The 57,530-nt window shown below is 74.7% G+C and carries 47 protein-coding genes and 2 tRNA genes; 22 read left to right on the forward strand and 27 right to left on the reverse strand.

Annotation, left to right across the window (positions count from 1 at the left end; all coding sequences use genetic code 11):
- Positions 1 to 541: 541 nt before the first annotated feature.
- The 4 genes from RM780_RS11365 to glnII all read right to left on the reverse strand — a co-directional run bounded on the left by RM780_RS11365 (position 542) and on the right by glnII (position 6,140).
- Positions 542 to 2,476 carry a hypothetical protein gene (locus RM780_RS11365; protein WP_311630514.1) on the reverse strand — a complete coding sequence of 645 codons (1,935 nt, stop codon included), beginning with the start codon at positions 2,474 to 2,476 and terminating at the stop codon, positions 542 to 544.
- Positions 2,477 to 2,592: 116 nt separating this feature from the next.
- A complete protein-coding gene (locus RM780_RS11370; RefSeq protein WP_311630515.1) occupies positions 2,593 to 3,252 on the reverse strand; it encodes a response regulator transcription factor in 660 nt (219 codons plus the stop codon).
- 216 nt (positions 3,253 to 3,468) lie between these two features.
- On the reverse strand, positions 3,469 to 4,770 hold the full coding sequence (locus RM780_RS11375; RefSeq protein ID WP_311630516.1) for a sensor histidine kinase: 1,302 nt from the start codon (positions 4,768 to 4,770) through the stop codon (positions 3,469 to 3,471).
- Between the two features lie 347 nt (positions 4,771 to 5,117).
- The gene (glnII, locus tag RM780_RS11380; RefSeq protein ID WP_311630517.1) at positions 5,118 to 6,140 is read right to left on the reverse strand and encodes a glutamine synthetase; all 1,023 of its coding nucleotides are present in this window, start codon (positions 6,138 to 6,140) and stop codon (positions 5,118 to 5,120) included.
- Between the two features lie 164 nt (positions 6,141 to 6,304).
- On the opposite strand from glnII, the gene RM780_RS11385 reads away from it, so the two are divergent.
- Positions 6,305 to 7,213 (forward strand): Gfo/Idh/MocA family protein, encoded by a 909-nt coding sequence (locus RM780_RS11385; RefSeq protein WP_311630518.1) that lies wholly within the window; start codon positions 6,305 to 6,307, stop codon positions 7,211 to 7,213.
- 23 nt (positions 7,214 to 7,236) lie between these two features.
- Here RM780_RS11385 and RM780_RS11390 read toward each other — a convergent pair whose 3' ends face one another.
- The 7 genes from RM780_RS11390 to RM780_RS11420 form a co-directional block, all read right to left on the reverse strand.
- Positions 7,237 to 8,205: a bifunctional helix-turn-helix transcriptional regulator/GNAT family N-acetyltransferase gene (locus RM780_RS11390; protein WP_311630519.1), complete on the reverse strand. Its 969-nt coding sequence runs from the start codon at positions 8,203 to 8,205 to the stop codon at positions 7,237 to 7,239.
- 70 nt (positions 8,206 to 8,275) lie between these two features.
- Positions 8,276 to 8,674: a DUF2795 domain-containing protein gene (locus tag RM780_RS11395; RefSeq protein WP_311630520.1), complete on the reverse strand. Its 399-nt coding sequence runs from the start codon at positions 8,672 to 8,674 to the stop codon at positions 8,276 to 8,278.
- 297 nt (positions 8,675 to 8,971) lie between these two features.
- Positions 8,972 to 9,550, reverse strand: a complete 579-nt coding sequence (locus RM780_RS11400) for a TetR/AcrR family transcriptional regulator (protein ID WP_311630521.1) — start codon at positions 9,548 to 9,550, stop codon at positions 8,972 to 8,974.
- A gap of 213 nt (positions 9,551 to 9,763) precedes the next feature.
- The gene (locus RM780_RS11405; protein ID WP_311630522.1) at positions 9,764 to 10,309 is read right to left on the reverse strand and encodes a group II truncated hemoglobin; all 546 of its coding nucleotides are present in this window, start codon (positions 10,307 to 10,309) and stop codon (positions 9,764 to 9,766) included.
- Positions 10,306 to 10,962, reverse strand: a complete 657-nt coding sequence (locus tag RM780_RS11410) for a hypothetical protein (RefSeq protein WP_311630523.1) — start codon at positions 10,960 to 10,962, stop codon at positions 10,306 to 10,308. Before RM780_RS11410 ends, RM780_RS11405 begins: the two co-directional genes overlap by 4 nt.
- 109 nt (positions 10,963 to 11,071) lie before the next feature.
- Positions 11,072 to 12,190, reverse strand: coding sequence for a ribosome small subunit-dependent GTPase A (gene rsgA, locus RM780_RS11415; protein WP_311630524.1), 1,119 nt, complete (start codon positions 12,188 to 12,190; stop codon positions 11,072 to 11,074).
- A gap of 571 nt (positions 12,191 to 12,761) precedes the next feature.
- Positions 12,762 to 14,936 carry a glycosyltransferase family 4 protein gene (locus RM780_RS11420; protein WP_311630525.1) on the reverse strand — a complete coding sequence of 725 codons (2,175 nt, stop codon included), beginning with the start codon at positions 14,934 to 14,936 and terminating at the stop codon, positions 12,762 to 12,764.
- 283 nt (positions 14,937 to 15,219) lie between these two features.
- Here RM780_RS11420 and RM780_RS11425 point away from each other — a divergent pair, with 283 nt between their 5' ends.
- Positions 15,220 to 16,287, forward strand: a complete 1,068-nt coding sequence (locus tag RM780_RS11425) for an SMP-30/gluconolactonase/LRE family protein (RefSeq protein ID WP_311630526.1) — start codon at positions 15,220 to 15,222, stop codon at positions 16,285 to 16,287.
- Positions 16,288 to 16,443: 156 nt separating this feature from the next.
- Positions 16,444 to 18,246: a thiamine pyrophosphate-dependent enzyme gene (locus tag RM780_RS11430; protein WP_311630527.1), complete on the forward strand. Its 1,803-nt coding sequence runs from the start codon at positions 16,444 to 16,446 to the stop codon at positions 18,244 to 18,246.
- A gap of 2 nt (positions 18,247 to 18,248) precedes the next feature.
- Here the strand turns inward: RM780_RS11430 and RM780_RS11435 are convergent, their stop codons facing one another.
- Genes RM780_RS11435 through RM780_RS11445 form a run of 3 tightly spaced genes read right to left on the reverse strand, consistent with a single transcriptional unit; the run spans position 18,249 to position 21,626 of the window.
- Entirely contained in the window at positions 18,249 to 18,824 is a 576-nt protein-coding gene (locus RM780_RS11435; RefSeq protein ID WP_311630528.1) for a hypothetical protein, read from the reverse strand.
- 56 nt (positions 18,825 to 18,880) lie between these two features.
- Positions 18,881 to 21,223, reverse strand: coding sequence for a hypothetical protein (locus RM780_RS11440; protein ID WP_311630529.1), 2,343 nt, complete (start codon positions 21,221 to 21,223; stop codon positions 18,881 to 18,883).
- A gap of 4 nt (positions 21,224 to 21,227) precedes the next feature.
- Positions 21,228 to 21,626, reverse strand: coding sequence for a hypothetical protein (locus RM780_RS11445; protein ID WP_311630530.1), 399 nt, complete (start codon positions 21,624 to 21,626; stop codon positions 21,228 to 21,230).
- Positions 21,627 to 21,998: 372 nt separating this feature from the next.
- Between RM780_RS11445 and RM780_RS11450 the strand changes: the two genes are divergently transcribed.
- Positions 21,999 to 23,213, forward strand: coding sequence for a DUF6801 domain-containing protein (locus tag RM780_RS11450; protein ID WP_311630531.1), 1,215 nt, complete (start codon positions 21,999 to 22,001; stop codon positions 23,211 to 23,213).
- A gap of 111 nt (positions 23,214 to 23,324) precedes the next feature.
- On the opposite strand, the gene glnA is transcribed toward RM780_RS11450, so the two are convergent.
- The gene (glnA, locus tag RM780_RS11455) at positions 23,325 to 24,740 is read right to left on the reverse strand and encodes a type I glutamate--ammonia ligase (protein WP_311630532.1); all 1,416 of its coding nucleotides are present in this window, start codon (positions 24,738 to 24,740) and stop codon (positions 23,325 to 23,327) included.
- Between the two features lie 198 nt (positions 24,741 to 24,938).
- Between glnA and RM780_RS11460 the strand changes: the two genes are divergently transcribed.
- The gene (locus RM780_RS11460) at positions 24,939 to 25,406 is read left to right on the forward strand and encodes an RDD family protein (protein ID WP_311630533.1); all 468 of its coding nucleotides are present in this window, start codon (positions 24,939 to 24,941) and stop codon (positions 25,404 to 25,406) included.
- Positions 25,407 to 25,472: 66 nt separating this feature from the next.
- Here the strand turns inward: RM780_RS11460 and RM780_RS11465 are convergent, their stop codons facing one another.
- The 4 genes from RM780_RS11465 to lipB all read right to left on the reverse strand — a co-directional run bounded on the left by RM780_RS11465 (position 25,473) and on the right by lipB (position 28,641).
- A complete protein-coding gene (locus RM780_RS11465) occupies positions 25,473 to 26,180 on the reverse strand; it encodes a DUF4191 domain-containing protein (RefSeq protein WP_311630534.1) in 708 nt (235 codons plus the stop codon).
- Between the two features lie 135 nt (positions 26,181 to 26,315).
- The gene (locus RM780_RS11470; protein ID WP_311630535.1) at positions 26,316 to 26,528 is read right to left on the reverse strand and encodes a hypothetical protein; all 213 of its coding nucleotides are present in this window, start codon (positions 26,526 to 26,528) and stop codon (positions 26,316 to 26,318) included.
- Between the two features lie 202 nt (positions 26,529 to 26,730).
- Complete coding sequence (gene lipA, locus RM780_RS11475; RefSeq protein ID WP_311630536.1) at positions 26,731 to 27,672, reverse strand: lipoyl synthase; 942 nt, start codon at positions 27,670 to 27,672, stop codon at positions 26,731 to 26,733.
- A gap of 144 nt (positions 27,673 to 27,816) precedes the next feature.
- Complete coding sequence (lipB, locus tag RM780_RS11480; protein ID WP_311630537.1) at positions 27,817 to 28,641, reverse strand: lipoyl(octanoyl) transferase LipB; 825 nt, start codon at positions 28,639 to 28,641, stop codon at positions 27,817 to 27,819.
- 209 nt (positions 28,642 to 28,850) lie between these two features.
- On the opposite strand from lipB, the gene RM780_RS11485 reads away from it, so the two are divergent.
- On the forward strand, positions 28,851 to 30,620 hold the full coding sequence (locus tag RM780_RS11485; protein ID WP_311630538.1) for a regulator: 1,770 nt from the start codon (positions 28,851 to 28,853) through the stop codon (positions 30,618 to 30,620).
- Positions 30,621 to 30,905: 285 nt separating this feature from the next.
- Here RM780_RS11485 and RM780_RS11490 read toward each other — a convergent pair whose 3' ends face one another.
- From RM780_RS11490 to RM780_RS11500, 3 genes are all read right to left on the reverse strand, one after another.
- A complete protein-coding gene (locus tag RM780_RS11490; protein ID WP_311630539.1) occupies positions 30,906 to 32,153 on the reverse strand; it encodes an FAD-dependent oxidoreductase in 1,248 nt (415 codons plus the stop codon).
- Positions 32,154 to 32,370: 217 nt separating this feature from the next.
- On the reverse strand, positions 32,371 to 33,375 hold the full coding sequence (locus RM780_RS11495; protein ID WP_311630540.1) for a TIGR01777 family oxidoreductase: 1,005 nt from the start codon (positions 33,373 to 33,375) through the stop codon (positions 32,371 to 32,373).
- A gap of 17 nt (positions 33,376 to 33,392) precedes the next feature.
- The gene (locus RM780_RS11500) at positions 33,393 to 33,968 is read right to left on the reverse strand and encodes a DUF4240 domain-containing protein (RefSeq protein ID WP_311630607.1); all 576 of its coding nucleotides are present in this window, start codon (positions 33,966 to 33,968) and stop codon (positions 33,393 to 33,395) included.
- Between the two features lie 263 nt (positions 33,969 to 34,231).
- Here RM780_RS11500 and RM780_RS11505 point away from each other — a divergent pair, with 263 nt between their 5' ends.
- The gene (locus RM780_RS11505) at positions 34,232 to 35,140 is read left to right on the forward strand and encodes an SDR family oxidoreductase (protein ID WP_311630608.1); all 909 of its coding nucleotides are present in this window, start codon (positions 34,232 to 34,234) and stop codon (positions 35,138 to 35,140) included.
- Positions 35,141 to 35,177: 37 nt separating this feature from the next.
- On the opposite strand, the gene RM780_RS11510 is transcribed toward RM780_RS11505, so the two are convergent.
- The 3 genes from RM780_RS11510 to sucB all read right to left on the reverse strand — a co-directional run bounded on the left by RM780_RS11510 (position 35,178) and on the right by sucB (position 38,777).
- Positions 35,178 to 36,248 carry a helix-turn-helix transcriptional regulator gene (locus RM780_RS11510; protein ID WP_311630541.1) on the reverse strand — a complete coding sequence of 357 codons (1,071 nt, stop codon included), beginning with the start codon at positions 36,246 to 36,248 and terminating at the stop codon, positions 35,178 to 35,180.
- Positions 36,249 to 36,486: 238 nt separating this feature from the next.
- Positions 36,487 to 37,122, reverse strand: a complete 636-nt coding sequence (locus RM780_RS11515; protein ID WP_311630542.1) for a GntR family transcriptional regulator — start codon at positions 37,120 to 37,122, stop codon at positions 36,487 to 36,489.
- 104 nt (positions 37,123 to 37,226) lie between these two features.
- Positions 37,227 to 38,777 (reverse strand): 2-oxoglutarate dehydrogenase, E2 component, dihydrolipoamide succinyltransferase, encoded by a 1,551-nt coding sequence (gene sucB / locus RM780_RS11520; RefSeq protein WP_311630543.1) that lies wholly within the window; start codon positions 38,775 to 38,777, stop codon positions 37,227 to 37,229.
- 226 nt (positions 38,778 to 39,003) lie between these two features.
- Between sucB and RM780_RS11525 the strand changes: the two genes are divergently transcribed.
- Positions 39,004 to 39,705: a M23 family metallopeptidase gene (locus tag RM780_RS11525; RefSeq protein ID WP_311630544.1), complete on the forward strand. Its 702-nt coding sequence runs from the start codon at positions 39,004 to 39,006 to the stop codon at positions 39,703 to 39,705.
- A gap of 44 nt (positions 39,706 to 39,749) precedes the next feature.
- On the opposite strand, the gene RM780_RS11530 is transcribed toward RM780_RS11525, so the two are convergent.
- On the reverse strand, positions 39,750 to 40,865 hold the full coding sequence (locus RM780_RS11530) for an acyltransferase family protein (RefSeq protein ID WP_311630545.1): 1,116 nt from the start codon (positions 40,863 to 40,865) through the stop codon (positions 39,750 to 39,752).
- A 490-nt stretch (positions 40,866 to 41,355) separates the two neighbouring features.
- Between RM780_RS11530 and RM780_RS11535 the strand changes: the two genes are divergently transcribed.
- Complete coding sequence (locus RM780_RS11535; protein WP_311630546.1) at positions 41,356 to 41,586, forward strand: hypothetical protein; 231 nt, start codon at positions 41,356 to 41,358, stop codon at positions 41,584 to 41,586.
- 117 nt (positions 41,587 to 41,703) lie between these two features.
- Here the strand turns inward: RM780_RS11535 and RM780_RS11540 are convergent.
- Positions 41,704 to 41,777: transfer RNA gene (locus RM780_RS11540), tRNA-Gly, on the reverse strand.
- Positions 41,778 to 41,869: 92 nt separating this feature from the next.
- Here RM780_RS11540 and RM780_RS11545 point away from each other — a divergent pair.
- The 13 genes from RM780_RS11545 (at position 41,870) to mrdA (ending at position 57,453) form a co-directional block, all read left to right on the forward strand.
- Positions 41,870 to 41,946 (forward strand) — tRNA-Pro (locus RM780_RS11545).
- Between the two features lie 97 nt (positions 41,947 to 42,043).
- On the forward strand, positions 42,044 to 43,468 hold the full coding sequence (gene tig, locus RM780_RS11550; RefSeq protein ID WP_311630547.1) for a trigger factor: 1,425 nt from the start codon (positions 42,044 to 42,046) through the stop codon (positions 43,466 to 43,468).
- 241 nt (positions 43,469 to 43,709) lie between these two features.
- Positions 43,710 to 44,312, forward strand: coding sequence for an ATP-dependent Clp protease proteolytic subunit (locus RM780_RS11555; RefSeq protein WP_311630609.1), 603 nt, complete (start codon positions 43,710 to 43,712; stop codon positions 44,310 to 44,312).
- Positions 44,313 to 44,383: 71 nt separating this feature from the next.
- Entirely contained in the window at positions 44,384 to 45,043 is a 660-nt protein-coding gene (locus RM780_RS11560) for an ATP-dependent Clp protease proteolytic subunit (RefSeq protein ID WP_311630548.1), read from the forward strand.
- Positions 45,044 to 45,254: 211 nt separating this feature from the next.
- Positions 45,255 to 46,553 carry an ATP-dependent Clp protease ATP-binding subunit ClpX gene (gene clpX / locus RM780_RS11565; RefSeq protein WP_311630549.1) on the forward strand — a complete coding sequence of 433 codons (1,299 nt, stop codon included), beginning with the start codon at positions 45,255 to 45,257 and terminating at the stop codon, positions 46,551 to 46,553.
- 119 nt (positions 46,554 to 46,672) lie between these two features.
- Positions 46,673 to 49,303, forward strand: coding sequence for a valine--tRNA ligase (locus RM780_RS11570; protein WP_311630550.1), 2,631 nt, complete (start codon positions 46,673 to 46,675; stop codon positions 49,301 to 49,303).
- A gap of 76 nt (positions 49,304 to 49,379) precedes the next feature.
- Positions 49,380 to 50,903 (forward strand): bifunctional tetrahydrofolate synthase/dihydrofolate synthase, encoded by a 1,524-nt coding sequence (gene folC, locus RM780_RS11575; RefSeq protein WP_311630551.1) that lies wholly within the window; start codon positions 49,380 to 49,382, stop codon positions 50,901 to 50,903.
- On the forward strand, positions 50,903 to 51,256 hold the full coding sequence (locus RM780_RS11580; RefSeq protein WP_311630552.1) for a DUF4233 domain-containing protein: 354 nt from the start codon (positions 50,903 to 50,905) through the stop codon (positions 51,254 to 51,256). Before folC ends, RM780_RS11580 begins: the two co-directional genes overlap by 1 nt.
- A 67-nt stretch (positions 51,257 to 51,323) precedes the next feature.
- The gene (gene ndk / locus RM780_RS11585) at positions 51,324 to 51,737 is read left to right on the forward strand and encodes a nucleoside-diphosphate kinase (RefSeq protein WP_311630553.1); all 414 of its coding nucleotides are present in this window, start codon (positions 51,324 to 51,326) and stop codon (positions 51,735 to 51,737) included.
- A gap of 336 nt (positions 51,738 to 52,073) precedes the next feature.
- Complete coding sequence (locus RM780_RS11590) at positions 52,074 to 53,093, forward strand: rod shape-determining protein (protein WP_311630610.1); 1,020 nt, start codon at positions 52,074 to 52,076, stop codon at positions 53,091 to 53,093.
- Positions 53,094 to 53,190: 97 nt separating this feature from the next.
- Positions 53,191 to 54,309: a rod shape-determining protein MreC gene (mreC, locus tag RM780_RS11595; RefSeq protein WP_311630554.1), complete on the forward strand. Its 1,119-nt coding sequence runs from the start codon at positions 53,191 to 53,193 to the stop codon at positions 54,307 to 54,309.
- A gap of 2 nt (positions 54,310 to 54,311) precedes the next feature.
- Positions 54,312 to 55,007 carry a rod shape-determining protein MreD gene (gene mreD / locus RM780_RS11600; protein WP_311630555.1) on the forward strand — a complete coding sequence of 232 codons (696 nt, stop codon included), beginning with the start codon at positions 54,312 to 54,314 and terminating at the stop codon, positions 55,005 to 55,007.
- Positions 55,008 to 55,080: 73 nt separating this feature from the next.
- The gene (mrdA, locus tag RM780_RS11605; protein WP_311630556.1) at positions 55,081 to 57,453 is read left to right on the forward strand and encodes a penicillin-binding protein 2; all 2,373 of its coding nucleotides are present in this window, start codon (positions 55,081 to 55,083) and stop codon (positions 57,451 to 57,453) included.
- Positions 57,454 to 57,530 lie beyond the last annotated feature (77 nt).

A 57,530-nucleotide genomic window follows, 5' to 3' on the forward strand; every position in this document is an offset into this window, starting at 1 on the left:
GTCCGGGGGCAACGGCCGGGGCCTCGGCGGGCGCGCCGCCGCACGACGCGCCTCCGAGGTGCGCCGAGGCCCCGCCAACGCCCGCTGCGGTCCGGGCCCGGGGCGCCGGCCGCCCCGTCCCGGCCGTGCTGAGCCGTGCCGCGCGCGGGCTCCCGGCCCGGCCGGGCCCCGCCCCGGCGGCGCCGGGAGGGCCGTGGCGCGCCGCCGGAGGCCGAGGCGGGGTGGCCGCCCCGCGCCCCCGGGGAGCCGCCCTCCCGGGCGGGGCCTGAAGGCCCAGGCGCGGTAAGGCGGCCCGGCGGGCGACGTCGCACCGCTCGCTCCGGACGGCGCGCGCGACGCCGCACCGTCGCCGGTGCACGCGGTGCCCCGCTCCAGCCGCGCCGGGAGGCGCGCGCCACCGCGCGAGGCTTCCCGAAGCGGGGACACGGCCCGGCCGGAAGACCGTGGACCGGCGGGCGTTCCGGTGTGCGGCGGGCCGCCCGTGGCGGTGCGGGCGCCGTGCCCGCGCGCCGCCCAGCCCGGGCGGCGGGCCACACCGCGTTCAGCCCAGCATGGGCAGGTCGCCGCCGTCCGCGCGGTGGGCCGTGAGGTGGGGCTGGTCGCCTTCCTTCGCGGGGAGGGTGAGGGTGCGGCCGGTCGTTTCGCCGGTGACGTCGCCGTGGGCCGTGATGCCCGTGGCCGGCTCGCTGGCCGCCGCGACGAGGTACCAGGAGCGCGCGGGGGAGCGCCACACCACGCCGCTGAGCACCGCCGGGTCGCGCGGCCCGCAGGCCGTCGCGTCCTCCGCGACGGCCGTCACCACGGCCGGCTCGCCCGGCCGGGCCGGCGGCGGCAGGAACTGCGCGAACGTCCTGCTTCCCACGCCCCGCCAGGTCTCCGCCCGCGAGCACACCCACTGCGCCCGCCCGGCCCCGTCGGGAAGGTTCTGCTCGGCGAACTCCCAGGCGTTGACCGACCGCACGCCCCCGCCCGCCATGGCGGGCAGGTGGCAGGCCAGCCGCGCCCACGCCTCGGAGGCGGCGGCCGGCTCCGCGTCGCCCGGCGCGCCGCTGGTCAGCAGCGCCGGCGCCAGCTCCCCCAGGTCGGCGAGCAGCAGAGGCCGTTCAGCCCCCTGGGCGGTCAGCTCCAGCACGGGGAAGCCCGTGCACTCCGCCTCCTCCACGCCCACCGGGGTCCGCACGGGCCCGGTCACGCCGTCCTCGCCCACCGGCAGCTCCGCGGACTCGGCGCCCGTGTCCGTCAGCTCGCGCACCCCCGCCTCGCTCACCCAAGGGGCGGTCAGGAAGCGGGTGTTGCCGTCCTCGCGGCCGACGACCACGGCCGAGGCCCCGGTCAGGTCCGCGCCGTCCACCCGCGCGAAGTCCAGCGCCGCCGCGCCCTCGCCGCCCACCGGCTCGGCGTACCGCACCAGCCGCAGGCCGTCGTGCAGCAGCACCACCGACGCGCCCCCGGCCTCGCCCGCGAACAGGAGCTGCGCCGGCCCGGGCGCGGGCCCGGTCTGCGTCCCGGGGGTGGCCGAGACCGACACCTCGGGGCCCGGCCGGGCCCACACGGCCAGCGCCCGCCGCAGCAGGGCGGTGTCCCCGACGGCCGAGCCCCGCGCGGGCCAGACGGAGAAGTCGGTGCGGGCCGAGCCGCGCCACACGTCCTGGGGGATGCGGCGCAGGCCCTGCGGGTCCAGGGCGGCCTCGGCCGCGGCGTTCTCCGCGTACGGGGGCGCGGCCGGGCCGTCGGGGCCCCAGCCGCCGGGCAGCGCCGCCAGCGCCCCGCCGGCCACGGCCAGGGCCGCCGCGCCGAACAGGGCGGTGCGCGCGTACTGGCGGCGGCGCAGCAGGTCCGTCGGGCGGGCCTGGAGCGAGCAGGGGTCGGCCAGTTCGGGGCTCAGGGGCAGCTCAGCGGCGGAACGCCAGGCCGCGCCCGCCTGCCGCTCGCTCGCCCCGGCCGCCGCCAGCAGGCCGCGGACCGCCGCCTCCTCAAGACCGTCCAGGCGGCGCAGCGCGTAGGCCGCGCGGGCGGCGGGGGGCAGGGCCGACAGCTCCTGCTCCAGGGCGAGTTCGGCCGACTCCCCGGCCCGGGGGAACAGCCGCAGTCCCACGACCTGGGGCAGCAGCCGCGGCGCGGTCCGCGGCAGCCAGCGCAACCGGCCGGGCCGTCCCGCGTCCAGCGCGGCGCGCAGCACCCGCAGCCGCAGGTAGGCGTAGCCGGGGTCCTCCTCGCCGTCGCGCTGGGCGGGCAGCACCGGCGGCCCCTCGGGGGCCTTGCCGCGGGGGAGGGCCCGCTGGGCGAGGGCGTGCGCGGCCAGGACCCGCCGGTGGCGGCCCAGGGCGTGGGGGAGGACGAGGTAGCCCAGCCGCACCAGCCGCGGGTAGTGCTCGATCAGCGCGGCCTCGGCCTGGCCGAGCCCGACCCCGTCCGGCGCCGCGCCGGGGGCTTCCGTGGACGGGGGAGAGGCGCCGCCCCCGCCGGGGCCGCTCACCTCGCTGACGTCGCTGATTCCGCCGGCACCGCCGCCGATTCCGCTGACACCGCTGACATCGCTGGGAGACACACCGGGCTGAACGAGCCCCGCCCCGCCCCGGTTACGCCCGGCGGTTACGCCCGGCCCTCGCGCTCCAGAAAGGCCAGCACCGCCAGGACCCGCCGGTTGTCGTCGTCGGAGGGCGGCAGGCCCAGCTTGGTGAAGATGTTGGAGGTGTGCTTGGCCACCGCCCGCTCGGTCACCACCAGGCGCTCGGCGATCGCCGCGTTCGAACGCCCCTGCGCCATCAGCTCGATGACGTCCCGCTCGCGGGGAGAGAGCCGTTCCAGCGGCGCGTCACGCCCGCCGCGGCCGGCCAGCAGCTGCTGGATCACCTGCGGGTCCATCGCGGTGCCGCCGCCCGCCACCCGCCGCACCGCGTCCACGAACTGGTCGGCGTCGAAGACCCGGTCCTTGAGGAGGTACCCGACCCCGCCGGTGCCGTCGGCGAGCAACTCCCGCGCGTACAGCCGCTCCACGTGCTGCGAGAGCACCAGCACCGGCAGCCCCGGCTGCTCGCGGCGGGCCTGGAGCGCGCACTGCAGGCCCTCGTCGGTGAACGACGGCGGCAGGCGGACGTCGACCACCGCCACGTCCGGCTTCACCGAGGCCAGGGCCTCGGTCAGATCGGGGCCGTTGTCCACCGCCGCGGCGATCTCGAAGCCGTGCGCCTCCAGCAGACGGGCCAGCCCGTCCCGGAGCAGAAAGAGGTCTTCGGCGAGGACAACGCGCACTGGCTCTCCGTCTTCGGTCCACGGTCGTTGCGGAACAACGCCGCTCAGCTTAGGGCCTGCCTGACCATTCCCGCCGGGCGCGCGCGACGTCTGGCACCGCACCTCGCTGCGTCGTCGCATCGCGCGAGTACGGGCAAGTACGAGCTGCGATACTCCGCCTTGCGATGACCGCGCCGGACGCCGCGCACTGATCCGACGCGAAGGGTCGGACAGGCCCTAGCCCCGACGCGCGCCCGGGGCGGCCTCCGCGCAGGGGATCTCGATGGTGACCAGGGTCGGGCCGCCGGGCGGGCTGCTGACGGCCAGTACGCCGTCGAACGCCCCGATCCTGCGCTCCAGGCCGCGCAGGCCGCTGCCGCCCTCCGGCGTGGCGCCGCCGCGGCCGTTGTCGGTCAGGGCGATCCGCAGGGTCCGGTCGGCACGGCTGTAGTAGATGTCCAGCCAGGCGCGTTCGGCCTGCGCGTGCTTGGCCGCGTTGGTCAGCACCTCGCTGATCGCGAAGTAGGCGGCCGTCTCGGCGGGTTCCTCGAGGCGGCCGGGGAGGTCGACGTCCACCTCGACGGGCAGCTCGGTGCGCAGGGCCAGGGCGCGGGCCGCGTCGCCCAGGCCGCGCTCGGCCAGGACGGGCGGGTGGATGCCGCGCACCAGGTCGCGCAGCTCGGCCAGGGCCTCGGCGGAGTTCTGCCGGGCCTGGGCGAGCAGCCGCTTGGCCTGCCCCGGGTCCTTCTCGATCAGTGCCTCGATGGTGCCCAGGCTCATGCCCATGGCGACCAGGCGGGCCTGCGCGCCGTCGTGCAGGTCGCGCTCGATGCGGCGCAGCTCGGCCGCGGAGTTGTCCAGCGCGTCGTGCCGGGTCTCGGTCAGCCGGGCCACGCGCTGGGCCAGCAGCCGCTTCTCGGGGGCGCCGATCAGGGCGCGGGCGATGAGGAAGTGGCTGCGGATCAGCAGGGGGTTGACGGCGAGGCCGAGGAGGGCCAGGCCGATGCCGGTCAGCGCGGCCAGGGCGGCCGTGGTGCCGTCGCTGATGGGCACGAAGGCGTACCAGAAGGTGCCGCTCGCGCCGACGATCGGCCGCCACACCCCGGCCAGCAGCACGAGGCCGTAGACGGCGTAGCCCAGCAGCGTCCAGGGCAGCAGGGCCGTGACGAACCCGCCGACCGAGTCCGCCAGCAGCCACAGGGCGTCCCGCCAGGTGGCCGCGTCGCCGAGCTGGTGCATGCAGCGCCGGACGGGCCCGGCGCCGGGGGGCGGGGGCAGGTAGCCGGCGGGCACGGCCAGGCCCGCCCACTGCCGGGCGAGCCGGCGGCGGCGGCCGGCGTGCGCGCGGATGGCCTCGACGACGGCCGGGGTGGTCCACAGCCCGGCGGCCACCGGGATCAGGCAGAGGGAGACGACGAACAGGACGAAGAGCGTCAGCGAGATCACGATGGTCAGCGGCGTCAGGGCGAGGCCGCGGCCGGCGGCCACCAGGCCCTCCCGCGCCCGCTCGCGGTTGATCCCGTGCATCGTGGTGCTCATACGCCGTCCTCGTCCGTGTCCGGGGTGTCGCAGCCAGTGTGCTGCCCCGGCCCTCCCCGGTCACGGGGGCGGGCCTCCGAACACGGGGGTGTACCTGACGCCACCCCGCCCGGTCGCTCGCGCCCGCACGGCAGTGCGCCCATCGGGCCCCGCAGCGCGCGCAGCCCCCCGCTGGGTGGGCCGGAACCAGCCGGGTACGCGGGGCAGCGCGTATCCGGGGCGCAAACGAAGGGCGCCCGCCGTGAGGCGGGCGCCCTGTGCGTCTCTCCCGTGACCGCGCCCGAGCTGCGTGGCGCGCGCGGCCCCGGGCCTGAGACGGCTCGCGGCACGGCGGCCGGCCGGGGGCCTCAGACGAGGCCGGCGGCCTCCAGCTCCGTGCAGACGGTGTCGGTCAGCAGGCGGGTCACCACGTACGGGTCGCAGTTGGCGTTGGGGCGGCGGTCCTCGATGTAGCCCTTCTTGTCCCGCTCGACCTGCCACGGGATGCGGACCGAGGCGCCGCGGTTGGAGACGCCGTAGCTGTACTGGTCCCACGGGGCGGTCTCGTGGGCGCCGGTGAGGCGGTCCTCGACGCCGACGCCGTAGTTGCGCACGTGCTCCAGCGGCTTGCCCTCCTTGCCCAGGGAGTCGCAGGCGGTGAGGATCGCGTCGTAGCCCTCGCGCATGGCCTTGGTGGAGAAGTTGGTGTGCGCGCCCGCGCCGTTCCAGTCGCCCTTGGCCGGCTTGGGGTCGAGGGTGGCGGAGACGCCGAAGTCCTCGGCGGTGCGGTAGAGCAGCCACCGGGCGATCCACAGCTGGTCGGACACCTCCAGCGGCGAGAGCGGGCCGACCTGGAACTCCCACTGGCCGGGCATGACCTCGGCGTTGATGCCGGAGATGCCGAGGCCGGCGGCCAGGCAGTTGTCCAGGTGCGCCTCGACGATGTCGCGGCCGTAGATCTCGTCCGCGCCCACGCCGCAGTAGTAGCCGCCCTGCGGGGCGGGGAAGCCGTTCTCCGGGAAGCCGAGGGGGCGGGAGCCCTTGAAGAAGGTGTACTCCTGCTCGATGCCGAAGATCGGGGCCTGGCCCGCGAAGCGCTCGGCCACCGGGCGCAGCAGCGCGCGGGTGTTGGAGGCGTGCGGGGTGTCGTCGGCGACGTTGTAGACCTCGTTGAGGACCAGGAGGTTGTCGCCGCCCCGGATGGGGTCGGGGAAGGACGCGACCGGCTTGAGCACGCAGTCCGAGGCGTGCCCCTCGGCCTGGTTGGTGCTGGAGCCGTCGAAGCCCCAGACGGGGAGCTCGGAGCTGTCAGCGAGGATCTTGGTCTTGGAGCGCAGCTTCGGGGTCGGCTCGGTGCCGTCGATCCAGATGTACTCGGCCTTGATGGTCACGGTCGTGTTCCTCCGGTGAGGTCATCGCGGGTGCGTGGTGCGCGCTGGCGCCACCCTCGCGACCTGCGATTTCCCGGCAGTTGCCCGCCTGTTAAGGCGCCGTGAACAGGGTTTACGCCCGCCCGGTGCGGCGCGGTGAGCCGTCCGCCGTAGGGTAGGCGCCTATGAGGATCGGTCTGCTCGGCACGGGTCCGTGGGCGCGGCTGACCCACGGCCCGGCCCTGAGGGAGCACCCGGAGACGGAGCTGGTGGGCGTCTGGGGCCGCCGCCCCGAGGCGGCCGGGGAGCTGGCCGGACGGCTGGACACCCGGGCGTACGAGGACCCCGAGGCGCTGTTCGCCGACTGCGAGGCGGTGGCCTTCGCGCTGCCCCCGGACGTCCAGGCGCCCCTGGCCGCGCGGGCGGCGGCGGCCGGCTGCCACCTGCTGCTCGACAAGCCGGTGGCCACCTCGGTCCCGGCAGCCCGGGAGCTGGCGGCGGCGGTGACCTCCGCCGGGGTGGCCTCCGTGGTCTTCTTCACGCTGCGCTTCGCCCCCGAGACGGCCGCCTGGGTGGCCGCGCAGAGCGGCACCGAGGGCTGGGTGACGGGCCGCGCCGACTGGTACTCGCCGGTCTTCGGCGGCTCCGACAGCGCGTACGCCGCCTCGCCCTGGCGCCGGGAGCGGGGCGCGCTGTGGGACGTGGGCCCGCACGCGCTCTCCCTGCTGCTGCCCCCGCTGGGCGAGGTCGCCGCGGTGACGGCCGCCCGGGGGCCCGGCGACATGGTGCACGTGGCGCTGCGGCACGCCTCCGGCGCCTCCAGCACGATGACCCTGACCCACTCGGTGCCCCCGCAGGCGTCCTCGGTGACCGCCGAGCTGCGCGGCAGCGCGGGGATCACCACCCTGCCCGAGCGCGGCGAGGGCGGCCCGGTGCGTCCGCTGATGCGCGCGCTGGACGCCCTCCTCGCGGCGGCCAGGAAGGGCGAACGCCACCCCTGCGACATCCACTTCGGCGTCCGCGTCACCGAGATCCTGGCCACGGCCGAGCGCGCGCTGGCCTCCGGCGCGACCACCCCCGCCGCCTCCGCCTGAACCGCGGCGGCCCGCCGGGGCGTTCACCCCTCGCGCAGCGGCAGCTCCCAGGTCTGGCCGGTCTCCTCGGGGCCGAAGAGGGTGTGGCGGCGCTCGGCGGTCAGGGTGAAGCCCGCCGCGCGGTAGAGGCGGCGGGCGGAGGCCAGCACCTCGTTGGTCCACAGGGACAGCCGCGCGTACCCGGCCGCGCGGGCGAAGCGGACGCACTCCTCCACCAGCGCCCCGCCCAGGCCCAGGCCGCGCGCCGAGGGCTCGACCAGCAGCAGCCGCAGCAGGGCCGTGTCCGGCCGGGCCTCGTCCGCGACGCAGAAGACGCAGCCGGCGGGCGCCCCGTCGTGCTCCGCGATCCACGCCGCCTCCCGCGCCGGGTCGTGGCCGCGCGCGAACTCCGCGACGACCCCGGCCACCAGCGCCTCGAAGGGCGCGCCCCACCCGTACTCCCGGGCGTACAAGGCCCCGTGACGCATCACCACCCAGCCGAGGTCCCCGGGGCCGGGCGGGCGCAGCCGGAAGCCGGAGGGCCGCTCGGCCAGGCCGAGCAGCCGCAGGGCCCGGCCCAGCGCGGCCGTCAGCTCCGCGCGCTCCTCCTCGCCGAGCCCGTTCAGCACCGCGGCGACCGAGGACTCCGAGCGCGCGTCCAGCAGGGCCGCGGCGCGGCGGCCCGTGCCGGTCAGCCCGACCCGCTGCCGCCTGGCGTCGCCCGGGTCGCGCTCGCGCAGCACCAGCCCGGCCTCCTCGGCGCGGGCCAGCAGCCTGCTGAGCTGCCCGGGGTCCATCTCCAGCCGCCGCCGCAGCTCCGCCACCGGGGTGCGCCCCCGGCCCGCCAGCTCGTAGAGCACGCGGGCCTCGGCCAGCGAGTGCGGCGTGCCCAGGCGGTGCTCGTAGTCCAGGGCGCCGATCCCGCGGGTCCAGGCGCGGTTGAACGCCCGCACCCGCGCCACGGTCCCGTCCCCGCCCTCTGCCGCCCGCGCCGCCGTATGCACCGTATTCATTGACTCAGTCAAACGTATACGGCCGGGGCGGGTCAACGCCCCGGCCGCACGCCGCTTTCCGCGCGGGCCCTCAGGCCCGGGGCCGGCGGCCGAGAGCGGCGGCCACCTCCTGGACGTTCGCGAACGCCCGCTCCCGGGGCAGCTCGCGGACCGCGTCCGCCAGGTGGTCGGGCGCGTTGGTCTCGGCCAGGGTGCTCAGCAGCTCCTCCCGGTCCGCCGGGAACCCGGAGCGCCGCAGGTGCCGGGCCAGGTCGAAGCGGAACGCCTCGCGCTCCGACTCCTCCGTGGTCGGCGCCAGGCGCGGCGGCACCGGCCCGTCGGCCAGCGGCGGGTCGTCCTCGGCCGTCGGCTCCTGCTCGCGCCACTCCTCGGCCCTGTTCGGGTGCTCACCGCGCAGCATCCCCTGGAGCTCATGCTTCATCTCGTCGTCGCGGTGGACGTTGAGCCGGTTGCTGCCCCGCTGGCGCATGGCTTCCTCCTTGGTCGCGCTTGCCCGGACCGCTTCCGGCCGCCTGGCCTTCCGCGCCGGGCCCTGCTCGGGGAAGCCCCCGGGTACCCGCCGCCGCCGCGGCGACACGGCCGGGCCTGCCGGGACGCGCGTGTTTGGTGACGGAAGTGCCGGGCACTCGGGGCCCCGGCCGAGCGAGCGGCCTCTCGTGGGGGACACGAGGGCTCCGGGCCGGGAACTTCAGAGGTCCCGGCCCGGAGCTGTCCCCGCTTCCACCCCGGCGGGCTTCCTCCGGCGCGCTCGGCCTGCCCCGGGCGCTCAGCGCGCGGTCAGCGAGGCGATCACCGAGTCCACGTAGCGGCGCCGCTCCTCGTCGCCCTGCGGCAGCACCTCCGGCACCGCGCGCGTCAGCTGCGCCCGGCCCAGGTAGCCGCAGTACGCCTGCACCCCGCGCCGCCGCGCGTCCGCCTCCGGCAGCCCCAGCGCCCGGAATAACTCGGTCAGGCAGTCCATCCGCCGCGCCGTGACACGGCGCAGCGCCGCCGCCACCTGCGGGTGGTCGGCCTGCGCGAGCAGCGCCAGCTCGGTGGGGTCCTCGGCCGCCTCGTCCACCGTCCTCTGGAAGAGCGCGCGCAGCCGGGCCACGGGGTCCTCGGAGGGGCCGTTGGCGGTGATCTCCGCGACGCGCCGCTCCACCCAGCGGGCCAGCGCCGCCTCGATCAGCGCCTCCCGGTTGGGGAAGTGCCAGTAGAAGCTGCCCTTGGTCGCGCCCAGCCGCGACGCCAGCGGTTCGATCGCGATGGCGGCCAGTCCGCCGCCCTCGCGCATGGCGTCGAGTGCCGCCTCGGCCCAGTCCGCGGCCGTCAACCGGCTCCGGGAGCCCCGCTGTTGTGGCATAGGACGAACGCTAACGTACGATTTATCCATACGGCCACGTACGGCGAAGTCGGGTGGACACCCTGGGTAACGGCCGCGGTCCCCGCCCCGCGCCCCCGCGGCCCCCGCCCCGGGCGTTCCCCGCGCTGGCCAGTGCCGACGCGCGCCTGGCGCGCGCCGCCCGCCCCGGCCCCCGTCCACTGAGCGTGGCCGACCGGGGCGGTAACGGTCCGGTCACGCGTCCGTGTCCTTGTCCGTGTCCTTGTCCGCGGCGTCGTCCGGGCCCGGCAGCCACGGCGGGGTGATGCCCCACTCCCAGCGCGGCATCGGGGCGGGGCCGGGCGGGGGCGGGGCCGGGCCGCTGTAGACCAGCGCCATGCGGGTGCCCCACTCGACGTAGTACGCGAAGACCGCGCGGAACTCCGGGTCGCCGGGCAGACCGGCCTCGTCCGCCGCGTCCATCAGCAGCGCGGCCCAGCGCCGCCGCTGCGCCTCGGTGATGCCCCGCCCCACGTGGTGCGCGGCCATCGCCTCGTGCCCGCCGCGCTCCGCCGAGTACCGCGCGGGCCCGCCGAAGACCTCGCCCAGCCACAGCGCCACGTGCCGAGGGTGACCGGCGTCCATGCCCGCGAACACCGGCCGCAGCACCGGGTCTTCGAGCACCGCGGCGTAGAACACCTCGGTCAGCCGCAGGAACGCCTCCTCGCCGCCGGCCCAGGCGTACAGGCTCGGCGGGCCGTCGGCCTGCCCGGCGGCCTCCTTCGGGGCGGTCCCGGTCATCGCGGCTCCTTGCCCTGTCGGGGGCTTCTGCCGGTCGTGGTGGCGCGCGGCGTGCGGCTTTTCGCCGGGCGGGGCGCCGGAGCCTCCGCGTCCGCCTGCCCGGCCGCTTCCGGTGCCGCGTCGGGGTCCGCCCCGAGGTCCGGGCCGCGGGCCCGGACGCGTTCGACGTGGGCCAGGGACTCGCGCAGCTCGTTCAGCCAGTCGTCCGTGTGCCGGGAGACCAGCCGCACGCACCAGGCCAGCGCCTCGCTGCGGCTGCGCGCCACCCCGGAGGCGATCAGCGTGTCCAGCACCTCGCGCTCCGGCTGCCGCAGCCGCGTCATCACCGGCGCGGCCACGTGCGTGAACAGCGTCCGCTCGCCGCCGCACTCCACGCCCCAGGAGACCTTCCGCCCGAAGCGGCGCTCCGCCTCCCGCGCGACGGACATCCGCTCGCGCCGGGTGCGCCTGCGGAACTCCGCCACGCGCCCCTCGCGCGCGGCCTCGCGCTCCGCCGCGGAGGCGCCGGGCGCCACGCCGGGCCCGGGGATGCGGCCGACGACCGTGATCTCCTCCCGGTCCGCCGTCACCGCGACCAGCTCCTCGAAGAGCCCGGCGGGCAGGCGGCCGGTGAACCAGCCGCGCAGCTCCGCCCGTTCGTCCCGAGTAATCATGTAAGCGAGATTACGCGCCTCGCGTCGGGGCGTCCAGGGTGCCGCACGCGCCCCCGCACGCGCCCGGGGGCGGGCCGTGTCCGGCCCGCCCCCGGGGTGGTGCGCCGCCTCAGCGCTGCTGATCGCGGAAGCGGTAGGTCGCCCGCTGGTGGCGGGTGATCGCCTTCCACCGCTGCTCGCGCTCCGCCCGCAGCCGGGCGTCCGTGCGGGCCGCGGCCCACGCGTTCTCCCGCAGCAGCTTGCGGTAGCTGGCCAGCCGCCGCTCCGGCAGCACGCCCGACTCGACCGCCGCACGGACCGCGCAGCCCGGCTCGGCCTCGTGGGCGCAGTCCCCGAAACGGCAGTCCGCGGCCAGTTCCTCGATCTCCGCGAAGACGTGCTCCAGGCCCTCGGCGGCGTCGTGGAGCCCGACGCCGCGCAGCCCCGGGGTGTCGATCAGCACGCCGCCGGAGGGCAGCGGGATCAGCTCGCGGGTGACGGTGGTGTGCCGGCCCTTGCCGTCCACGGCCCGGACCTCGCCGGTGGCCAGGAGGGCGTCGCCCAGCAGGGCGTTGCCCAGCGTGGACTTGCCCGCGCCGGAGGCGCCCAGCAGCACCACCGTGCCGCCGGCCAGGGCGGTGAGCACGTCCACGCCCTCCCCGGTGACGGCGCTGGTGAGGACCACGTCCACGCCGGGGGCCGCGGCCGTTGCCTCGGTCACGGCCTCGGAGGGGTCCTCGGCGCGGTCGGCCTGGGTGAGCACGACCACGGGCGTGGCCCCGGACTCCCAGGCCAGCGCGAGGAGGCGTTCCAGCCGCCCGGCGTCCAGCGGGACGGCGAGGGAGACGGCCAGCAGGACGGTGTCCACGTTGGCGGCGAGCACCTGGGCGCGGGAGTCCCGGGCCGCCGAGGAGCGCAGGATCGCGGTGCGGCGCGGCATCAGGGCCGCCAGGCGCGGCTCCCGCCGCTCGTCGCCGGGGTCGAGCGCGGCCCAGTCGCCGGTGCAGGGCGGCTCGGGCAGCCAGCGGCCGGTGGCCGCGTGCGCCGGGCCGTCCGCCGTGACGACGGCACAGTGGCCGCGGTCCACGCGGACGACGCGGGCCGGGATCAGCCCGTGCGCCCGGTGGACGGCGAACTCGGCCTCCAGGCCCTCGTCCCAGCCGTAGGCGCGCGGGCCGTCGGGGGAGGGAAGGGCGGAAGAAGGGCAAGAAACGGAAGAAGGGGAAGAGGACCTGCTTGGGGAAGACACGTGGAAGCAACCCTTGGGGAAGGGGCCCCTCGGACGGGAGGACTCGCGTCAGACCGGGGCCAGGGAGGTGAGGATGGTCGTGGTCCGGGCGCTGCGCAGCGCAGCGGTCTGTCCGACAGCCATCAAACTCACCTCCCCGGGAAGCGCACGCGTTCCGCCGCACGGGGACGAGCCGCGCGGCCGGAGGCCACGCTAGCAGGCGGGCCCGCGCCCCGCCCCGCAATTACGTCCGGGGACCGGTGCGCGGCGAAGTGCCGCTCCGCGCACAGGAGTTGCCGCGCGCTCCGCGGACCGGGCCGGGCCCGCCGGGACGCGCGGCAGCGCTTCTGGCGCCCGGTGGAGGCGGGCCTCCACCGGGCCCGCTCGGCGCGCGGCCCGGGCGTCGGCACGGCGAAGCCGGCGATCCCGGCAGGGACGTGGCCGCGCGGAGCGGGTCGCCGCGCGGCCGACCGCCGACCGGGCCGGGCCCGCCAAGGGCGTTGGCGGGCGGGCTTCCCTGCGCGGCGGGGCCGACGGCCGGGGCCGCGCGGTGAAGTGGCGGGCCCGACGAGGGCGTCGCGTGTCCGCGTCCTCAGGCGGTCGCCGGGGCGGCGGCGAGAACCAGCTCGTTGTCCATCGTGTAGTGCAGGCGCAGCTCCGTGGAGGCGTGGACGGCGGCGGGGTAGGCGTCCGTTCGCCTGCGGTCCACGGTGTCGCCGCCGATGCGGCCGACGGGGACGAGGGTGCCGTCCTCGGCGCGCAGGCGCAGGCCCCAGCCCGCCTCCCCGCCGGAGGCGGAGGCGGCCACCTCGGGCCAGGGGACGGTGACCTGGAGGCGGCCGTCGCCCAGCGCGCGCACGGGCAGGTCGATGTCCGGACCGCCGCCCTCGCGCGGAACGGCCACGGCGGAGGCCACGCGCGGCTCCTCGTCCACGGCCAGCAGCGAGGCGACGACCACCCCGGCCTCGCCCGTCGTGTCGATCTCCTCGACCTCGGCGTGCGCGGGCCGCTGCCAGGTGCGGACCGTGAGGTTCCCGTCCCGGGTGGTGTAGGGGATCCAGGCCGTCACCCCGTCCTCGCGGACGGCCGGGCGCAGGGTGACCAGCCGCGCGCCCTCCACCAGCTCGGCGCGCACCCGCGCGCGGCGGCGGCCCGGGGTGAGGAAATAGCAGTCCCAGCGGCCCTCGGCCAGGGGGAGGGCGTCCGGCGCGAGGGTGGCCGTTCCGTCGGCGCCGACCGGGAGGCGGACCTCGCGCCCGCCGGGGTCGTGGCGAAGGCGTAGCAGCAGCTCGCCGGGAACGGCCGGGGTCAGGGCGACCGTGAACCCGCCCTCCGCGGTGGCCGCGCAGTGCGCCGCCGCGTCCAGGGGGCCGGACTTCACCGCTCCGGAGTCCCGGGCCGGGGCCGGGGCCGAGAGTCGGCCGGGCAGGGCGCGCAGGCGCAGGCGCACGGGGGCGGGCAGCAGACCGCGCACCCTCCTGCGCACGCTCGCGGGCACCCGCGCGCGCAGGCCGGCGGGCCGCGCGCCCCCTCGGCCGCCGCTCGCGCCCGCTCGGGCCGGTGCCGGCGTGGGCGCCGGCTTCCGCTCGGCGCGGAGGGGCGCCGGGTCCGGCGCCGAGGGCCGGTCCAGAATGCCGGGCCGCAGGGACTCGAACAGCTCCTCGTACCGGCGGGCGATCACGTCCGGCTCGTACGCGGCGGCCTTGGCCAGCGCGCGTTCGGCCATCCGCGCGCGCAGCGCGTCGTCCGCCATCAGCCGCCGCAGCGCCTCCGCGATCGCGTCGCTGCCGCCCTCCATCGGCACCAGCAGGCCGTCCTCGCCCTCGGCGATGATCTCGCGCGGCCCGTGCGGGCAGTCGGTGGCCACCACGGGCACGCCGCAGGCCATGGCCTCCACGATGGTCAGCCCGAAGCTCTCCCAGTAGGACGAGACGGCTGCGATCGCGGCCTTCGCCCACTCGGTGTCGATGGGGGAGACCGCGCCCATCAGCCGCGCCCGCTCCGAGAGCCCCAGCCGCTCGATCCGCTCGGCCAGCTCGTCGCGCAGCACGCCGCGGCCGTAGATCCGCAGCCGCCAGTCGGGGAACTCGGGGGCCAGCTTGGCGAACGCGTCCAGCAGGCGGTCGTACCGCTTCTGGTTGACCAGCCGGCCCGCCGCGACGATGGTCCTGGAGTCGCCGGTGGAGGGGCTGACCCGGGGCCGGGGCGAGGAGTTGGGGATGGACTCGATGCGGGTGGCCACCTCGGGCAGGGCCTCGCGGTACTCCTGGGCGTCGGTCGCGGAGACCGGGCAGAACGCGTCGAGCCCGCCCACCGCGCCGAACTGCAGCGCCCGCGCGGCCTTGCCGCGGATCCGCAGCGTGGAGTGCTCCTGCCCGACCCGCAGGTGACGGTCGTTCCCGAAGCGGGCGAGGTACGCGCTGAGCACTGGCCGGGTGGATATCACCACGTCGGCGTCCGTGCGCGCCAGATAGGCGGCGATCCGGGCGTCGGTGAGGCGGGAGGCGTTGCGAAGGGGAACGTCCGGGAGCGCCTCGCTCGGCCGTTCCGCGCCGGGGTGGGCGAGGTCGGGGGAACCCTCGCGCTGGTCGGTGAGGACGTCGATGCGCACCCGGGGGTCGAAGGCCAGGCTGGGAGCGTCCCGGTGGCGGTAGGTGCTCGCGATGGTGACGGAGTGCCGGGCCGCGAGGGCGGCCGAGAGATTCGAGACCGACCGGATCGTGCCACCGATGCCGTAGGCATTGTTCAACAGAAAGACGATCTTCATGCGCCACCCCGGGTGAATTCATGTCCGGCGACCTCCCCAGTCACCGAACGGACACCAACTCTGCACTCAAGTGACCACCCGTCTGGCCGAAAGGTTGCATGGGTGACGCGAAGACGTCCCTCTGGCCGAGAACTGACGGGGTGGCGACCCGGGCCCGGGTCTGGCCTGAACTCGCTCATAAGACCTTTGACCCTCCGCAGACTTCTGACTACCGTGGTGGCTTAGTACGACGACCTTCGTAGCAACGACGTTCATCGTTCCTTCGCGACCGGAAGAGGCATGCATGCCCCGCGTACTTCGACGCCGCTTCGTCACGGCCCTGGCCCTGGCCACCGCCCTGCCCCTGGTGACCGCCGCGCAGCTCGGCGGCGCCTCCGCCGACGCCCCAGCGTCACCGGCCTCCGCGGGAGCCGGAGCGCCCGGCGGCATCCTGCTCCCGGGCGCCCCCGAGGACGTCCGGATCGACGTGGCGCACGAGCTGCCCGGGGAACGCGTGTACCCCGAAGGCGTCACCGTCGACCCTCGCACCGGGCACCTTTTCGCCGGTTCCTTCGAGGATGGCACCATCTACCGGATGACGCCCGGCCGACGGGTGGCCGAGACCTTCCTGCCCGCGGGCACGGACGGCCGGGACACCGCCAACGGCCTGACCGTGGACGCCGAGGGCCGCCTGTGGGTCACCGACTCCACCACCGGCGTCACCGTCTACGACGCCGACGACGGCCGCCGCATCGCCTCCTTCGAGGTCCCGGGCGACGCCCCCCGCTTCGTCAACGACCTGACCGTCGCCCCCGACGGCACGGCCTACCTCACCGACACCGTCCGGGCCGTCGTCTACGCCGTCACCCCCGAGCAGCTCGCCGCCGCGGCCGGGGCCGAGTGTGCGGGCCCGCTGACCGTGCGCCACGACCTCAGCGGCGTCATACAGCCGCAGCCCGAGGGCACCTACACCCTCAACGGCATCGTCGCCGATCCGGTCGGCGCCTACCTGCTGGTCGTGGACATGGCCGCGGGCGACCTCTACCGCGTCGACACCGCCACCCAGCGGATCACCCGCGTCGCCCTCTCCGGCGGCGACATGGTCCAGGGCGACGGCATGGTCCTGCGCGACGGCCGGCTGTGGCTCGTTCAGAACGGCCTCGATACCCTCAGCCGCTGGAGCGTCTCCGCGGACGGCACCCGCGCCACGCTCAGCGTCTCGCACACCGACGAGAGCCTGCAGTTCCCCACCACCCTGACCCGCCGCGACGGGCGGCTGTACGTCGTCCGCTCCCAGTTCGACCGCGGGGGCCCCTCCGGACCGGGGACGCCCGAGCCGCCGTTCACCATTGCCGAGGTGACCGGCCTCTAGCGTTCCCCGGGCCGGCCGGGCCGGGCCCCGCCCATGACCAGGCCCGGCCGGCCCACTCGCGTGGCGACGGGCGTTCGCCCACACCACCGCCCCAGCCCTGCCCGCGTTGGCCTAGCCCGCGTTGCGCCGCCCCCGCCGCGGGCGTGTCCTGAACCCATGGCACTCCTGGCACGCGCCGCCCACGCGGCCCACCCGACCCGCATCGCCGCCGAAGCCCTGGTGGAACGCCTCGCCGACTGGGGCGTCGACACCGTCTTCGGCCTCCCGGGCGACGGCATCAACGGCCTGATGGAGGGCCTGCGCCGGCACCGCGACCGCGTCCGCTTCCTCCTCGTACGGCACGAGGAGGCCGCCGCGTTCATGGCCGCCGGCTACGCCAAGGCCACCGGCCGCCTCGGCGTGTGCCTGGCCACCTCGGGCCCCGGCGCGATCCACCTGCTGAACGGCCTCTACGACGCCAAGCTCGACCACGCGCCCGTCCTGGCCATCACCGGCACCCAGGAGAGCGCCGTCCTGGGCACCGGCTACCAGCAGGAGGTGCCCGTCGAGCACCTCTACGCCGACGTCGCCGAGTACAACCTCGTCGTCGGCAACCCCGCCCAGCTCCCCGGCGTCGTGGACATCGCCATCCGCACCGCCCTCGCCCGCCGCGGCGTGGCCCACCTCACCCTGCCCAACGACATCCAGGTGGCCGAGGCCGGCAAGGACCCCTGGCGCAGCGTCGTCCCCGCCCGGCCGCCCGCCACCGCCCCCCTCTACCTCCCGCCGCCCGGCGTGCCGCGCCCCGAGGACCTGCGGGCCGCCGCCGAGGTGCTCAACGCCGGCCGCAAGGTCGCCCTCCTCGTCGGCGCCGGGGCCCGCCGCGCCCGCGACGAGGTGCTGGCCGTCGCCGACACCCTGGCCGCGCCCGTCATCAAGACCCTGCGTGGCAAGGCCGTCATCCCCGACGACTCGCCCTACGCGGTGGGCGGCATCGGCCTGCTGGGCACCCGACCGGGCGAGGAACTGATCGACGACTGCGACACGCTGTTCATGATCGGCACCAACTTCCCCTATACGCGGCACCTGCCGCCCCCCGGCAAGGTCCGCACCGTCCAGCTCGAGGCCGACCCCGTCCGCGCCGGCATCCGGATGCCCACCGAGGTCCCCGTCATCGGCGACGCCCGCGAGGGCCTGCGCGAACTCCTGCCCCTGCTGGACCGCAAGCAGGACCGCTCCCACCTCGCCCGCCACCAGCGCAAGATGGAGCGCTGGAACCGCAGGACCGAGGCCCTGGGCAGCGCCCGCCGCACCCCGATCGCGCCCCAGCACGTCATCGCCGCCATCGACCGGTACGCCTCCGACGACGCGATCCTCACCTGCGACACCGGAACGGTCACCACCTGGGCCGCCCGCCATTGGACCATCCGCCGCGAGCGCGAGTTCTACGTCTCCGGCAACCTCGCCACCATGGCCCCCGGCCTGCCCTACGCCATCGCGCTCCAGCACGCGTACCCCGGCCGCCAGGTCATCGCGTACGTCGGCGACGGCGGCTTCGGCATGCTGATGGCCGAGTTCCTCACCGCGGTCCACGCCCGGCTCCCGATCACCGTCGTGGTCAGCAACAACAACACCCTGGGCGAGATCAAGTGGGAGCAGATGGTCCTCGGCTACCCCGAGCACGGCGTCACCTACCGCGACCCCGTCCCCGACTTCGCCGCCTGGGCCCGCGCGTGCGGCGCCCTGGGCACCAAGGTCACCAAGGGCAAGGACGTCGCCCGCGCCGTCAAGCAGGCCCTCTCCTACAAGGGCCCCGCCCTCGTCGACGTGAACGTGGACCCCAACGAGCCCCCCATGCCCGGCAAGGTCGAGTACGACCAGGCCAAGAAGTTCGCCGAAGCCTTCGCCAAGGGCCAGCCCCACCGCACGACGATCGCCACCACCCTGGCCAAGGACCGCATCGAGCAGCTCACGGGCTGACCTCAGCCCCCCTCACACGTCCCGGGAGCGAGCCGCGCGAGGTACGCGTCCGCGTAGGGCCCGATCAACTCCCGCAGCTCCTCCCGGCGATCGGGGCCGCCCTGGGCCCAGTCCAGGCGGATCGAGACGGTGACGCCGGTGAGGTCGAGCTCCGGGGAGGAGACGCAGGCAACGTGCGTCACGGCGAAGTCCGCCCAGACGGCGGTCTCCCGGGGGCCCTCGGTGAACGACTCCGCGTCGGCCAGGTCGTAGGCGTGGTCGTACCCGAATTCATGCAGGTACGGGGCGACGCCCGGAGCGATGCCGCCGTCCGAGGAGGCGCTGGCGTCCACGGAGACGGCGGTCGTCCCGTCGACGGCGACGACGCACTCGCCCACGGGGCTGAGCGTTTCGTCCGAGTGGACGAGGAACTCCCGGACCACTTCGGCGGCCTCGCCCGGCGGGTAGACCGGGTCGTACAGACCGGCCGGGAGTTCCACGGTGCACAGCGGATTGGGGACGCTGTACTCCCGTGTCCCCTCCTCCCCGGCCCCCGAGGAACAGGCCGAGCACACGGCCAGGGCGGACAGTGCCAGCATGGCCCGACGCCACTTCACGTTGCTGCCGCCTTCCCTCGACCCCGCTCCCACGCGGGTCACCCTTCGCCGTGCACGTTGGCGATGCCGTCGTTGAAACTCGCGTCGGCCTGGAGCGCCGCCCCGTCGGTGACGACGGTGCGGTGTTCCTCGGGGACGCCGCCCCGGTCGAAAGCGTCGTTCACCGCGCCCGTGACGAACTGTTCGCGGAAGTAGTCCCGGCTCGCGCTGTACTCGCGGGACCGCTGCATCGCCGCCGTCGCCGAGTCGTCCCGCTCGAGCGTGGCGAAGATCTGGTCCGTGAGCACGCCGCGCAGCACGCCCGCGGCCTCGCCCGCCACGGGGAAACGCTCTGCGAGGGGGGCGTCGATGGCGATGGACAGCGCGCGGTCGGTCCACACGTGGACCTGGTCCACGGTCGCGTTGTAGTCCTCCTGCGCGGCGATGTGCCGCTCGTACACCGCCGTCGCCCGCGCGTCCGTCATCAGGCCCGCGATCTGGGCTCCGGGAACGACCGCGTCCGCCACCGCCGTGCGGCGCTCCTGGCGGCTCTCCCAGTCGCCGTGGACGGCCTGGTCGATCGCTACGTACGTCGTGGCCTCGTTGGCCGCCGTGACGGCGGCGTAGCCCTCCGGGTCCGTGCCGATGTCCGAGAGCATCGGGCCGACCATGTCGAAGTCCACCGCCGCGCCCTCGGGGACGTCCGGCCCCACGCCCGTCAACTCCCGTTGAACGTCGCGCATGTAGTCCGCCGCGATGTTCCCCAGCGCCGGGCGCAGGTCCGCGAAGGGCTCGCCGTCGGCGATGCGGGGCGGGTGGATCTCGGAGACGTCGTCGGAGGCGGTGTAGTCCTCGGCGAACGCGTTCCAGACCGCCTCCGCCACCGCGCGCTGGGCCTCCGTGTGCGTGCGGGCCACGCCCTGCGGCGGGGGATCGCCCGGGGGCAGGCCCGTCGCGGCTGCCTCCAGCGCGGCCTGGAGGCCGGGGCCCGGCGGCGTGGGCTCGCCCAGGCGGAAGATGCCGGGCGCGTCGGCGACATGCCGCGCGGCGGGGCCCTGGCCGATGAAGTAGTCCAAGTGCGCCTCGCCCTCCGGGCGGCCGGGGTCGAAGAAGGCCGTGACCGCCTGGGGGTTGCTGTGCGCGCCGATGCCGAGCAGCCGGTCCACGAGGTCGTTCTCCGGCTCCCGGGGATCGGCCCAGCCGGGCAGGGGCCGCCCGTCCTCCCGCGTCGTCACGAACCGGTCGTCGTTCCAGATGCCGGGCTGCTCCCGCTCCAGCGCGATCAGGTGGTCCGCGGTCTGGTGGAAGAACTGGTCGTCGATCGGCAGGCGCGAGGCGTCCAGCAGGTCGAACGCCGCGTCGTAGCCGACGCGGCCGTCGGCGGTGCGTTCCCAGTCCGGGCCGCGGAACAGCTCGCGGGCGCCGGCCTCGTGGAAGGCGTCGTACCGCTCCCGGTAGGCCCGGCCCTCCGGGGTGGCCAGCCACGCCTCGAACGCCTCCGAGCCGGGCGGCGCCGAGGACATGTCGCCTGCCGGGGCGAGGGAGGCCGACAGGGCCGTGCCCAGGCCCTCGCGGAGCGCGGCCGAGGTCTGTCCGTCGCCGTCCGCGGCCCGGTCGACCCGGTCCGGGAGACGGAGATAGGCGTCCATGCCCAGGGTGTCGACCAGGTGGGCGGCGAAGAGGGGGTTCTCCGCGTGCAGGGCCAGGAGGCGGTTCATCGCCTCCAGGTCCCGCTCGGTCAGGTCCTCCCGCCGGGCGAGGCGCGCGAACGCCTCCGCGTCGCCGGTGAGCAGCTCGGCGTAAGCCTCGCCCGCGTCCGCGAACGGCGAGGCGGCGAACGCGTTCCGGCCGTCCGGCCCGCTCCGCTCGGCCAGCTCCGTCAGCGCGCCCGAGGCCAGCCGGTCGCACTCCGCGGCCAGCCGCAGGTGCTGCCGGATGCGGTCGCGCACCTCCTCCATGGCTGCCACGACGCCCTCGGAGAGCGGGGCGCCGAGGGTCTGCGCGCCCGTCAGCGTCAGGGCCCGGTCCTCCTGCGGGTGCACCTCGCCTGCCGGGTCGATGTACACCCCCCGGGCGGCGGCCGTCTCTGCCACCTCGCGCAGCGCGGCCTGCTGCCGTGTCAGGTCGGCGTGCAGGCGATCCAGCACGCTGTGCACCGCGTGCGCCTGCTCGTGCCCGGCCGCGAACCCGCGGCCGGTGGCGACGACGAACGGCCGGGTGACGTCCGCGTTCCGGCCGCGCCAGTCGGCGCCGAGGGCGCGGCCCGCCATGTCGTGGCGGGCGGTGGCGTACATCTCGGCCAGGGCGTCCCGCACGCGCTGCCACCGCTCGGCGGCGGCGCGGAGCGGGCCGAGGTCCGCGTCGAGCAGCGCGGCGTAGGTGAGGCCGACTCCCGTGGGCACCGGCTCACGCCTCCCCTGGGCCGGCCGGCCCCTCCGGGGGCACGAGACCGAACAGGGTCAGCAGCCCGGGGTCGGGCCCCGCGCCGTCGAGCGCGGCGGCCGTGCGGGCGATCCGCCCCTGAAGGTCCCCCTCCAGCGCGGCGTGCGTGGCGGCGGTCATCCCGAGGTGTCCGGCGATCCGCTCGCAGTCGCGGCCCAGCGCGGCCACCCGGCCCCGCCACCGGTCGCTCAGCAGCAACAGAGCCTGGCCGCTGGATAACTGGCCTGCCGTCAGGGCACGGCCCGCCTCGTCGGTGTCCTCCAGGGCGGCCGTCGCGCGGGCCGGTAATTCCTGGGAGAGGCCGAGCGCGGCCCGCTCCACGGGTCCCAGCTCCTCCGCGCTGACCGACAGGTCAGAACCCACCGCAATGCCCCCCGCCTCGCGCACCGAACGTCCGCCGCGTGTGCCGCACCGCGCATGGTAGCAGCGCACGGTGACGCCAGGGTCGCCGTGCGGAAGGGGCCGCGGGGCCGGGGACTTGCTCGAACGGTTCACCTCGGCCGTCACCAAGAGGCTCCTCGGGGGCGGGCTTGCTCATCCGCGCACAACGTGGGGCGTGGGGCCTCTCCGTGGCCGCAGATCGGGGGCGCGGATCTTGACCGGGTCGTGGGGGGCTGCCTAGCTTGCGAGCTGACTGACGGGGGAGCAGTTTTCCTGCGCCGATTCTTCACGTTCCGGAGTGCAAGGTTCCGGCCAGGGCACGGCTTCGGCCCCGGCCGGCAGAAGGGACCGAGTGTGATCGCAAAGAGAAACAGAGCCGGCGCGTGGCGGCGGCCGGGGGCGGTGGGGCTCCCGGCCGTGGCCGTCCTCGCCACCGGCGCCACCGGCCTGGTCGCCCTCACCGGCGGCCCGGCCGCGGCCGAGCCGGTGACGGTGGACGTGTCGTACGTCTGCGAGCTGCCCGAGGTGGGCGAGCGGACGGTGTCGGTGGCCGTGACCGCCGACCTGCCGCAGGTCGTGGCGGTGGGCGAGGTGACCGGGCCGATGGCGCTGTCCGCCGAGTGGGAGCTGGACGCGGCGACCGCCGCCGACCTGACCGCCGCGGGCATCGGCGGCTTCGGTGAGGGCAGCGCGGAGACCGAACTGACCGTCACCGCGCCGGGGGTGAACCTGCCCCTGCGGGCGCCCACCACGGTGACCGGCGACGGCCACGGCTTCACCGCCCAGGCGGAGGTGCCGCCGCTCTCCTTCAGCGAGGCGGGCGAGAACTCGCTGGCCCTGGGCGCCTTCGACGCCGAGATCCAGCTCCTGGACAACGGCGGCTACCCCTACGGGTACGGCCCGGCCGCGATCTCCTGCGTCCTGGCCCCGGGCGAGGACGGCCTCCTGCCGGGGTGGGCCACCGTCCACACCGGCGAGCCGCCGGCCGGCGAGGAGACCTCGGGCGGGATCGAGACGCCCGCCCTGCCCCCGGCGACCGGGCCCGACGCCTACGGCTACGACCTGGAGGGCACCGTCCACATCCGCGAGGACGGCGAGGGCGTGCCGGTCTCCGGGTACCTCGACGGAACGCTGGACCCGGCCACCGGCGTCTTCGAGGGCCAGACCCGGGTGCGGCCGACGACCGTACCGCTGACGCTCCTCGGCTTCATCCAGATCTCGGCCGAGGTCCGCTTCGAGACCGGCCCGACCACCGGCACCTACCTGAACGGCGACTTCGTCACCGAGACGCCGGTGGAGATCCTGGTCCCGTCCATCTCCATCTTCGGCCTGCCGGTCGGGGGCGGCGAGAACTGCCGGATCTCCGAGCCGTCCACGCTGCCGCTGTCCAACACGGACGGCACCTTCACGCCGGCCGGCGGCGGCACCGTCACCGGCGTCTACGACGTGGCCCCGCTGGAGAACTGCGGCCTGCTGACCCCCCTGATCAGCGCCATCGCCACCGGCGACGACTTCGGCGCCGAACTCACCCTCACCCCGGGCGACGGCATCCCCGACGACCTGCGCTGACGGCGCCTCCCGGACAACGGCCGGGGCGGCGGGACGCCTTCGCGTCCCGCCGCCCCGGTCCCGGTCTCTCACCTCCGGCCGGGGGTTCACCCTCCGGCCGGAGGCCGTCCGTCACACGTCGAAGTACAGCTCGAACTCGTGCGGGTGCGGGCGGAGCTGCATCGGGGCGATCTCCTTCTCGCGCTTGAAGTCGATCCAGGTCTCGATGAGGTCCGTGGTGAAGACGCCGCCGGCCAGCAGGTACTCGTTGTCCTCCTCCAGGGCCTCCAGGACCGCCGGGAGGGAGGTGGGGACCTGCGGCAGCTCGGCGTGCTCCTCGGGGGCCAGCTCGTAGAGGTCCTTGTCGATCGGCTCCGGGGGCTCGATCTTGTTCTTGACGCCGTCCAGGCCGGCCAGCAGCAGGGCGGCGAAGGCCAGGTAGGGGTTGGAGGACGGGTCGGGGGCGCGGAACTCGACGCGCTTGGCCTTCGGGTTGGACCCGGTGATCGGGATGCGCATCGCGGCGGAGCGGTTGCGCTGCGAGTAGACCAGGTTGACCGGGGCCTCGAAGCCGGGGACCAGGCGGTGGTAGGAGTTCACCGTCGGGTTGGTGAACGCCAGCAGCGAGGGCGCGTGCTTGAGGATGCCGCCGATGTAGAAGCGGGCGGTGTCCGAGAGGCCGGCGTAGCCCTGCTCGTCGTAGAAGAGGGGGTTGCCGCCGGACCACAGGGACTGGTGGACGTGCATGCCGGAGCCGTTGTCGCCGAAGATCGGCTTGGGCATGAAGGTCGCGGTCTTGCCGTTGCGCCAGGCGACGTTCTTCACGATGTACTTGAAGAGCATCAGGTCGTCGGCGGCGGCCAGCAGCGTGTTGAACCGGTAGTTGATCTCGGCCTGGCCGGCGGTGCCCACCTCGTGGTGCTGGCGCTCGACCTTCAGGCCGGCCTTCATCAGCTCCAGGGTGATCTCCGCGCGCAGGTCCGCGAAGTGGTCCACGGGCGGGGCGGGGAAGTAGCCGCCCTTGTAGCGGACCTTGTAGCCGCGGTTGCCGCCTTCCTCGATGGCGCCGGTGTTCCAGGCGCCCGCCTCGGAGTCGATGTAGTAGTAGCCCGCGTTGGACTTGGTCTCGAACCGCACGTCGTCGAAGACGTAGAACTCCGCCTCGGGGCCGAAGTACGCGGTGTCCGCGATCCCGGAGGAGGCGAGGTACGCCTCGGCCTTCTTCGCCACGTTCCGCGGGTCGCGGCTGTACGCCTCGCCCGTGATCGGGTCGTGGATGAAGAAGTTGATGTTGATGGTCTTGTCCTTGCGGAACGGGTCCACCCGGGAGGTGGACAGGTCCGGGACGAGGGCCATGTCGGACTCGTGGATGGCCTGGAACCCACGGATCGAGGACCCGTCGAACATCAGGCTCTCGGCCGGATCGAACGCCTCGGCCGGCACCGTGACGTGCTGCATGATGCCCGGCAGGTCGCAGAAGCGGACGTCGATGAACTTGACGTCGTTGTCCGCGATGTACTGGCTGATCTCGTCGGCGTTTCGGAACATCCGGTGTCCTCCTAGACCGGCCCATGCGGAGCCGGAAAAACGTGCAGCTCGGGAGCGGCCCAGTGCGTGGGCCTGCCGGGGCCGACCCTAAAGACCGGCCATTTCTCGGGCGTGACCCATTTGTTTCGCCGATGTTAACCGGACTTCTCAGACGATACCGCCGACGGGACGGCGGACCCGCCGCGCTACGGTGGAGGCGTGGACAAGCGGCAGGCAATCGGTTCGTGGCTCTCCGGACCCCGCGCGGCGGCCGAGGAGATGGGTGTCGACTTCGGGTACCGGGGTCAGCGCCTCGGCCTGCCCGAGGAGGGGCCCGGCTCCATTGCGCCGCTCGGGCGACGGCTCGGGGCGATCTTCGTCGACTGGGGCATGTGCGCGCTGATCGCATACGGTCTGCTCGCGAACGGCGAGCCGGCCGCGGCGAGCAACTGGACGCTGCTCGTCTTCGTCGTCATGGGCGTGCTGACCGTCGGGACCCTGGGCATGACGCCCGGCAAGCGCCTCTTCGGGCTGCGTGTCCTGGACCTGTCCGGCGGGCGGCTGAGCTTCCCGCGGGCCGCGCTGCGGACGTTCCTCCTGGCCCTGGCCATCCCGCCGCTGGTCTTCGACCGCGACGGGCGGGGCCTGCACGACCGCTTCTCCGGCGCGGTCCAGGTCCGCGCCTGAGGCGCCCGCCCCCCTTCGAGGCCCCCGGCTCCGAGACCCCCCGGGCGGACCGGGGGGCGGGTGGGCTCAACGGCGGCGCTGGACGTTCCCCTTCGGCATCCGCATGCCCTTGGGCATGGGCCCCTTGGGCAGCGGCATGTTCGACATCAGGTCGCCCATCGCGCGCAGGCGGTCGTTGACCTCCGTGACGCGGGGGCCGGCCAGCACGCGGGGGTACTTCAGGATCGTGGAGCGGAGCTTCTTCAGCTCCACCTGGCCCTCGCCGTGCCCGATGATCACGTCGTGCACCGGCACGTCGGAGACCACGCGGTTCATCCGGCGCTTCTCGGCGGCGATCAGGGTCTTGAGGCGGTTGGGGTTCCCCTCGCCGACCAGAACCACGCCGCACTTGCCGACCGCCCGGTGGACCACGTCCTGATTCCGGTTGATCGCGATGGCGGGGGTGAAGGCGATGCCGCGGCGCATGTTCTCCAGGACCGCGGCGGCGGCGCCGGGCTGGCCCTCCATCTGGCTGAACGCCGCCCGCTCCGCCCGCCGTCCGAAGACGATGGCCGTGGTGAGCAGGGAGACCAGCAGGGCGAGGATGCCCAGGTAGACCGGGTGCCCGATCAGGAAGCCGATGCCCAGGACCACGGCGAAGCTGCCGAGCCCCACACCGGAGATGATCCAGCCGATCCAGCGGTCGCCCCGCCGGGTCATCCGGTAGGTCAGGGCGATCTGCTTGAGCCGCCCGGGGTTCTCGGAATCCTGAGCTTCCGTGTCCTTCCTCGCCATGGCCGCAAGTCTACGGGCCCGCGGCGGCGCCCGGCCCCACGGGGCGGGAAGCCCGGGGAAAGACCCGGGAACGCCCCGAGGCGCGCTCGGGGGCGCCCCGGGGGAACTCCTGGCGGGGAAGTGGCCGGGAGGGGATCAGGAGGGGCGGGAGCGCGGGGCCGGGCCCACGGGCTGCGCGGCCCGCAGGGCGCGCTCGGCGTCCAGCCGGGCGGCGGCCCGCACGCGGTCCTCCTGGACCGCGGCCCAGGCGTTGTGCAGGGCCGTGCGGCGCCCGCCGCGCAGCAGGCGCTCCTCCAGGGCGCGCAGGGCGTTGCCCACGGTCGGGCGGGGCGGTCCGACGAGCTGCATGGGGGCTCCTTCCCTGGGCCGTTCCCCCGGGCGGTGTGACGGTCGGGCTCCATGGTGCGCCCGCCGTGTTACCGCACCGTGACCCCGGGGTCAAAGCCGGTGAAACGGCCGGAGGCGGGCCTCCCCGGGGCGTTTCCCCCGGGGAGGGACACGGGCGATAGGGGCGCGGCGGAACGAGGGGGCGGGCGGCGCGGGCCGCGGCTCAGGCCGCCCGCGGGTCCGAACGGCGCTCCAGCGCCTGCCGGTACAGGCGCCCGGCCCGGTACGAGGAGCGCACCAGCGGCCCGGACATGACCCCGGCGAAGCCGATCTCCTCGGCCTCCTGCTGGAGCTCGACGAACTCGGCCGGCTTGACCCAGCGCTCCACCGGGTGGTGGCGGGGCGTCGGCCGCAGGTACTGGGTGATGGTGAGCAGCTCGCAGCCGGCGGCGTGCAGGTCGCGCAGGGCCTCGCCGACCTCCTCGCGGGTCTCGCCCAGGCCCAGGATGAGGTTGGACTTGGTGACCAGGCCGGCCTCGCGGGCCAGGGTCAGCACGCGCAGGGAGCGCTCGTAGCGGAAGGCGGGGCGGATGCGCCTGAAGATCCGGGGCACCGTCTCGACGTTGTGGGCCAGCACCTCGGGCCGGGCGGCGAAGACCTCCTCCAGCTGCTCGGGCACGGCGTTGAAGTCGGGGATCAGCAGCTCCACGCCCGTGCCGGGGAGGGCGGCGTGGATCTGGCGGACCGTCTCCGCGTAGAGCCAGGCGCCGCCGTCGGGCAGGTCGTCCCGGGCGACGCCGGTGACGGTGGCGTACTTCAGCTCCATCTGCGCCACCGACTCCGCGACCCGGCGCGGCTCGTCGCGGTCGAGCTCGGCGGGGCGGCCGGTGTCGATCTGGCAGAAGTCGCAGCGCCGTGTGCACTGTTCGCCGCCGATGAGGAACGTCGCCTCGCGGTCCTCCCAGCACTCGAAGATGTTGGGGCAGCCCGCCTCCTGGCAGACCGTGTGGAGGCCCTCCCGCTTCACGAGGCCGTGCAGCGCCTGGTACTCCGGGCCCATTTTCGCCCGCGTCTTGATCCACTCGGGCTTGCGCTCGATGGGGGTCTGGCTGTTCCTGGCCTCCAGGCGCAGCAGCTTGCGGCCGTCGGGTGCGACAGCGGACACGTCCGCCTCCTAGCGCTTGCTACGACATGCGATCTACGGCATGCGACTGTTCTGCGGGTCATGCGGGTGTTGCGGGTCGTGCGGTCTTGCGATTCCTCGGCTGGATCCAGCCTACGCCTTCGGTATGCGGAGTCCGGAGGCGGTTCAGACGGCCCGGGGCAGGGGCACCGAGGTCTCCAGGACCTCCCGCAGCCGCTTCTCCACGACCGGGACGACCTCGGTCACCGGCACGTCCCGGCCCAGCTCCTGGGAGAGCGAGGTGACGCCCGCGTCGCGGATGCCGCAGGGGACGATCCGGTCGAAGAAGCGGTTGTCCGGGTCGCAGTTGAGGGCGAAGCCGTGCATCGTGACGCCCTTGGCGACCCGGATGCCGATCGCGGCCACCTTCCGGTCCTCGTTGCGCTGGCCCGCGTTGGAGGGCGCGTACTCGGGGCCCGAGAGGCGCGGGTCGAACTCCTCGTCGTGCAGCCGGGGGTCGAAGTCCAGGGAGAGGCCGCCGAGCCCGGCCGGGGCCGTTCCCCCGCCGGCCGCCGCGTCCGCGGTCGCCGCGCCCCCGGGAACCGCGTCCCCGAGCACCCACACGCCGCTGCGGCCCTCGACCCGGGAGGTGGCCAGGCCGAAGTCGGCGCAGGCGCGAATCAGGGCCTCCTCGAGCCGCCGTACGTGGGCCACCACGTCCACCGGCCGGGGCAGCTTCAGAATGGGGTACCCCACGAGCTGGCCGGGGCCGTGCCAGGTGATCTTCCCGCCCCGGTCCACGTCGACCACGGGGGTCCCGTCCAGGGGGCGCTCGCTGTCCTCCGTGCGCCGGCCCGCGGTGTAGACGGGGGGGTGCTCCAGCAGCAGGCAGGTGTCCGGAATCTCCTCCGCGAAGCGCGCCGCGTGGATGCGCCGCTGCTCCTGCCAGGCCGCGTGGTAGTCGACGGCTTCCGCCCCGAAGCCGAGATGGACAAAGCGCAGGTCGCCCACGACGTGGCACCTTCCTTCTCGTACACAGGCTCGTACACACGCTCCACGTGCCGAGTCCACTCTATGCCCGCCGCCGCGCCATTCCCCCCAGGGCCCCGGGCTCACACATATGGATGAATCCTCGCTCGGGAAGCCGATGAAACCGGGCAGGACCGTTACATTCACGCCGTTCCAGCCGCACAGCCGTAAGGCAGGAGACCGCATAGCCGATGTCCACGGAACGACCCGGAGGCCCGGCCTCCTCCTCGCCCGCCGCCCCGCCTTCCCCACCGCCGTCCCTGACGGCACCCGCACCGCCCGCCCCCTCGTCCGCGTCAACCTCCGCGACGGCCGCCCCGCAGCCGCCGGCCCCCGGCTCCGGCCCGGGCCCGGCCGCGGGCGGGCCGCCGGGGACGGGCGCCGCGCCCGGCTCCCCGGCCCCGCCGCGCACGCCGAACCGCCAGCTCGCCGCGCTCATCGCCGAGGCCGGCTTCTCCCACGCCGGCCTCGCCCGGCGGGTCGACCAGCTCGGGCTCGAACACGGCCTCGACCTGCGGTACGACAAGACCTCGGTCACCCGCTGGCTGCGCGGCCAGCGCCCGCGCGGCACCACGCCCGCGCTCATCGCCGAGGTGTTCACCCGGCGCCTCGGCCGGCGGCTGTCCGCCCAGGACCTCGGCCTGGAGGCGTGCGCGCCGGTCTACGCCGGCCTGGAGTTCGCCGCGAGCCCGGCCGAGGCGGTGGACATCGTCGCCGGGCTGTGGCGCAAGGACACCGGCAGCTACGCCGAGCTGCGGAAGATCGCGTTCACCCCGGCCGGGCTCGTGGTGCCAAGCCGGGACTGGCTGATCGGCCGGCCCGACGAGCGCGTCGCGCGCGGCGAGCCGGGCGCCGACGCCCCGCCCGCCGTCCCCGGCCGGGCCCCCGGCGAGGCCGGCCCCCCGGCCGCGGCCCCGCCCGGCCCCGTGCTGCGGCTGCCCGAGCAGGTGCGCGGCCAGAGCCGCCCGCCCGCCGGGCCCGTGCTCCCGGGCGCCCGGCGGCCCGTGACGGCCGCCCGGCCCTCGCGGATCCTGGACCGCGTGGAGCGCGGGCCCGGCCAGCGCGTCACCCCAGGGGACATCGCCGCCCTGCGCTCGGTGGCCGACCTCTTCCGCACGCTCGACCAGGCGTACGGCGGCGGCCACGCCCGCCAGGCCCTGGTGCGCTATCTGGAACACGAGCTGGAGCCGATGCTGCGCGGCTCCTACGGCGAGCAGACCGGACGGCGGCTGTTCTCGGCCGCCGCCGACCTGACCCGGCTGGCCGGGTGGACCGCCTACGACATCGCCGCCCACGGCCTGGCGCAGCGGTACTTCGTGCAGGCCCTGCGGCTGGCCCAGGCGGCCGGGGACCGGGGCTACGGCTCCTACGTCCTGGTCTCCATGAGCCGCCAGGCCGTCTACCTCGGGCACGGCCGCGAGGCCGTCCAGCTCGCCCGCGTCGCCCAGCAGGGCATGGCCTCCACGGTCCCGCCCGTGGTGCAGGCGCTGCTGCACGCGGTAGAGGCCCGCGGGCACGGCCTGCTCGGCGAGGTCCGCTCCTGCACCGCGGCCCTGGCCCGCGCCGAGCGCGCATTGGAGGGCACCCGCTCCGGCGAGGACGTTCCGCCGTGGGCGCGCTTCTTCGACGAGGCGCAGCTCGCCGACGAGTTCGGGCACTGCCACCGCGACCTCCAGCAGTTCCGGGCCGCCGCGCGGCACGCCGAGCGCTCGCTCCAACTGCGAGGGCCGGGGCAGGCGCGCAGCCGCCTGTTCTGCCGGGTGGTGCTCGCCTGTGCCCGCCTGGGCCTGGGCGACGTGGAGAACGCCTGCCAGCTCGCCGCCGAGGCCGCGGCGCAGGCCGCCGAGATGCGGTCCGTGCGGGCGCACGAGTACCTCCAGGACTTCGAGCGACGCCTGGAGCCGTTCCGCGACGCGGCGCCCGTGCGCGCCTACCGGGAGAAGGTGGCCGCCCTGGGGTGAACGCGCGCGGCCCGGCGCGCGGCCCGCCCGCCGGGGCCCGCCGCGGCGACCGGGCGTGCCGCCCGGTGCCCTCCCGGCCGGCAGCGTGCCGGTGCGCGACGGCCTGCCGCGCTGTCCCGTCCGGTGAGGGAGCGGTGGGTGCCGTCCGGCCGGAGAACGTCCCGACGGGGGGCCGTCCCGCGAGGGCACGGTGCGCCCGGGAACCCTGGGGAGCGTCCGGCCGGAGGCCGTCCCGCCGGGGCACGGTGCGTGCCGGCCTGTCGGGTGCAAGGCCGTCGCGGCGGCTCAGCGCCCCGCGAGGTCCTTCAGGAGGGCCTGGACGGCGCGGGCGGCCGAGGAGAGGTCGCCGGGAGGCCCCGGCACGTCGCGGTGGTCGCCGCACACGTAGAGGCCGTCCAGCAGGCGGGCGCGGCGCACCGCCGGGTAGGGCGGCGGCGCCGCCGGGAGGGCCTGCGGGTCGTGGTGGACCGCCAGCAGCTCCCAGTCGTCCGCCGGGGCCTGGTGCATCGCGCCCAGCTGGGACCTGGCGGCCTTGTCCAGCAGCTCGGGCGGCTCCGCGGCCCGCTCGCCGAGCACCACCGAGGTGACCAGCGTCCGGCCCCCGGGCGCGCGGGAGGGGTCGGCGGCCGAGGCCGCCACGCTGTGGGTGACCGGCCCGCGGTCCGCGGCCTCCACCACCAGAGCGGCGCCGGAGGGCAGCGCGCCGGGCGCCGCGTGGTGCAGCACCGTCACCGGGCGGAACGCCGGCACCCGCAGGCCGGGCAGCAGCCGGGCGGCCTCGGCCGCGCCGGTGGCCACCACCACCGCCCGGCAGCGGAACGTCCCGTGCCCGTGCGTCGTCACCGCGGTCGTCGACACCTCCGTGGCGCGCACGCCGGTGCGCACCGTGCCCGCCGGGAGCCGGGAGGCCAGCAGCTCGGGCAGCGCCCCCGCGCCCCCGGCGGGCAGGCTCAGGCCGCCGCGCGCGAAGGACCGCAGCGCCAGGTCCCCCAGGCGGCTGGAGCTGTCCAGCTCGGGGTCGTGCAGCAGGGCGGTCAGCAGCGGGCGCAGCGAGCGCTCGGCTATGCCGGGGGGTATGCCGCGTGCGGACAGGGCGCTGGCGGCGGTGAGTTCGGGCCAGGCCCGCAGCCGGGCCTCGGGGCAGTGGCGCAGCCGGGCGAGGCTGCTGTGCAGCCAGGCGTGGTCGTCGGCCTCGTCCCCCGCCGGGGCGGCGCCCCCGACGCGGTGGGTGCGCCCGGCGCCGCGCAGCAGCACGCCGCCGCTGAGGCGGCACAGGCGCAACGGCCGGGGCAGGGCGGGCGTTCCGGGCAGCGGGAGCTGGCCGGTGCGGTCCAGGCGGAATCCGTCGCGGTGCACGGTGGCCATCCGGCCCCCGATGCGGCCGGTGGCCTCCAGCACGGTGACGCCCAGGCCGGCGGCGGTCAGCCGGCCGGCGGCGGCGAGTCCGGCCGTTCCCCCGCCGACGACGACCACGTCGGTGCGGCGGGCGGGGCGGGGGGCGTGTGGGGTGGGGTGCGTTCGACGCGTGAGCACGTGGCCTCCCGGTGAGGTGGTCGGTGCATCCGAGCGGTGGCCGCCGGGCCCGGGGGATGGGGACCCAGCGGTTCTCGTGCCCGCTCGCGGGCCGGGCAATGCCCGGACCGGTGCTGACCATCTCACGCCCGCCGAAATGCGTCAGAGCGCACGCAACGGGCATGGGCGCACACCGGTGGCACGCGGGGCGCACGACGGCGCGAAGGCCGGCCGCGCGTCAGGGGCGCCCCCCGGCCAGCGCGGCCTGAACCGCGTCCGTGACCGTGGGGTGGGCGAAGGTGAAGCCGGCGTTGAGCAGCCGCGTGGGCAGCACCCGCTGGCTGCCCAGCACGTCCCCGGCGAACTCCCCGAGCACCACCCGCAGCACGAAGCCCGGCACGGCGAAGACCGTGGGGCGGCGCAGCGCGCGGCCCATCACGCGGGTCACCTCGCGGTTGGTGGCCGGCTCGGGGCCGGTGAGGTTGACCGGCCCGGACAGCGGCTCGGCGCCGTCCGGGCGGGCGTCCATGTCCAGCAGGAAGGTCAGGGCCGCCAGGTGGTCGTCCAGCGAGATGGCGCTCCAGTACTGCCGGCCGCTGCCGATCCTGCCGCCGATCCCGGCCCGGAAGATCCTGAACAGCGGTCCCCAGGCCCCGCCCGAGGCCGCCACCACCAGGCCGGTCCTGGCGAAGACCGTGCGCACCCCGGCCTCGGCCGCCGGGGCGGCGGCGGCCTCCCACTCCTGGCACAGCCGCGCCAGGAAGTCGCTGCCCGGCGGAGCGTCCTCGTCCACGGCCCGGTCGCCGGTGTCGCCGTAGTAGCCGATCGCGCTGCCGCAGACGAAGACCCGCGGCGGCGTCTCCTGCGCGGCGATGGCTGCGGCCACCGCGGCCGTTCCCAGGACGCGGCTGTCGCGCAGCTCCCGCTTGTAGGCGGCCGTCCAGCGCCGGTCGGCCACGCCCGCGCCCGCCATGTGCACGACAGCGTCGCAGCCGGCCAGGGCCGCGACGTTCCGCTCGTGCTCCCGGCCCGAGGGGTCCCAGTACGCCTCGTCGGCCTCGCGCGGCTCGCGGCGCACCAGCCGCACCACCTCGCGGCCCTCGGCGCGCAGCGCCCCGGCCAGCGCCCCGCCGATCAGGCCCCCGGCGCCGGTGACGGCAACGCGGCGGGGCGCGGGCGGCGGCGTCCGCGGCGCGGGGTCGGTGCCGGGCACGGCGGAGGAGGGAGGGACCTCGGAACTCATGGGCCCATCCTGGTCGATCACCGCCCGACCGGGCCACCCGGGGCCTCGCCACCCGCCCCGGCCGAGGGCTCGTGCATCCGCTCCCACAGCCGCGGATAGGCCGCGGCCAGGGCGGCGTCGTCCTCGAAGTCCACCGGGTCCCCGGCCGGTTCGCGCGGCGCCTCGGGGAGCCCGAGGGCGGGGAGCTGGTCGCCGGTGAGCTGCTCGTAGGCGTCGTACGCGGCGTACCCCAGCTCCTCCGCCTCGCCGTCCGTGACGGGGTCGAAGTCCACCGGCAGCAGCGCCGCCAGCTCGTCGGGCGCGCTCAGCGTGCCCTCGAAGACCTGCCGGCCCTGACTGATCAGCCAGCAGCGGAAGTTCTCGAACGTGTCGTCCCCCACGCCGCCGCCCAGCAGCACCCAGGCCGCGCCCCACACGTCCCACCGGTAGGCCCGGTTGAACCGCGCCTCGAAATGCCGGGCGAAGTCGGTGACGGACTCCGGGTCCAGACCCGCCAGCCGCTCGACCAGCAGGTCGGCGTGCGCGTCGGGGTCGCCGCCGCCCGTCGCCTCGCGGGTCTCGTCCACGATCTCCCAGAAGTCCGTTTCGTCCATCCTCACGGCTTCAGCATCCGCGCTCCCGGCGCGGGCCGCACCCGCACACGGAGCCGTCCGGGGAGCGGCGGGGAGGCGCGTTCGGCGTGCCGCCGGAAAAGCGGACAGAAGATGTCGGGTTTCGGTGCGAGGGTCGTTCCCGGAACGGCGGGCACGGCCCGCGGGCGGTCGCACGACGAAAGGCGCGGAGAGTGACGGAACGGCAGACGGCGGGGACGGGGACCGGGACGGGCAACGCCGGGGGCGAGGGCCGGCGCGGCGGCCTGGACGGCGCGGTCACGCTGGTGGCGGGCGCGACACGGGGCGCGGGCCGGGCGATCGCGGTGCAGCTGGGGGCGGGGGGCGCCACGGTGTACGTCACCGGTCGGACGACGCGCGCGGCGGTCAGCGAGGTCGGGCGCAGCACCGAGACGATCGAGGAGACCGCCGAGCTGGTCACGGCGGCGGGCGGCCGGGGGATCGCGGTCCCGACCGACCACCTGGAGCCGGAGCAGGTGCGGGCGCTTACCGAGCGGATCGACCGCGAGCAGGGGAGGCTGGACGTTCTCGTGAACGACGTCTGGGGCGCCGACCACCTGCTGGACGTGTCCTTCAGCACCCCGATGTGGGAGGTCGGCCTGGAGGCGGGGCTGCGGATGTTGCGGCTGGGCGTGGAGACGCACATCGTCACCAGCCACTTCGCGCTGCCGCTGCTGGTGCGGCGGCCCGGCGGGCTGGTGGTGGAGGTGACGGACGGCACGGCGGAGTACAACCGGTCCTACCGCGAGCACTTCTACTACGACCTGGCCAAGAACGCGCCGATCCGCATGGCCCTGGCGCTGGGGCAGGAGCTGCGGGCGGCGGGCTGCACGGCGGTGTGCGTCACCCCGGGGTGGCTGCGGTCGGAGGCGATGCTGGACACGCACTTCAAGGTCACGGAGGAGGACTGGCGCGCGGGCACCGCGCAGGACCCGAACTTCGGGATCTCCGAGTCCCCGGTCTTCGTGGGGCGCGCGGTGGCGGCGCTGGCCGCGGACCCGGAGGTCGCCCGCTTCAACGGCCGTTCCCTCTCCAGCGGGGGGCTGTCGCGGGTCTACGGGTTCACGGACGCGGACGGCTCGCGCCCGGACGCCTGGGGGTACCTCGCGGCGCTCGCGGCGGGCGGCTCCCCGGACCCCGAGGACTACCGGTAGGCCCGGTCCGGGCCGGCTCGCGAAGGGCCGGCCCGGGCTACTCCGCGTCCTCGGCGTCCTCCGTGTCCTCGGCGTCCTCCGTGTCCTCGGCGTCCTCCGCGTCCTCCGCGTCCTCCGCGTTCTCCGCGTACAGCGCCGCCGTGCGGCGGGCCGCCCCGGCGAGCCGGGCGCGCAGGGCGGGCGGGGCCAGCACCTCGGCCTCCGGGCCCAGGGAGAGGAGCTGGGTGCAGGCCACCTCCTCCGACTCCACGCGCAGCGTGAGCGTCACCCGGCCCTCCGCGTCCGGCGGGCCCGCGGAGGCCAGGGCCTCCCCGGCCGCCGCCCGGTCCGTGACGAAGCGCAGCGCCCGCGCGCCCGCGGGGGTCAGCCGCAGCCGGACCTCCGCGCGCAGGATCGACCGGGCGAAGGCCGCGGCCCGCTCCGCCCAGAAGCCGGGCAGGTCGAAGTCCTCGTCACGCTCGAAGCGCCCGGGCCCGGGCTCGGCGGCCGTCAGCCGCGCCACCCGGTACACCCGGAAGCCGGCATTCCCGTTCACGCCTCCCGGCACCCGCGCCGCGAGATACCACGCCCCGGCCTTCAGGACCAGCCCGTACGGCTCCAGCAGGCGTTCCACCTCCTCGCCGTCGCCGCGCCGGTAGCGCACCTCCAGCGGCCGGTCGTCCCAGACCGCCTCGGCGACGGCCGGGAGCAGGCCGGGCGTCTCCGAGGGCTGCCACCAGCCGGGCGCGTCGAGGTGGAAGCGCTGCGCCGCGCTCGCCGGCGCGTCCCGCAGCTCGGGCAGCAGGGCGGCGGAGACCTTCAGGCGGGCGGCGGAGGCGGCGTCGGCCAGGCCCATGTCACGCAGCGCGCCGGGGACGCCGGAGAGGAAGAGTGCCTCGGCCTCGCCGCGGCCCAGCCCGGTGAGGCGGGTGCGGTAGCCGCCGACCAGCCGGTAGCCGCCGGTGCGCCCGCGGTCGGCGTAGACGGGGATGCCGGCCTCGGAGAGCGCCAGGACGTCGCGGCCGACGGTGCGTTCGGAGACCTCCAGTTCGGCGGCCAGCTCCGCGGCGGTCATCGTCCGCCGGGTCTGGAGCAGCAGCACGATCCTTATCAGCCGGGCAGCGCGCATGGCACCATGATGGGCAACCGTGAGGGCCGGGTCCCGCGTTTGGCGCGACGAACGGGACCCGGGCCCCGGGTGCGAGCCGCGCCGCAGGGCAGGACAGGGGCTGTGCGGCGCGGCTCGCTTTTCCTTCTGGACTCTATGCCCCTGATCGATGATCGATCAAAGGTTCCGGGGCAAAAAGTGGCCTGAGCGGAGAAATTGGCATTCCGTGCCAGGAGATACCGGGATGCAACGCCCCGAGTCAGGCACGCGGTGCACACCCCAGGACGTGCTCCTTGACCAGCTCCCCGATCCGCGGGTCCTGCCGGACGAACGCGTCGATCAGGTCCTGGTGCTCCCCGGCGTACGAGCGCTGCCGGGTCCCCAGGCGGCGGATCGCCAGCGTCGTCCACACCTCGATGCCCAGGGACTCCCAGGTGTGCAGCAGCACGCTGTTGCCCGAGGCGCGCACCAGCTCGCGGTGGAAGGCGACCGTGTGCCCGACCTGGGCCTCCGCGTCCCCCAGCGCGTCGGCCCGCCGCAGCGCGGCCACCTCGGGCTCCAGCGCGGAGGTGTCCTTGGCCAGCCGCGCGGCGGCCAGCTCGGCCGCGATCTGCTCCAGGCCAGCGCGCACCGGATAGATCTCCTCCAGGTCGGCGGCGGTCAGCGCCCGCACGCGCACGCCCTTGTTCGGCGAGGACTCGATCAGCCGGAGCACCTCCAGCTCGCGCAGGGCCTCGCGCACCGGCGTCTGGCTGACCTCCAGCTCGACGGCGATGCGCCGCTCCACGATCCGCTCGCCGGGCTGCCAGCGCCCGCTGACGATGCCCTCCACGATGTGCTCGCGGATGCGCTGGCGCAGCGAGGGAACGACGGGCGGCAGGGGCGGCCGTTCCATTCCGCGCCTCCTCTCGGTCGGTGTGCCGGGTCTGCCGGGCAACGACAGACCGCGCCCCGCCCGGAGCGGGCTCCGGGCGGGGCGTGCGGGACTGCGCGGGCCGTCTACAGGCCCAGCTCACCCTCGAACTCCCCGGCTTCCAGCCGGGCCTTGACCTCCCCCAGGTAGCGGGCGGCGTCCGCGCCGTCCACGAGCTGGTGGTCGTAGGACAGGGTCAGGTAGACCATGTCCCGCACGGCGATGGTCTCGCCCAGCTCCGGGTGGTCGACGACGACCGGGCGGCGCACGGTGGCGCCGATGCCCAGCTCCGCGACCTGGGGGTAGTTCACGATGATGGTGTCGAACAGCGCGCCGCGCGACCCCGTGTTGCTGATCGTGAACGTCCCGCCGGTCATGTCGTCCGGCGCCAGGCCGCCCTCGCGGACCTTGCGGGCCAGCTCCGCCGTCTTCTTGGCGATGCCGGCCAGGCTCAGGTCGCCCGCGCCCTTGATGACCGGGACCATCAGGCCCTTCTCCGAGTCCACCGCGATGCCGACGTTCTCCACGTCGTGGTACGTCACGGTGCCGTCGTCGTTGATCCGGGCGTTGACCGAGGGGTGCGCCTTCAGGGCCTCGGCCGCGGCCTTGACGAAGAACGGCATCGGGGAGAGCTTGACGCCCTCGCGCGCCTGGAAGGCGTCCTTGGCCCGGGCCCGCAGCCGCATCACGCGGGTGACGTCCACCTCCACGACGGTGGAGAGCTGGGCCTGGTTGTGCAGGGCCTTCATCATGTTCTCGCCGATGAGCTTGCGGATGCGGGTCATCTTGACCGTCTGTCCGCGCAGCGGCGAGGGGGCGGCCGGCGCGCGGCCCGCGGGGGCGGCGGGGGCGGCGGCCGGGGCCGCGGCGGGAGCCTTGGCGGCGGCCTTCGCCGCCTCGGCCGCGGCGAGCACGTCCTGCTTGCGGATGCGCCCGCCGACGCCCGAGCCCTTGACGGTGCCCAGGTCCACGCCGTTCTCCTGGGCCAGCTTGCGCACCAGGGGAGTGACGTAGGCGCCGTCCGTGGCGGGGGCCGGTGCCGGGGCCGGCGTGGGCGCCGGGGCCTGGGCCGCCGGGGCGGGGGCCGCCGGAGCCGGAGCCGGCGCGGGGGCCGGAGCCGGTGCCGGGGTGGGCGCGGGGGCCTGCGCGGCGGGGGCGGGAGCCGGTGCCGGGGCGGGCTCGGGCGCAGGGGCGGCCGGCGCGGCGGGAGCCGGCGCGGCCGGGGCCGCGCCCGCGGCGCCGATGACGCCGAGCTTGGCGCCGACCTCCGCCGTCTCGTCCTCGCCGACCGTGATCTCCAGCAGCGTGCCCGCGACCGGGGCCGGGATCTCGGTGTCCACCTTGTCGGTGGAGACCTCCAGCAGCGGCTCGTCGGCCTCGACCTCCTCGCCGACCGCCTTCAGCCAGCGGGTGACGGTGCCCTCGGTGACGCTCTCACCGAGCGCGGGAAGGGTTACGTGGGTGCCCTGCGCCGCGGCGGCGGTCGGCGGCGCGGCCGGGGTTTCCGCTGCGCGGGAACCGCCGCAAGTGAACGTCGCTCCCCCGGCGCAGACGCCGGGCCGCCGCGCCGTGCCCGCGGGCGGAGACGGGACACCGGGGACGTACAGCGCGCGCCGCGGATCGCCGCGGGCGGTCACTGCGACCGGCCCGTGCAGGGTGATTCGCGACCCCGCGGACAGTCACCGCGCGTGCTCGGGTGATCACCCTACGAGGCGGATCGGGAGCCCGCCCCGGCTCCCCGCCGGGGCCGCGCTGAGCTGCGGGGAACGCCTCCGCGCCGGGCGCGGCGGGCTGAGCCGATCGGCGGTGCGGGCCGGGGCGGGCGGGATGCGCCCCGCCTGAGGCTGGCCTTGGCTCGGAGTCATGAGGCACCCCCGCACGGTCTTTGACGCCCTGGGCCGCGTCATGACGCTCCCTCAGCCCGGCGCGGCCCGGATCACCCGCCGCGCCGCCACCTGCGCGCTGCTCGCGCCCCTGGCCGTGACCGGCCCGTGGACGGCCCCGGGGGCCGGCCGCGCCCTGGCCGACGACGGCAGGGCCCCCGCCTACGCCACCGTCAGCCTGTACGACCTGCCCTTCGGGCCGCTGCCCGGGCCCGGCGGCACCGGCCTGATGCGGCCCGCCCGTACCGCCGACCAGGCCGCCGAGGTCTGGGCCGCGCCCGTCAGCGGCTACCCCGTCTCCGCCGCCTACGGCATCCCCGGGGGCTGGGCGGCCGGCTACCACACGGGTGTGGACTTCGCCACACCCACCGGCACCACCGTCCGCGCCGCCGGGCCCGGCACGGTCGTGCGCGCCGACTACTGGGGGGACTACGGCTACGCGGTGATGGTGCGGATGGCGGACGACCACTACACCCTCTCCGCCCACCTGTCCGAGATCGCGGTGGAGGTGGGCGAGGAGGTCAACGGCGGCGACCGGATCGGCGCCTCCGGCGACACCGGCCGCAGCACCGGCCCGCACCTGCACTTCGAGGTCAGGGCGGACACCGGCTACGGCAGCGACGTGGACCCGCTGTCCTACCTCGCCCGCCACGGGGTCCGCCTCGCCTCGGCGGGCGACTGACCCGGCGGCGGACGGCCAGGCGGCGGACGGCAGGCAGGGGCGCCCTACGTCCTGACCGCCGGGCGCACCGCCTCGGGCCGGAAGGCCCAGTCCATCGTGGGCTCCACCACCGCCCGGAACGCCCGCCGCACGGGCGCGGTGCACAGCAGCGTCACCGCCACGGCCCCGATCGCGGTCACCACGACCCGGCCGCCGGGCGTGTTCACCCAGTCCGCCGCGTACCAGTCCCACCACCGGGAGGCCTTCGCGAGGAAGCCGTGCAGCAGGTACCCGTAGATCGTCCCGGCCCCCAGCGCGGTGAACCAGCGCCGCCCGGTGGGCACCCAGGCCAGGAAACAGGCGGTCAGCAGCAGGCCGCAGCCGAACAGCGCCAGCCCCATCACGACCCCGGCCCAGCCGGGCGCGCCCAGCTCCTGGGCGCTGTCGGTGCGGTAGAACCACGCGTGGTTCATCCGGGGCACCGCCCAGTACGCCACGGCCAGCGCGCCCAGCAGCACCGGGACCGAGGCGGCGCGCACGCGGGGGTCGCGAAGCCGCCGGAAGTGCTCCCGGCGCAGATGGAGCCCGAGGACGAAGAACGGCAGGAACTGCAGCACCCGCTGGATGTTCAGGTCGTCGCCGAGGTGGGGGGAGACGGAGGCGAGGGCGGCGATGGCCAGCGCCACCGGCAGCGGCCGGCGCACGATGTGCCAGATCGGGGCGGTCAGCCGCCACACGAACAGGGCGATCAGGAACCACGTGACGTAGTAGGGGTCCAGCACGCTGAAGGGGTAGGCCGGGGCGCCGGTGCCCCACTGCCTGAAGAGGACGTAGGCGACCTCGAAGATCAGGTACGGCACCCCGATGCCGGTGATCAGGCGCTTCAGCTGCTCCGGGCGGCCCGTGAAGCCGCGCGAGAAATACCCGGCGATCATGATGAACGCCGGCATGTGGAAGGCGTAGACGAAGAGGTAGAGCGCGGAGGCCGCGCGGGAGTCGTCCCGCAGCGGCGTCCAGGCGTGCCCGACGGCCACCAGCACGATGGCCAGGTACTTCGCGTTGTCGAAGAACGGGTCGCGCCACGTCTCCCGTGCCGAACCGTCCGTGACTGCCGGTGGGGGGTCAGCCGCCGTCGCCCGGGCCGCGGGCAGGGGGGCTCGTTCATTACGGACGTGCAACATCGTCCGCACGATAGTCGTCCCTCCCGCGATTTGTACATTGTCAAGCGAATGAGCCGACGCCTTCACCCACCCGTGATCCCGCGCCCCCGGAGCGCGCGGCGGCGCGCGGGAGGACCGCACCACCGCCGCCCGGAATGCCGCTCCCTGTCCCGGTCAAAACGGCCGATTCCGTCCCGCACCCCGACCCTGTCCCCTCATCTCCCGGACATGTGCGCGCATTTCAACGACATTCGCGGACGGGAATCGGGAACGGGCGCGCGCGGCGCGGGAATTCACGCCCCTCGGGGCGCCGTATGCTAACGGCCGGGTAACGGGCCCGCCCGGGCCCGGCGGGCACGCAGGGTGCCCCCCGCATCGCCCTGAGCGCCGAACGGTCCGTCAGCGCACTCCACGGGACCGGCCGTTGATGGCACGATGGTGTCTGCGGGGTGCGGCGGCGAGGTCAAGCCCCTCACGGAGCAGTGGCGACCCTTCCGAAGGTGTGATCAGTGTGGTTATTACGTTCTCTCTGGCCCTGCTGTTCGGCGTGATCATGTTCTTCCTGATCCGCGGCGGCGCCATCAGGTGGGGCCCGGCCATCGTCGCCATCCTCTTCGGCTTCTCCCTCGCCTCCACGGGCGCGGCCGACCCGATACAGAACTTCCTGGAGTCCGTCACCGAGGGCGTCGACGAGATCGACGACTCGCTGCAGGACAGCGGCGGCAACGCCAGCGGCGAGTGACCCGCGGGCGGTGACCGCGCGAGCGGACACCGGGCGGGACACGGGAAAGGCCCGGCACCCTGGAGGGCGCCGGGCCGGCCCGGACGAACTCGGGCGAACGCAGCCGTACGCGAAGCGTGGAGCGGGCGACGGGAATCGAACCCGCGTAGCTGGTTTGGAAGACCAGGGCTCTACCATTGAGCTACGCCCGCGACAGGCTGCATCGTACCAGCGTCGCGGCGAACCCCCGGTCGGCCCACCGCATGCGGGCCTGTACGCTACGTTGTCGCGTCGCGAGGCACGACGGGGTGTGGCGCAGCTTGGTAGCGCGTCCGCTTTGGGAGCGGAAGGCCGTCGGTTCGAATCCGGCCACCCCGACCACGTACTATGAGTAGCCTGCGCGCCCGAGGTGCTGTCCGGATCCGGGGCGCCCGGGACCAGCGCCCCCCTCCCGATGTCAGCCCCAAGGAGACCGACCGTGAAGAGCGCCGTGGAGACCCTGAACCCCACCCGGGTTCGGCTCACTGTCGAGGTGCCCTTCGAGGAGCTCAAGCCCAGCCTCGACGCGGCGTACCGGAAGATCAACCAGCAGGTGTCGGTGCCCGGCTTCCGCAAGGGCAAGATCCCGGCCCGCATCATCGACCAGCGCTTCGGCCGCGGCGCGGTGCTGGAGGAGGCCGTCAACGACGCGCTCCCCAAGTTCTACAGCGAGGCCGTCTCCGAGGGCGAGATCAACCCCCTGGGCCAGCCCGACGTGGACATCACCGAGCTGCGCGACAACGAGCTGCTGGCGTTCACGGCCGAGGTCGACATCCGCCCGGAGATCGAGATCCCGGACTACTCCGGCATCGCCGTCACCGTGGAGGCCGCCGAGGTCTCCGACGAGGACGTGGACGAGACGGTCGGCCGCCTGCGCGAGCGCTTCGCCTCCACCAGCGTGGTCGAGCGCCCCGCGGCCGAGGGCGACGAGGTGAAGATCGACCTCGAGGCGCGCGTGGACGGCGAGGTCCTGGAGGACGGCGTCGCCTCCGGCGTCAGCTACACCATCGGCTCCGGCCAGATGCTCGACGGCCTGGACGAGGCCGTCACCGGCCTGGAGGCCGGCGGCACGGCCACCTTCACCACCGAGCTGAAGGGCGGCTCCGCGGCCGGCCGCGAGGCCGAGGTCACGGTCACCGTCGAGAGCGTCTCCGCCCGCGAGCTGCCGGAGCTGGACGACGAGTTCGCCCAGCTGGCCAGCGAGTTCGACACGCTGGAGGAGCTGCGCGAGGACAGCCGCCGCCGGCTGACGGACCAGAAGAAGTACCAGCAGGCCACCGAGGCGCAGGAGAAGGTCCTCGACGCGCTGCTGGCCCTCGTCGAGGTCCCGATCCCGCAGAAGCTCCTCGCGGACGAGATCCAGACCCGCAAGCACAACCTGGAGCACCACCAGCTCTCCCAGCTCGGTATGGACCTGGAGACCTACCTCCGCCTCCAGGAGAAGTCCGCCGAGGACTTCGACGCCGAGCTGAAGGAGCAGGCCGAGAAGGGCATCCGCACCCAGTTCGTGCTGGACGAGATCGCCAAGCGGGAGAACCTCAACGTCAGCCAGCAGGAGCTCACCGAGCACCTGATGCGGCGCGCCCAGTCCGCCGGGATGAGCCCCGACCAGTTCGCCAAGGCCGTGGTCGAGGGCGGCCAGGTGCCGATGCTGGTCGGCGAGGTCACCCGAGGCAAGGCCCTGGCCACCGTGGTGGAGGCCTCCGCCGTGACCGACACCACCGGCGCCGTGGTCGACCTGGACGAGGACGACGAGGACGAGGCGGAGGCCGCCGAGGCGGCTGTCGAGGCCGAGGCCGAGGCCGGGGAGACCGGGGAGGACGCGGTACCCGCCGCCGAGAAGGACGAGAACGCCGCCGGCTGAGCCCGGCTCCGCGGGGGGTCTTCCCGCCCGGACGGACGTCCGGGCCGGAACACCCCCCGCGCCGTCTCCGGCCCGCGCCCGCCGGGGGACACCTGCGCTGACAGCGAACAGTTCCCTGGTCGGGATGGGTCCGTCGGCACAGCGCGTTAGGGTCCGTAGGTACAACGCCAGATGTCAGAGCGACGGCCGGCGCGACGCGTGGCCGTCGAGAGAATGAGCAGGTGGATACGTGACGCTCTCGATGCCCTCCGCCATGGCGGAGCTCGCCAACGGCAGCCTCGGCGATCAGGTCTACAACCGGCTGCTCAACGAGCGGATCATCTTCCTGGGCCAGGCAGTGGACGATGACATCGCCAACCGGATCACGGCCCAGCTTCTCCTGCTCGCGGCCGACCCGGACAAGGACATCTTCCTGTACATCAACAGCCCCGGCGGCTCCATCACGGCCGGCATGGCGATCTACGACACGATGCAGTACATCAAGAACGACGTGGTGACCATCGCCATGGGCCTGGCCGCCTCGATGGGCCAGTTCCTGCTCACCGCGGGCGCCACGGGCAAGCGGTACGCCCTGCCGAACGCCGAGGTCCTGATCCACCAGCCCTCCGCCGGTCTGGCCGGGTCCGCCTCGGACATCAAGATCCACGCCGAGCAGCTCCTGCGCACCAAGGAGAAGATGGCCCGGCTCTCCGCCCAGCACTCGGGCGTCTCCATCGAGCAGTGGACGCGCGACGCCGACCGGGACCGCTGGTTCTCCGCGGAGGAGGCCCGCGACTACGGCCTCATCGACCAGGTCATCACCAGCGCGGCGGACATCGCCGGCGGTGGCGGCACGGGCGCCTGACGCGCGCGTCACGACCGAGCCCGACGAGACCCACCCCCAGGCGCCCCGACACCAAGGCGGTAGACACACCCATGACCACTTCTTCCGGCTTTCCCGGCTCCGGCATCTACGACCGTCTCCCGGCGGAGTCGCGCTACATCGTGCCGCGCTTCGTCGAGCGCACCTCGCAGGGTGTGCGCGAGTACGACCCGTACGCGAAGCTCTTCGAGGAGCGGGTGATCTTCCTCGGCGTGCAGATCGACGACGCTTCCGCGAACGACGTGATGGCGCAGCTGCTCTGCCTGGAGTCGATGGACCCGGACCGCGACATCCAGATCTACATCAACAGCCCCGGCGGATCCTTCACCGCGCTCACCGCGATCTACGACACGATGGAGTTCGTCAAGCCGGACATCCAGACCGTCTGCATGGGCCAGGCGGCCTCCGCCGCCGCCGTGCTGCTGGCGGCCGGCACCCGGGGCAAGCGGATGGCGCTGCCCAATGCCCGGATTCTCATCCACCAGCCGTACAGTGAAACGGGGCGCGGACAGGTGTCCGACCTGGAGATCGCGGCGCGCGAGGTGCAGCGGATGCGCACCCAGCTGGAGGAGATGCTCGCCAAGCACTCCACCCAGCCGATCGAGCAGATCAGCGACGACATCGAGCGGGACAAGATCCTCACCGCCGAGGAGGCCGTGCAGTACGGCCTGATCGACCAGATCGTCACCACCCGCACCTCGACGGCCGACTGAACGGCCGTCGCGGGCATCCGAAGACCCAATCCGACCAGCACGACAGGACAGACGTTGAGGACGACAGGCCACCCCCAATTGACGGGAAGGCCCCGAGGAGGGGGATTCCCGTCAAGGGGGGGCCAATCCGCCGGGCCGACACGGTACCGTCGTTTTCAGCAAGCACTCGGCACCGTCTCCCGGCGGTGCGCAGGCGAAGGGGAAGCACCTCGTGGCACGCATCGGTGACGGCGGCGATCTGCTCAAGTGCTCGTTCTGCGGCAAGAGTCAGAAACAGGTGAAGAAGCTCATCGCGGGCCCGGGGGTCTACATCTGCGACGAGTGCATCGACCTGTGCAACGAGATCATCGAGGAGGAGCTGGCCGAGTCGCCCGACTCCGACCTCAGCGAGCTGCCCAAGCCTCGCGAGATCTACGACTTCCTGAACAGCTACGTGGTCGGCCAGGAGGAGGCCAAGAAGGCCCTCTCGGTGGCCGTCTACAACCACTACAAGCGGGTGCGCGCCAACGAGGCGGACCACGGCCAGTCGCGGGACGAGGACATCGAGCTGTCGAAGTCCAACATCCTGCTGCTCGGCCCGACCGGCTCCGGCAAGACCCTGCTGGCCCAGACGCTCGCGCGGATGCTGAACGTCCCCTTCGCCATCACGGACGCCACCGCGCTCACCGAGGCCGGGTACGTCGGCGAGGACGTGGAGAACATCCTCCTCAAGCTCATCCAGGCCGCGGACTACGACATCAAGAAGGCCGAGCAGGGGATCATCTACATCGACGAGATCGACAAGGTGGCCCGCAAGAGCGAGAACCCCTCGATCACCCGGGACGTCTCGGGCGAGGGCGTGCAGCAGGCGCTGCTGAAGATCCTGGAGGGCACCACGGCGGCCGTGCCGCCGCAGGGCGGGCGCAAGCACCCGCACCAGGAGTTCCTCCAGATCGACACCTCGAACATCCTGTTCATCGTCGGCGGGGCCTTCGCCGGCCTGGACGAGATCATCCGGGCCCGCTCCGGCGCCCGCGGCATCGGCTTCGGCGCCGACATCCGCTCCAAGCGGGAACGCGACAGCGCCACGCTGCTGACCGACGCGCTGCCCGAGGACCTGGTGAAGTACGGGATGATCCCCGAGTTCATCGGCCGCCTCCCGGTCATCACCTCCGTGCACAACCTGGACCGCGAGGCCCTGCTGCGCATCCTGGTCGAGCCGCGGAACGCCCTGATCAAGCAGTACCAGCGGCTGTTCGAGATCGACGGGGTCGAGCTGGAGTTCGACCTCCCGGCGCTGGAGGCCATCGCCGACCAGGCGATCCTGCGCGGCACCGGGGCCCGGGGCCTGCGCGCGATCATGGAGGAGGTGCTGATGTCGGTGATGTACGAGGTGCCCTCCCGCCAGGACGTCGGCCAGGTCCTGGTCACCGAGGCGGTGGTGCGTTCCAACGTCAACCCCACCCTCGTCCCGCGCTCCCGCCTCACCAAGCAGCGCGGCACGGCGGCCCCGCACGAGAAGACGGCCTGAGGGCCGGCGTTCGCAGGCATCGGCGGCCCGGCGCACCCGCGCCGGGCCGCCGCCGCGTCCGGGTCCGTCCCCCTCTATACGATTCGTAGTTGGGTCCCCGCCCCTCGTAGACTGAGGCCGTGACCGAGAAGACCCAGCCGCCCGCCACCGGGCACCTCAGCGCCCCTGCCGACCTCCCGACGCAGTACACGCCGGCCGAGGTAGAGGGAAAGCTGTACGAGCGCTGGGTCGCCGCCGGATACTTCGCGGCCGACGCCTCCAGCGAGAAGCCGCCGTACACCATCGTCATCCCCCCGCCGAACGTCACCGGCAGCCTCCACCTGGGCCACGCCTTCGAGCACACGCTGATCGACGCCCTGACCCGCCGCAAGCGGATGCAGGGCTTCGAGACGCTGTGGCAGCCGGGCATGGACCACGCCGGCATCGCCACGCAGAACGTCGTGGAGCGCGAGCTGGCCAAGGAGGGCAAGTCCCGCCACGACCTGGGCCGCGAGGCGTTCGTCGAGCGCGTCTGGCAGTGGAAGGCCGAGTCCGGGGGCCAGATCTCCGGCCAGATGCGGCGGCTCGGGGACGGCGTGGACTGGTCCCGCGAGCGGTTCACCATGGACGAGGGCTGCTCCCGCGCCGTCCAGACCATCTTCAAGCGCCTCTTCGACGACGGCCTGATCTACCGCGCCGAGCGGATCATCAACTGGTGCCCGCGCTGCCTGACCGCGATCTCCGACATCGAGGTCGAGTACCAGGAGGACGACGGCGAGCTGGTCTCCATCCGGTACGGCGAGGGCGAGGACTCCCTGGTCGTGGCCACCACCCGGGCCGAGACGATGCTCGGCGACACCGCCGTGGCCGTTCACCCCGAGGACGAACGCTACGCCCACCTCGTCGGCCGCGAGATCCGGCTGCCGCTGACGGACCGCTCGATCCCCGTCGTCGCGGACCCGCACGTGGACCCGGAGTTCGGCACCGGCGCGGTCAAGGTGACCCCCGCCCACGACCCGAACGACTTCGAGATCGGCCGCCGTCACGGCCTGCCCCAGCTCACCGTGATGGACGAGCACGCGGTCATCACCGCGCACGGGCCGTTCCAGGGCCTGGACCGCCTGGAGGCGCGCTCGGCCGTCGTCGGCGCGCTGCGCGCCGAGGGCCGGATCGTGGAGGAGAAGCGCCCCTACCGGCACTCGGTCGGGCACTGCTCCCGCTGCAAGACCACGATCGAGCCGCGGCTGTCCATGCAGTGGTGGGTCAAGGTCGGGCCGCTGGCGAAGGCCGCGGGCGACGCGGTCCGCGACGGCCGGGTCGCCATCCACCCCAAGGAGATGTCCTCCCGGTACTTCGAGTGGGTCGACAACCTCCACGACTGGTGCATCTCCCGCCAGCTGTGGTGGGGCCACCGCATCCCCGTCTGGTACGGGCCGGGCGGCGAGACCGTCTGCGTCGGGCCGGACGAGGCGCCCCCCTCCGGCGAGGGCTGGCACCAGGAGACCGACGTCCTGGACACGTGGTTCTCCTCCGGGCTGTGGCCCTTCTCCACGCTCGGCTGGCCGGAGAAGACCGAGAGCCTGGCGCGGTTCTACCCCAACTCCGTCCTGGTCACGGGCTACGACATCCTCTTCTTCTGGGTCGCCCGGATGATGATGTTCGGCCTGTACGCCATGGACGGCGTGCCGCCGTTCCACACCATCGCCCTGCACGGCATGGTCCGCGACCAGTTCGGCAAGAAGATGTCCAAGTCCTTCGGGAACGCGGTCAATCCGCTGGACTGGATGGACGCCTACGGCTCGGACGCCGTCCGTTTCACCCTCGCCCGGGGCGCCAACCCCGGCGTGGACGTGCCGATCGGCGAGGACTGGGTCCAGGCCTCGCGGAACTTCGCGAACAAGATCTGGAACGCCACGCGCTTCGCCCTGCTCAACGGCGCCACCGCCGCGGGCCCCCTGCCCCCGGCCGAGGAGCTGTCCGCCACCGACCGGTGGATCCTCTCCCGCCTCAACTCGGTGGTCGCCGAGACGGACGCGTACTACGAGGACTACCAGTTCGCAAAGCTCAGCGACGCCCTCTTCCACTTCGCCTGGGACGAGGTCTTCGACTGGTACGTCGAGCTGACCAAGACGACCTTCTCCGCCGGGGGCCGCCCCGCCGAGGTCTCCCGCCGCGTCCTGGGCGAGGTCCTCGACGTCACGCTGCGGCTGCTGCACCCGGTGATCCCGTTCGTCACCGAGGAGCTGTGGACCACCCTGACCGGCGGCGAGTCCGTCGTCGTCGCGGACTGGCCCGCCGACTCCGGCTTCCGCGACCGGGAGGCGGAGTCGGAGCTGGAGACCGTCCGCCGCCTGGTCACCGAGGTCCGCCGCTTCCGCGCCGACCAGGGCCTTCAGCCCGGCCAGCGGGTGCCCGCCGCGCTCGGGTTCGAGGGCGCCCCCGCGCTGGCCGGGCACGAGGTCGCCATCCGCTCCCTGCTGCGCCTCCAGCCGGCCGGCGAGGGCTTCGCGGCCACGGCCACGCTTCCGGTCGCCGGGGCCACCGTGGCGCTCGACCTCTCCGGCGCGATCGACGTTGAGGCGGAACGCAAGCGGCTGACGAAGGACCTGGCCGCCGCCGAGAAGGAGCTGGCCGGCACCCGCGCCAAGCTCGCCAACGAGGCGTTCCTGTCCAAGGCCCCCGACCACGTCGTGGAGAAGATCCGCACCCGCCGGGACGCCGCCGAGGCGGACATCGCCCGCATCGGCGCCCAGCTGGAACGCCTTCCGTAGCCCCGCCTCCCGCGGGCCGGTCCGCCCGGGCCGGTCCGCGGCGGGGGCGCGCCGGGCGGTCCGTAGACTGGCCGGCGTGAGTGACAGCGACGAGCGGCCGGACGCGTCCGAGGGGATCGACGCGTTCGAGGAGATCGTGGGGGAGGAGCAGGGCCGGGACCCGGACCTCGCGGTGATCGAGGCCGGCAGCCGGACCCTGCGGACCCTGGCAGGGCCGCCCGCGGGCGGCGACCTCCCCGCGCGGCCCGCCGACCCGGAGACCGACCGGGCGCTGCGCGAGGTGGAGGCCGAGCTGGCCACCCGCTGGCCCGAGACGAAGCTCGACCCCTCCCTGGTGCGCGTGCGCGCGCTGATGGACGTGCTCGGGGAGCCGCAGCGCTCCTACCCGGCCATCCACATCACGGGGACGAACGGCAAGACCAGCACCGGCCGGATGATCGAGGCGCTGCTGGGGGCGTTCGAGCTGCGCACCGGCCGGTACAGCAGCCCGCACGTCCAGTCCATCACCGAGCGGATCAGCCTGGACGGCGCGCCGATCGGGCCCGAGCGGTTCGTGGAGACCTACCGGGACCTCAAGCCCTTCGTGGAGCTGGCCGAGGCGCGCCAGGAGTACCGCCTGTCGTTCTTCGAGGTGCTGACGGCCATGGCCTACGCCGCGTTCGCCGACGCCCCCGTGGACGTCGCGGTGGTGGAGGTCGGCATGGGTGGCACCTGGGACGCGACGAACGTCGTCGACGCGCAGGTCGCGGTCCTGACCCCGATCGCCCTGGACCACACCGAACGCCTGGGCGACACGCCGGAGAAGATCGCCGTGGAGAAGTCCGGGATCATCAAGCCCGACGCCCGCGTGGTGCTGGCCCAGCAGCCGGTGGAGGCCGCGGCCGTGGTGCTGCGGCGGGCCGCGGAGGCGGGCGCCACGGTGGCCCGCGAGGGCCTGGAGTTCGGCGTGCTGGCCCGCGAGCCCGCGGTGGGCGGGCAGTTGCTGACGCTGCGCGGCCTGGGCGGGGAGTACCCGGAGGTGTTCCTGCCGCTGCACGGGGAGCACATGGCGCACAACGCCGCGGTCGCGCTGGCCGCGGTGGAGGCGTTCTTCGGCGCGGGCGAGGACGGCCGGGAGCGCACTCTGGACGCGGACGTGGTGCGTTCGGCCTTCGCCGCCGTGACCTCCCCGGGCCGGCTCGAGGTGGTGCGCTCCAGCCCGACGGTGGTGCTGGACGCGGCGCACAACCCGGCGGGCGCGCGGGCCGCCGCGGCGGCCCTGGGTGAGGCGTTCGGCTTCAGCCGCCTGATCGGCGTGATCGGCACCAGCCAGGGCAAGGACGTGCGGGGGCTGCTGGAGGCCTTCGAGCCGGTGCTCACCGAGGTGGTGGTCACGCGCAACGCCGGCCACCGCGCGATGGACGCCGACCTGCTGGCGGCGGTGGCCGTGGAGGTCTTCGGCGAGGACCGGGTGCAGGTGGAGCCGCGGCTGGACGACGCGCTGGAGGCGGCCATCTCGCTGGCCGAGGAGGAGCACGAGTACGCGGGCGGCGGGGTGCTGGTCACCGGCTCGGTCATCACCGTCGGAGAGGCCCGCCTGCTGCTGGGAGGGGCCCGCTGATGCGCACGCTCTGCGCGAGCACGCTGACGTTCGAGTGCGTGGTGATCGGCCTGGCCGGCCTGGTCGCGATGAGGATGACGGACCTGTCCAACGGCGTCATCTGGGCGGTGAGCGGCACCGGGATGCTGCTGTGCCTGGCGCTGTGCGGGATGCTCACCCGGCCGGGGGCCGTCCCGCTGGGCTGGGCGCTCCAGGCCGCGCTGGTCGCCGCGGGCTTCGTCATCCCGGCGATGTTCCTGCTGGGCGCGGCCTTCGCCGGGCTGTGGTGGGCCTCCGTGCACTACGGGCGGCTGATCGACCGGCTGAAGGCGGCCCGCGCCGTACCCGCGGAGCCCTCCCCGGGTACGCTCTGACTGCCCCTCGGCCGGGGCCGCACCGCTGCCGTCACCGGCCCTCCAACCGCACCGGGAGTCGCCCGACATGAGCCAGCGCACCCTCGTTCTCCTCAAGCCGGACGCGGTCTCCCGCGGGCTGATCGGCGAGATCGTCGGCCGCATCGAGCGGAAGGCCGGCTGGACCATCGCCGCGCTCGAGCTGCGCACCCTGGACCGGGCCACGCTCCAGGCGCACTACGCCGAGCACGTGGGCCGGCCGTTCTACGAGCCGCTGCTGGAGTTCATGTCCTCCGGGCCGAGCGTGGCGCTGGTCGTGGAGGGCGAGCGGGTCATCGAGGGCGTAAGGGCACTGGCCGGCCCGACCGACCCGATCGCCGCGCCGCCCGGCTCGATCCGCGGTGACCTGGGCACCGTGGTCCGGGAGAACCTCATCCACGCCTCCGACTCGCCCGAGTCCGCCGAGCGCGAGCTGAAGATCTTCTTTCCCGAGCTGGTCTGACCCGAGCCGGTCCGGGGAGAGGGCGGGGGGAAGGGGCCCCGGGCCGGGAACGTGGCCGGCGCCTCGCCCGGCTGTCGCCTGAATGCAGTCCTTCTTTCGCCTCGGTACAGTCGAACGAGGGAACCCTTCCCGCGAACACGCCGTCACCATGATGGAGGGTGGGCCGCGTTCCGCCGACAATGGCCAGAGCGCGCGCTCCGGCGCTCCGTGTTCGACCGGCCGTGGATACGATGGCATTCGCGGCGCCCCCCGCAGGCGCACCGTTCATCGCACCCCAGCCGACCTCCTCGCCCACATAGCTCCAGCTGGAAGGCCAGATGCATCCCTATGAGCAACATGTCGTTCATCGGCCGTGACATGGCAGTCGACCTCGGGACGGCCAACACGCTGGTGTACGTCAGAGGTCGCGGGATTGTCCTCAACGAGCCGTCCGTTGTCGCCATCAACACCAACACCGGCGGCATCCTCGCGGTCGGCGCCGAGGCGAAGAAGATGATCGGCCGCACCCCGGGAAACATCGTGGCGGTGCGCCCGCTGAAGGACGGCGTCATCGCCGACTTCGAGATCACCGAGCGGATGCTCCGCTACTTCATCCTCAAGATCCACAAGCGCCGGTACCTGGCGCGCCCCCGGGTCGTCGTCTGCGTGCCCTCCGGGATCACGGGGGTCGAGCGCCGCGCCGTCATCGAGGCGTCCACCCAGGCCGGCGCCCGCCAGGTGCACATCATCGAAGAGCCGATGGCCGCGGCGATCGGCTCCGGCCTGCCGGTGCACGAGGCCACGGGCAACATGGTCGTGGACATCGGCGGCGGCACCACCGAGGTCGCGGTCATCTCGCTCGGCGGCATCGTCACCGCCCAGTCCATCCGGGTCGCGGGCGACGAGCTGGACAACGCGATCATCCAGCACATCAAGAAGGAGTACAGCCTCCTCCTCGGCGAGCGCAGTGCGGAGAGCATCAAGATCACGATCGGCTCGGCGTACGAGATGGACGGCGAGGAGCACACCGAGATCCGCGGGCGCGACCTGGTCAGCGGTCTGCCCAAGACGGTGGTCATCTCCTCGGGCGAGGTCCGCAAGGCCATGGAGGAGCCGGTCAACGCCATCGTGGACGCGGTGAAGACCACGCTCGACAAGTGCCCTCCCGAACTCTCGGGCGACATCATGGACCGCGGCATCGTGCTCACCGGTGGCGGCGCCCTGCTGCGCGGCCTGGACGAGCGGCTGCGCCGGGAGACCGGCATGCCGATCCACATCGCCGAGGACCCGCTGGACTCCGTGGCGCTGGGCTCGGGCAAGTGCGTCGAGGAGTTCGAGGCGCTCCAGCAGGTGCTGGACGCCCAGCCCAGGCGCTGACCGCGCGGCGGGCCGGGGGCACCTCGTCCCGGTCCGCCGGGACCCCACGTCCGGCCCGACCCGGCCCGACCCGACGAGAAAGGCACGGCCCCCGCACGTGAGGGACACCCGAGAGAGCCGGCTGCTGCTCATCCTGCTGGTATCGGTCGCCTTCGCGCTGATCACGATGGACATCCGCGGCGGCGACCGCTCTCCGCTGGACGGCGCCCGGGAGGCCGCCGCGTCCTTCTTCGGACCGGTGGAGGAGAGCGTGGCCGGCGCGGTGGACCCGGTGGCGAACGCCATCTCCGCGGTCCGCGAGTCGGGCGACCGCCACGACCGGATCAGCGCGCTGGAGCAGGAGAACGCCGAGCTGCGGCAGCAACTGGGCAGCGAGGCGCACCGGGACGCGCGGATGGAGCAACTGGACGACCTGCTGCGCGCCGCGGGCGCCGGCCAGTACGGGATCGTCGGGGCGCAGGTCATCGGCATCGGCGCGGCCCAGGGCTTCTCCTGGACCGTCACCATCGACGCCGGCAGCGAGGACGGCCTCACCCGCGACATGACGGTCCTCAACGGCGACGGCCTCGTCGGCCGCGTCACCACGGTCGGCCCCTCCACGGCCACCGTCCTGCTCGCCAACGACCCGGACTTCACCGTCGGCACGCGCCTGGAGGGCAGCCGCGAGCTGGGCTTCGCCACCGGCCGCGGGGACAACACGCTCGACGTCCAGCTCCTCAACCAGCAGGCCCGGGTGGAGGAGGGCGACCGGATGGTCACCTTCGGCTCGGCGGAGAACCGGCCGTTCGTGCCCGGCGTCCCGGTCGGCGAGGTCGTCAGCGTGGACCGCTCCACCGGCGACCTCACCCGTACCGTCCAGGTCCGCCCGTACGTGGCGTTCACCCAGCTCGACCTCGTCGGCGTGGTCGTCTCGCCGCCGCGCGACGACCCGCGCGATGCGGTCCTCCCGCCCCGCCCGCAGGACGAGCAGGAGCGGGAGCAGGACGCGCGGCAGAGCGCGGCCCGCAACGAGCGCGACGAGGAAGGCCCTGCCGAGGGCGCCGACGAGGACGCCGCCGAGGGAGTCGGGACGGGTCAGGCCGGGGAGACCGGGGAACCCGGCGACGGCGCCGGCCCGGCCGACGCGCCCCTGGGCGACGGCCCCGGCGGCGCGAACCCCGCGGACGCGCCCGCCGACCCCGACGCCGCATACGCCGACCCGGACGCCGAGGAGTGACCATGCGCGCATCCCGCTCTCTGCTCGCCGCCCTGCTGGTGGCCGTCGCGCTCGTCCTCCAGGTCTCCGTGCTGGCCAGACTCCAACTCCCCGGCGCCGTCCCCGACCTGCTGCTGCTGACCGTGCTCGGCCTCGCCCTGGTCTACGGCCACGTCGGCGGCTGCCTGGTCGGCTTCTTCGCCGGCCTCCTGGCCGACCTCGCGCCGCCGGCCGACCACGCGGTGGGCCGGTACGCGCTGGTGCTGTGCGTCGTCGGCTACGCGGCCGGGCTGACCCGCCCCGAGTCCGGGCAGCACCGCTCGGCCACCGTGCCGATGCTGGTGGTCGCCGCCGGGGCGGTCAGCTCCACGCTGCTGTACGCCGGGGTCGGCGCGCTGGTGGGGGACACCCCGGCCCGCGGCGTCGGGCTCGGCGGCCTGCTGCTGACGGCCACCCTCTACGACTTGCTGCTCGCGCCGTTCACGGTGCCGCTGGTGATGAGCCTGGCCCGCCGCCTGGAGAGCGACCCGCTCGCCGGGGACGGCGGTTCGGGCACCTCGGCGGGCACCGAGACGACGATCGGCTGGCTCGGCGCCGGAGCCGGCACGGGGCTGCGCACCCGCGCCCCGCGCCGCAGCCGCTACGGCCGGGCCTCCTCCGTCCTCGGCCGCTCCGCGCGGAACCGGGCGGGGCGTATCAAGGGAGTCAAGCGCCTGTGAACGCGCCTGTGCACGTGCCTGAGAACGACGGACTCGCGGCCGGACGCAGCCCGGGGGACGAGGGGGAGATGCCGTGACCAACATCCCGGAGACCGGCCGGACCTCACGGATCACGATCCGGCTGGTCGTCATCCAAATACTGGTCTTCTCGCTGCTGCTCACCCTGGGTGGCCGCCTGTGGTACCTCCAGATCCGCCAGGGCGACGAGTTCGCCGCCCAGGCCGCGGGCAACCACGTCCAGCAGGTCGTTCAGCCCGCCGTGCGCGGGGCGATCCTCGACGCGCGCGGCGTGCCGATCGCGGACAACGTCACCCGCCTGGTGGTCTCCGCCGACCGCACCGAGCTCAGCCGCCTCCCCGACGACGGCGAACAGGTCCTGGCCGAGGTGGCCGAGCTGCTGGAGATGCCGGTCGAGGACGTCACCAACCGGGTGCGTCTGTGCGACGCCGAGACCCCCCAGCCCTGCTGGAACGGTTCGCCGTACCAGCCGATCCCCATCACCGACGAGGCCACCACCCAGCAGGCCCTGGTGATCCGCGAGCGCGCCGAGGACTTCCCCGGCATCAGCGCCGAGCCCACCGCCGTGCGCCGCTACCCCTCCCCGGACGGCGCCAACACCGCGCAGGTGCTGGGCTACCTCTCCCCGGTCACCGACGAAGAGGTCGCGGAGACCGAGGACACCGACGCGCCCCTGCTGCGCTCCGACCAGATCGGCCGGGCCGGTCTTGAGCGGTCCTACGACAGCTACCTGCGCGGCGACGCCGGCGTCACCCGGTACGAGGTCGACAAGTTCGGCCGGGTGCTGGGCCAGGCCGAGTCCGAGTCGGCGGTGGCCGGGGCCAACCTGGTCACCAGCATCGACTCCCGGGTGCAGGGCGTCGTCGAGCGGGAGCTGCTGAGCGCCATGGAGGTGGCGCGCGGCACCCGCGACGAGGTCACCGGGCGCGACTACGAGGCGGACGCCGGCTCCGCGGTGGTCATCGAGAACGACACGGGCCGCGTGGTCGCGATGGCCTCGGCCCCCGACTACGACCCCAACGTCTGGGTGGGCGGCATCTCCACCGAGCAGTACGCCGCCCTCACCGACGAGGACGCCAACAACCCGCTGCTCAACCGGGCCATCCAGGGCCAGGGCCCGCCCGGCTCGACGTTCAAGGTGATCACCACCACGGCCGCCGTGAACGCGGGCTTCGACTTCGACGGCAGCTACAACTGCTCCTCCGCCTACGAGGTCGGCGGGCAGACCTTCCGCAACTTCGAGTCCGGCTCCTACGGGCCGATCGACCTGGGCCGGGCCATCGAGGTCTCCTGCAACACCGTCTTCTACCGCATCGCGCACCAGGAGTGGCAGGCCGACGGCGGCACCGACCCCGTGGACGACCCGGACGACTGGCTCTTCCGCACCGCCCACGAGTTCGGGCTCGGGGAGCCCACCGGCATCGACCTGCCCAACGAGGCGGCGGGCCGCATCCCGGACCGGCAGTGGAAGCGGGACTACTGGGAGGCCAACCGGGACGCCTGGTGCGAGATCGGGGAGTCCGACCGCGAGGACTACGCCGCCCGCATCGCCCGGGAGAACTGCACCGAGGGCGCGAACATGCGCGCCGGCGACATGCTCAACTTCTCCATCGGCCAGGGCGACGTGCTGGTGACGCCGCTCCAGCTCGCCACCGTCTACGCGGCCCTGGGCAACGGCGGCACGCTCTACACCCCGCAGGTCGGCCGCGCCGTGATCGCCGCGGACGGCGAGCTGGTGGACGAGTTCGAGCCGCGGATCGCCGGGCAGCTACCCGCCGACGAGCAGACGATCGAGAACATCCGGGACGCCACCCTGAGCGTGATGACCACCGGCAGCGCGGCCTGGCGCTTCGGCGGCTGGCCGCAGAACGAGATCCCGCTGCGCGGCAAGACCGGCACCGCGGAGGCCTCGGGCGACCAGCAGACCACCTCCTGGCTGGCCACCTACTCCGACGACTACACCGTCGTGATGTCCATCTCCCAGGCGGGCACCGGCTCCGGAGCCTCCGGCCCGGCCGTGCGGAACATCTGGGAGGCCATCTACGGCGTCGGCGAGGACGGCTCGATCGACGAGGACCGGGCGCTGATGCCCCAGCCGCACTCCGAGCTGCCGCCGGTGGACGAGACCGGGCAGATCGTTCCCCAGGTCGACGAGGACGAACAGCGGGGCGGCGAGGGCACCGGGGAGGGCACCGCCGGGCAGGCCGGGGACGGCCCGGGCGAGCGGGGCGAGTCCGGCGACCCCGGCGGCATAGGAGCCGTGACCCCGCCGGAGGACGCCGGGGAGGATCCGGGCGCCACGCCCGCCGCGGACGTTCCCCCGGACGGACCCGGCGGGGACGAGACCGTGGGCGAACAGCGCGGCGGCCAGGCCCCCGAGGTGCCCGAAGTGGAGAGCGCGAGGAACGAGCGGGACGAGGCAACGTGAGCGACGCACACGCGGCTGCCGGGCCGCAGGGGAGGGCGATGGGCGCACTGTGCCGCGCGGGCGGAGAAGCAAACGGG

Source organism: Streptomyces boetiae (assembly GCF_031845405.1).
Taxonomy (GTDB): domain Bacteria; phylum Actinomycetota; class Actinomycetes; order Streptomycetales; family Streptomycetaceae; genus Streptomyces; species Streptomyces boetiae.

Coding starts and splice junctions, on each gene's coding strand:
- RM780_RS11555 (WP_311630609.1), top strand. CDS start 43,710: ATGCCCTCCGCCATGGCGGAGCTCGCCAACGGCAGCCTCGGCGATCAG.
- RM780_RS11435 (WP_311630528.1), bottom strand. CDS start 18,824: ATGCTGGCACTGTCCGCCCTGGCCGTGTGCTCGGCCTGTTCCTCGGGG.
- RM780_RS11390 (WP_311630519.1), bottom strand. CDS start 8,205: ATGAATACGGTGCATACGGCGGCGCGGGCGGCAGAGGGCGGGGACGGG.
- RM780_RS11500 (WP_311630607.1), bottom strand. CDS start 33,968: ATGGACGAAACGGACTTCTGGGAGATCGTGGACGAGACCCGCGAGGCG.
- ndk (WP_311630553.1), top strand. CDS start 51,324: ATGAGCCAGCGCACCCTCGTTCTCCTCAAGCCGGACGCGGTCTCCCGC.
- RM780_RS11530 (WP_311630545.1), bottom strand. CDS start 40,865: ATGTTGCACGTCCGTAATGAACGAGCCCCCCTGCCCGCGGCCCGGGCG.
- RM780_RS11385 (WP_311630518.1), top strand. CDS start 6,305: ATGAGGATCGGTCTGCTCGGCACGGGTCCGTGGGCGCGGCTGACCCAC.
- RM780_RS11400 (WP_311630521.1), bottom strand. CDS start 9,550: ATGCCACAACAGCGGGGCTCCCGGAGCCGGTTGACGGCCGCGGACTGG.
- RM780_RS11465 (WP_311630534.1), bottom strand. CDS start 26,180: ATGGCGAGGAAGGACACGGAAGCTCAGGATTCCGAGAACCCCGGGCGG.
- RM780_RS11580 (WP_311630552.1), top strand. CDS start 50,903: ATGCGCACGCTCTGCGCGAGCACGCTGACGTTCGAGTGCGTGGTGATC.
- RM780_RS11510 (WP_311630541.1), bottom strand. CDS start 36,248: ATGCGCGCTGCCCGGCTGATAAGGATCGTGCTGCTGCTCCAGACCCGG.
- RM780_RS11430 (WP_311630527.1), top strand. CDS start 16,444: ATGGCACTCCTGGCACGCGCCGCCCACGCGGCCCACCCGACCCGCATC.
- RM780_RS11485 (WP_311630538.1), top strand. CDS start 28,851: ATGTCCACGGAACGACCCGGAGGCCCGGCCTCCTCCTCGCCCGCCGCC.
- RM780_RS11425 (WP_311630526.1), top strand. CDS start 15,220: ATGCCCCGCGTACTTCGACGCCGCTTCGTCACGGCCCTGGCCCTGGCC.
- RM780_RS11590 (WP_311630610.1), top strand. CDS start 52,074: ATGTCGTTCATCGGCCGTGACATGGCAGTCGACCTCGGGACGGCCAAC.
- RM780_RS11515 (WP_311630542.1), bottom strand. CDS start 37,122: ATGGAACGGCCGCCCCTGCCGCCCGTCGTTCCCTCGCTGCGCCAGCGC.
- RM780_RS11405 (WP_311630522.1), bottom strand. CDS start 10,309: ATGACCGGGACCGCCCCGAAGGAGGCCGCCGGGCAGGCCGACGGCCCG.
- RM780_RS11375 (WP_311630516.1), bottom strand. CDS start 4,770: ATGAGCACCACGATGCACGGGATCAACCGCGAGCGGGCGCGGGAGGGC.
- RM780_RS11420 (WP_311630525.1), bottom strand. CDS start 14,936: ATGAAGATCGTCTTTCTGTTGAACAATGCCTACGGCATCGGTGGCACG.
- RM780_RS11560 (WP_311630548.1), top strand. CDS start 44,384: ATGACCACTTCTTCCGGCTTTCCCGGCTCCGGCATCTACGACCGTCTC.
- RM780_RS11495 (WP_311630540.1), bottom strand. CDS start 33,375: ATGAGTTCCGAGGTCCCTCCCTCCTCCGCCGTGCCCGGCACCGACCCC.
- glnA (WP_311630532.1), bottom strand. CDS start 24,740: ATGTTCCGAAACGCCGACGAGATCAGCCAGTACATCGCGGACAACGAC.
- RM780_RS11395 (WP_311630520.1), bottom strand. CDS start 8,674: ATGCGCCAGCGGGGCAGCAACCGGCTCAACGTCCACCGCGACGACGAG.
- RM780_RS11470 (WP_311630535.1), bottom strand. CDS start 26,528: ATGCAGCTCGTCGGACCGCCCCGCCCGACCGTGGGCAACGCCCTGCGC.
- RM780_RS11525 (WP_311630544.1), top strand. CDS start 39,004: ATGAGGCACCCCCGCACGGTCTTTGACGCCCTGGGCCGCGTCATGACG.
- RM780_RS11410 (WP_311630523.1), bottom strand. CDS start 10,962: ATGATTACTCGGGACGAACGGGCGGAGCTGCGCGGCTGGTTCACCGGC.
- mreD (WP_311630555.1), top strand. CDS start 54,312: ATGCGCGCATCCCGCTCTCTGCTCGCCGCCCTGCTGGTGGCCGTCGCG.